This window comes from Leptolyngbya sp. NK1-12 (genome assembly GCF_032598965.1).
GTDB lineage: Bacteria > Cyanobacteriota > Cyanobacteriia > Elainellales > Elainellaceae > Elainella.
Genome location: NZ_CP053586.1, coordinates 3902091 through 3959761 on the forward strand (window position 1 = coordinate 3902091; position 57671 = coordinate 3959761).

The 57671-nt window shown below is 50.7% G+C and carries 47 protein-coding genes and 1 riboswitch (2 of these 48 cut by a window edge); of the genes, 22 read left to right on the top strand and 25 right to left on the bottom strand.

The annotated features are described in order from the left end of the window. The 3 genes from nirD to cobA form a co-directional block, all read right to left on the bottom strand. Positions 1–286, bottom strand: partial view of a nitrite reductase small subunit NirD gene (gene nirD, locus HJG54_RS16550; protein WP_316430053.1) — the 5' portion only. It extends 125 nt beyond the left edge of the window; 286 of the gene's 411 nt are visible here — the first part of the coding sequence; the start codon lies at positions 284–286; its stop codon lies beyond the left edge, outside the window. 81 nt (positions 287–367) lie between these two features. After that, positions 368–2893, bottom strand: coding sequence for a nitrite reductase large subunit NirB (gene nirB, locus HJG54_RS16555; protein WP_316430054.1), 2526 nt, complete (start codon positions 2891–2893; stop codon positions 368–370). 498 nt (positions 2894–3391) lie between these two features. Continuing rightward, the gene (gene cobA / locus HJG54_RS16560; protein WP_316430056.1) at positions 3392–4201 is read right to left on the bottom strand and encodes a uroporphyrinogen-III C-methyltransferase; all 810 of its coding nucleotides are present in this window, start codon (positions 4199–4201) and stop codon (positions 3392–3394) included. Positions 4202–4679: 478 nt separating this feature from the next. Between cobA and HJG54_RS16565 the strand changes: the two genes are divergently transcribed. Next, positions 4680–6305: a hypothetical protein gene (locus tag HJG54_RS16565; RefSeq protein ID WP_316430057.1), complete on the top strand. Its 1626-nt coding sequence runs from the start codon at positions 4680–4682 to the stop codon at positions 6303–6305. 16 nt (positions 6306–6321) lie between these two features. On the opposite strand, the gene HJG54_RS16570 is transcribed toward HJG54_RS16565, so the two are convergent. Next, on the bottom strand, positions 6322–7320 hold the full coding sequence (locus HJG54_RS16570; RefSeq protein WP_316430059.1) for a bifunctional 3-deoxy-7-phosphoheptulonate synthase/chorismate mutase: 999 nt from the start codon (positions 7318–7320) through the stop codon (positions 6322–6324). Positions 7321–7929: 609 nt separating this feature from the next. Between HJG54_RS16570 and HJG54_RS16575 the strand changes: the two genes are divergently transcribed. Further along, complete coding sequence (locus HJG54_RS16575) at positions 7930–8313, top strand: nuclear transport factor 2 family protein (protein ID WP_316430060.1); 384 nt, start codon at positions 7930–7932, stop codon at positions 8311–8313. A 92-nt stretch (positions 8314–8405) separates the two neighbouring features. Here the strand turns inward: HJG54_RS16575 and HJG54_RS16580 are convergent, their stop codons facing one another. Further along, positions 8406–8933 carry a DUF6658 family protein gene (locus HJG54_RS16580; protein WP_316430062.1) on the bottom strand — a complete coding sequence of 176 codons (528 nt, stop codon included), beginning with the start codon at positions 8931–8933 and terminating at the stop codon, positions 8406–8408. 356 nt (positions 8934–9289) lie between these two features. Here HJG54_RS16580 and acnB point away from each other — a divergent pair, with 356 nt between their 5' ends. After that, positions 9290–11899 carry a bifunctional aconitate hydratase 2/2-methylisocitrate dehydratase gene (gene acnB, locus HJG54_RS16585; protein ID WP_316430065.1) on the top strand — a complete coding sequence of 870 codons (2610 nt, stop codon included), beginning with the start codon at positions 9290–9292 and terminating at the stop codon, positions 11897–11899. 853 nt (positions 11900–12752) lie between these two features. Next, entirely contained in the window at positions 12753–14843 is a 2091-nt protein-coding gene (locus HJG54_RS16590; RefSeq protein ID WP_316430066.1) for an endonuclease, read from the top strand. A 157-nt stretch (positions 14844–15000) separates the two neighbouring features. On the opposite strand, the gene HJG54_RS16595 is transcribed toward HJG54_RS16590, so the two are convergent. Next, positions 15001–15879 (bottom strand): IS982 family transposase, encoded by an 879-nt coding sequence (locus tag HJG54_RS16595; RefSeq protein WP_316429998.1) that lies wholly within the window; start codon positions 15877–15879, stop codon positions 15001–15003. A gap of 993 nt (positions 15880–16872) precedes the next feature. Here HJG54_RS16595 and HJG54_RS16600 point away from each other — a divergent pair. Beyond that, the gene (locus tag HJG54_RS16600) at positions 16873–17247 is read left to right on the top strand and encodes a hypothetical protein (protein ID WP_035996772.1); all 375 of its coding nucleotides are present in this window, start codon (positions 16873–16875) and stop codon (positions 17245–17247) included. A 111-nt stretch (positions 17248–17358) separates the two neighbouring features. Here HJG54_RS16600 and purF read toward each other — a convergent pair whose 3' ends face one another. From purF to HJG54_RS16615, 3 genes are all read right to left on the bottom strand, one after another. After that, positions 17359–18891, bottom strand: coding sequence for an amidophosphoribosyltransferase (gene purF, locus HJG54_RS16605; protein WP_316430067.1), 1533 nt, complete (start codon positions 18889–18891; stop codon positions 17359–17361). Positions 18892–19037: 146 nt separating this feature from the next. Continuing rightward, a complete protein-coding gene (locus HJG54_RS16610; RefSeq protein ID WP_316430069.1) occupies positions 19038–19592 on the bottom strand; it encodes a GNAT family N-acetyltransferase in 555 nt (184 codons plus the stop codon). Further along, positions 19552–20616 (bottom strand): alpha/beta hydrolase, encoded by a 1065-nt coding sequence (locus tag HJG54_RS16615; protein WP_316430071.1) that lies wholly within the window; start codon positions 20614–20616, stop codon positions 19552–19554. The genes HJG54_RS16610 and HJG54_RS16615 overlap by 41 nt, the downstream gene beginning before the upstream one ends. A 316-nt stretch (positions 20617–20932) precedes the next feature. Between HJG54_RS16615 and HJG54_RS16620 the strand changes: the two genes are divergently transcribed. Next, positions 20933–21229, top strand: a complete 297-nt coding sequence (locus HJG54_RS16620) for a hypothetical protein (RefSeq protein ID WP_316430073.1) — start codon at positions 20933–20935, stop codon at positions 21227–21229. Positions 21230–21243: 14 nt separating this feature from the next. Here the strand turns inward: HJG54_RS16620 and HJG54_RS16625 are convergent, their stop codons facing one another. The 4 genes from HJG54_RS16625 to HJG54_RS16640 form a co-directional block, all read right to left on the bottom strand. Beyond that, complete coding sequence (locus HJG54_RS16625; RefSeq protein WP_316430075.1) at positions 21244–22152, bottom strand: LysR family transcriptional regulator; 909 nt, start codon at positions 22150–22152, stop codon at positions 21244–21246. Between the two features lie 185 nt (positions 22153–22337). Then, entirely contained in the window at positions 22338–22733 is a 396-nt protein-coding gene (locus tag HJG54_RS16630) for a DUF1636 domain-containing protein (RefSeq protein ID WP_316430076.1), read from the bottom strand. A gap of 499 nt (positions 22734–23232) precedes the next feature. After that, a riboswitch (cobalamin riboswitch) is annotated at positions 23233–23382 on the bottom strand. Positions 23383–23460: 78 nt separating this feature from the next. Then, entirely contained in the window at positions 23461–24180 is a 720-nt protein-coding gene (locus HJG54_RS16635) for an EcsC family protein (protein WP_316430078.1), read from the bottom strand. A 132-nt stretch (positions 24181–24312) separates the two neighbouring features. Further along, positions 24313–24900 (bottom strand): hypothetical protein, encoded by a 588-nt coding sequence (locus HJG54_RS16640; protein ID WP_316430079.1) that lies wholly within the window; start codon positions 24898–24900, stop codon positions 24313–24315. A 33-nt stretch (positions 24901–24933) separates the two neighbouring features. On the opposite strand from HJG54_RS16640, the gene HJG54_RS16645 reads away from it, so the two are divergent. After that, entirely contained in the window at positions 24934–25098 is a 165-nt protein-coding gene (locus tag HJG54_RS16645; RefSeq protein WP_316430080.1) for a hypothetical protein, read from the top strand. A gap of 124 nt (positions 25099–25222) precedes the next feature. On the opposite strand, the gene HJG54_RS16650 is transcribed toward HJG54_RS16645, so the two are convergent. The 3 genes from HJG54_RS16650 to HJG54_RS16660 all read right to left on the bottom strand — a co-directional run bounded on the left by HJG54_RS16650 (position 25223) and on the right by HJG54_RS16660 (position 28391). After that, a complete protein-coding gene (locus tag HJG54_RS16650; protein WP_316430081.1) occupies positions 25223–25636 on the bottom strand; it encodes a transposase in 414 nt (137 codons plus the stop codon). Between the two features lie 133 nt (positions 25637–25769). After that, positions 25770–27296, bottom strand: coding sequence for a ferredoxin:protochlorophyllide reductase (ATP-dependent) subunit B (gene bchB / locus HJG54_RS16655; protein ID WP_316430082.1), 1527 nt, complete (start codon positions 27294–27296; stop codon positions 25770–25772). 861 nt (positions 27297–28157) lie between these two features. Further along, positions 28158–28391, bottom strand: coding sequence for a hypothetical protein (locus HJG54_RS16660; RefSeq protein ID WP_316430083.1), 234 nt, complete (start codon positions 28389–28391; stop codon positions 28158–28160). A 198-nt stretch (positions 28392–28589) separates the two neighbouring features. Here HJG54_RS16660 and HJG54_RS16665 point away from each other — a divergent pair, with 198 nt between their 5' ends. From HJG54_RS16665 to HJG54_RS16680, 4 genes are all read left to right on the top strand, one after another. After that, positions 28590–30257: a peptidase M15A gene (locus tag HJG54_RS16665; RefSeq protein WP_316430085.1), complete on the top strand. Its 1668-nt coding sequence runs from the start codon at positions 28590–28592 to the stop codon at positions 30255–30257. Between the two features lie 163 nt (positions 30258–30420). Further along, complete coding sequence (locus HJG54_RS16670; RefSeq protein WP_316430086.1) at positions 30421–31179, top strand: hypothetical protein; 759 nt, start codon at positions 30421–30423, stop codon at positions 31177–31179. A gap of 194 nt (positions 31180–31373) precedes the next feature. Continuing rightward, positions 31374–33083: an SBBP repeat-containing protein gene (locus tag HJG54_RS16675; RefSeq protein WP_316430088.1), complete on the top strand. Its 1710-nt coding sequence runs from the start codon at positions 31374–31376 to the stop codon at positions 33081–33083. Positions 33084–33339: 256 nt separating this feature from the next. Further along, positions 33340–34161 carry a CAP domain-containing protein gene (locus HJG54_RS16680; RefSeq protein ID WP_316430090.1) on the top strand — a complete coding sequence of 274 codons (822 nt, stop codon included), beginning with the start codon at positions 33340–33342 and terminating at the stop codon, positions 34159–34161. Positions 34162–34357: 196 nt separating this feature from the next. Here the strand turns inward: HJG54_RS16680 and HJG54_RS16685 are convergent, their stop codons facing one another. After that, the gene (locus HJG54_RS16685; protein WP_316430091.1) at positions 34358–35119 is read right to left on the bottom strand and encodes a DUF1997 domain-containing protein; all 762 of its coding nucleotides are present in this window, start codon (positions 35117–35119) and stop codon (positions 34358–34360) included. Positions 35120–35542: 423 nt separating this feature from the next. Here HJG54_RS16685 and HJG54_RS16690 point away from each other — a divergent pair, with 423 nt between their 5' ends. Further along, positions 35543–36202, top strand: coding sequence for an SDR family oxidoreductase (locus tag HJG54_RS16690; protein ID WP_316430093.1), 660 nt, complete (start codon positions 35543–35545; stop codon positions 36200–36202). Positions 36203–36225: 23 nt separating this feature from the next. Next, a complete protein-coding gene (locus tag HJG54_RS16695) occupies positions 36226–36927 on the top strand; it encodes a glycoside hydrolase family protein (protein WP_316430095.1) in 702 nt (233 codons plus the stop codon). Positions 36928–36939: 12 nt separating this feature from the next. On the opposite strand, the gene HJG54_RS16700 is transcribed toward HJG54_RS16695, so the two are convergent. The 3 genes from HJG54_RS16700 to HJG54_RS16710 form a co-directional block, all read right to left on the bottom strand. Then, entirely contained in the window at positions 36940–37812 is an 873-nt protein-coding gene (locus HJG54_RS16700) for a S1 RNA-binding domain-containing protein (protein WP_316430096.1), read from the bottom strand. Between the two features lie 577 nt (positions 37813–38389). Then, positions 38390–39262, bottom strand: coding sequence for an aldose epimerase (locus HJG54_RS16705; RefSeq protein WP_316430097.1), 873 nt, complete (start codon positions 39260–39262; stop codon positions 38390–38392). A gap of 76 nt (positions 39263–39338) precedes the next feature. After that, positions 39339–41555 carry a CapA family protein gene (locus tag HJG54_RS16710; protein ID WP_316430098.1) on the bottom strand — a complete coding sequence of 739 codons (2217 nt, stop codon included), beginning with the start codon at positions 41553–41555 and terminating at the stop codon, positions 39339–39341. A 286-nt stretch (positions 41556–41841) separates the two neighbouring features. On the opposite strand from HJG54_RS16710, the gene HJG54_RS16715 reads away from it, so the two are divergent. The 5 genes from HJG54_RS16715 to HJG54_RS16735 all read left to right on the top strand — a co-directional run bounded on the left by HJG54_RS16715 (position 41842) and on the right by HJG54_RS16735 (position 48644). Then, the gene (locus HJG54_RS16715) at positions 41842–42060 is read left to right on the top strand and encodes a hypothetical protein (RefSeq protein ID WP_316430100.1); all 219 of its coding nucleotides are present in this window, start codon (positions 41842–41844) and stop codon (positions 42058–42060) included. A 133-nt stretch (positions 42061–42193) separates the two neighbouring features. Continuing rightward, positions 42194–43555, top strand: a complete 1362-nt coding sequence (locus HJG54_RS16720; RefSeq protein ID WP_316430102.1) for a pentapeptide repeat-containing protein — start codon at positions 42194–42196, stop codon at positions 43553–43555. Between the two features lie 377 nt (positions 43556–43932). Next, complete coding sequence (locus tag HJG54_RS16725) at positions 43933–45627, top strand: sensor histidine kinase (RefSeq protein ID WP_316430103.1); 1695 nt, start codon at positions 43933–43935, stop codon at positions 45625–45627. Between the two features lie 5 nt (positions 45628–45632). After that, positions 45633–46496 carry a DUF72 domain-containing protein gene (locus HJG54_RS16730; RefSeq protein ID WP_316430104.1) on the top strand — a complete coding sequence of 288 codons (864 nt, stop codon included), beginning with the start codon at positions 45633–45635 and terminating at the stop codon, positions 46494–46496. Positions 46497–46640: 144 nt separating this feature from the next. Further along, positions 46641–48644, top strand: coding sequence for an ABC transporter ATP-binding protein/permease (locus tag HJG54_RS16735; protein WP_316430105.1), 2004 nt, complete (start codon positions 46641–46643; stop codon positions 48642–48644). Positions 48645–49101: 457 nt separating this feature from the next. Here the strand turns inward: HJG54_RS16735 and HJG54_RS16740 are convergent, their stop codons facing one another. From HJG54_RS16740 to HJG54_RS16750, 3 genes are all read right to left on the bottom strand, one after another. Next, entirely contained in the window at positions 49102–49395 is a 294-nt protein-coding gene (locus HJG54_RS16740; protein WP_316430106.1) for a TMEM165/GDT1 family protein, read from the bottom strand. Between the two features lie 47 nt (positions 49396–49442). Continuing rightward, positions 49443–49907, bottom strand: a complete 465-nt coding sequence (locus HJG54_RS16745) for a TMEM165/GDT1 family protein (RefSeq protein WP_316430107.1) — start codon at positions 49905–49907, stop codon at positions 49443–49445. Between the two features lie 136 nt (positions 49908–50043). Then, positions 50044–50394: a YkgJ family cysteine cluster protein gene (locus tag HJG54_RS16750; protein ID WP_035996726.1), complete on the bottom strand. Its 351-nt coding sequence runs from the start codon at positions 50392–50394 to the stop codon at positions 50044–50046. Positions 50395–50639: 245 nt separating this feature from the next. Here HJG54_RS16750 and psb30 point away from each other — a divergent pair, with 245 nt between their 5' ends. Both psb30 and HJG54_RS16760 read left to right on the top strand, forming a co-directional pair. Continuing rightward, positions 50640–50771, top strand: coding sequence for a photosystem II reaction center protein Ycf12/Psb30 (gene psb30 / locus HJG54_RS16755; protein WP_035996723.1), 132 nt, complete (start codon positions 50640–50642; stop codon positions 50769–50771). A gap of 340 nt (positions 50772–51111) precedes the next feature. Beyond that, positions 51112–52104 (top strand): ribose-phosphate pyrophosphokinase, encoded by a 993-nt coding sequence (locus HJG54_RS16760; RefSeq protein WP_035996720.1) that lies wholly within the window; start codon positions 51112–51114, stop codon positions 52102–52104. 33 nt (positions 52105–52137) lie between these two features. Here HJG54_RS16760 and HJG54_RS16765 read toward each other — a convergent pair whose 3' ends face one another. After that, positions 52138–54387 (bottom strand): tetratricopeptide repeat protein, encoded by a 2250-nt coding sequence (locus HJG54_RS16765; RefSeq protein ID WP_316430109.1) that lies wholly within the window; start codon positions 54385–54387, stop codon positions 52138–52140. 333 nt (positions 54388–54720) lie between these two features. Between HJG54_RS16765 and rpiA the strand changes: the two genes are divergently transcribed. Beyond that, positions 54721–55431 carry a ribose-5-phosphate isomerase RpiA gene (gene rpiA, locus HJG54_RS16770; protein ID WP_316430111.1) on the top strand — a complete coding sequence of 237 codons (711 nt, stop codon included), beginning with the start codon at positions 54721–54723 and terminating at the stop codon, positions 55429–55431. A 343-nt stretch (positions 55432–55774) separates the two neighbouring features. Here rpiA and HJG54_RS16775 read toward each other — a convergent pair whose 3' ends face one another. Then, the gene (locus tag HJG54_RS16775; RefSeq protein ID WP_035996712.1) at positions 55775–56815 is read right to left on the bottom strand and encodes a DUF2325 domain-containing protein; all 1041 of its coding nucleotides are present in this window, start codon (positions 56813–56815) and stop codon (positions 55775–55777) included. Between the two features lie 230 nt (positions 56816–57045). Between HJG54_RS16775 and HJG54_RS16780 the strand changes: the two genes are divergently transcribed. After that, a protein-coding gene (locus HJG54_RS16780) for an aldo/keto reductase (RefSeq protein WP_316430112.1) crosses the window boundary here: on the top strand, positions 57046–57671 show its 5' portion. The gene runs 559 nt beyond the window's last position; 626 of the gene's 1185 nt are visible here — the first part of the coding sequence; it begins with the start codon at positions 57046–57048; its stop codon lies off the right edge, out of view.

Genomic DNA, 57671 nt, shown 5'->3' on the forward strand with positions numbered 1-57671 from the left:
TTGGCGAAGCGACTTTTAGCACACCATTGCGATCCCCTACTAAGCCGCGTGATAGTACATAGGCTCGGCTAAAAGGGTCGTAGTTACTGATGGCATAGACCTCATTGTTATTAATAGCATTCCTGTTTGTCTCATCTTCCCTACCAACAACTCGGAAAATCGCAATTTGTTCACCGTTTACCCAAGCGCATACACCCGTGTTGGGATAAATATCCTCTAGAGTACAAATAGAAATCCATTGAATCGTTTCACAGTTGGGTTGGGTAGGAACAATAGTTTGAATCATGATTGTTTCCAAAAAGCGTTCTGGGGAGGTTGACCGGAGTTAGGAATTAGGAGAGGCTGGAGGCTGGAGGCTGGAAGCCATCTAAAGCAGGGCTTTCTCGGCTGCGGTGGCCGGACGTTTTTGCTGCCGTTCTTCGACGTATAGCAGACTGGGATCGGGTTGATCCGAGTTGATAAAATGGCGGAAGCGCTTTGCTTTTTCTGGATTCTCGATCGTCGCTTTCCATTCGCATTGGTAGGTATCGACAAGGTGCTGCATTTGGGCTTCCAGTTCGGCAGCAATGCCCAGTGAATCTTCCACAATCACCTGCTTCAGATAGTCCAGACCGCCTTCTAATTTGTTGAACCAGGTGGCGGTACGTTCTAGGCGATCGGCAGTGCGAATGTAGAAGATCAAAAACCGATCAAGATATTGAATCAGCGCAGTTTTATCAAGGTCTGCCGCTAATAACACTGCATGTTGAGGCTTGATGCCGCCGTTGCCGCAGACATAGAGATTCCAACCTTTCTCAGTGGCAATAACGCCAAAGTCTTTACTTTGAGCTTCGGCACATTCCCGAGTGCATCCGGACACTGCCGACTTGAGCTTATGAGGTGAACGCAGGCCGCGATAGCGCAACTCTAGCTCGACTGCCAAACTGGTCGAGTCTTGCACCCCAAACCGGCACCAGGTGCTGCCAACGCAGGATTTCACGGTTCGCAATGCTTTGCCATAGGCATGTCCCGACTCAAAGCCAGCATCGATCAAGCGTCGCCAGATCTGCGGCAGTTGATCCACCCGTGCCCCAAACAAATCGATCCGCTGGCCACCGGTAATTTTGGTGTACAGCCCAAACTCTTGAGCCACTTGCCCCAGCGCAATCAGTTTTTCGGGAGTAATTTCGCCTCCCGGCACTCTGGGCACAACCGAATAGGTGCCGTCTTTCTGAATATTCGCCAGGAAATAATCGTTGGTGTCCTGTAAACTCAGGTGCTGCGATTCTAGAATATGTTCATTCCAGGTAGAAGCTAGCATCGACGCGACAGCGGGCTTGCAGATTTCGCAGCCCCGGCCTTGGCCAAACTGGTGCAGCAACTGGTCGAAGGACTTGATTTGATGCAGGCGCAGCAGGTGATACAGCTCTTGACGCGAATAGGGGAAATGCTCGCACAGGTGATTTTTCACCTCTAGTCCGGCTTTGCGCATTTCGGATTTGAGCAAATCGGTGACGAGGGGCACACAGCCGCCGCATCCGGTTCCAGCATTGGTGCATTTCTTGACGCTAGGCAAATCCGTCAGGTGATGCTCGCGAATCGCGGCGCAGATCGCTGCCTTGCTGACATTGTTGCAGGAGCAAATTTGGGCCGAATCGGGTAGGTTATCAACCCCAATAGCGGTAGATTGGCCAGTGCGGGGTGGCAGCAGCAAATCTTCGGGATGGGGCGGCAGCGCGATGTTGTTTTGCATCAATTGTAGCAGCGTGCCATAGGCCGAGGCATCGCCCACCAGAATCCCGCCCAAAATGTGGTCGCCTGCGGCGTTGAGCACCAGCTTTTTATAAATTCCCTGGACCGTATCCGTAATGGTCACTTCCCTAGCGCCGACTGTCCGACCAAAGGCATCGCCGAAACTGGCGACATCCACCCCCAGCAATTTGAGTTTGGTGGACATATCGGCCCCGGTAAACTGGCTCGTGGCGCTGTTGCTCAAGGTAGCGGCTACCACGTCGGCCATTGTGTAACCCGGTGCGACGAGACCGTAGATGCGATTTTGATAAAGTGCACATTCGCCGATTGCGTAGATATTTGGATCAGAGGTTTGACAGGCTTCGTTAATCACAATTCCGCCTCGCTCACCCACCGCTAGCCCGCACTGCCGCGCCAGTTCATCTCTGGGTCGGATGCCTGCGGAAAACACGATCAAATCGGTAGCTAGTTCGCTGCCGTCGGCAAACCGCATTTTGGTTAACTTGCCATTTTCGCTGACAATCTCAGTGGTAGATTTGCTGATATGAACCGTCACGCCCAAGGCTTCTATTTTCTCCTTCAAAATGGCGCTGCCAGCATCATCGATTTGCATCGGCATTAAGCGGGGCGCAAATTCAACAACGTGGGTATTTAGCCCTAAATTCTTGACCGCATTGGCCGCTTCCAATCCCAACAATCCGCCGCCGATTACCACGCCTGTCGAGCACTGTTTCGCGTAAGCTGCAATCGCTTCTAGATCATCAATTGTACGATAGACAAAGGTTCCGGCTGTATCGTTTCCGGTGATGGGCGGCACAAAGGGGTAAGAACCCGTTGCCAGCACGAGTTTGTCGTAGGGTACAGCTAAGCCATTGGCCGAGATGACAATTTGGGCATCCCGATCAATCGCAACAGCTCGATCCCCTAGGTGAACTTGAATGCCGTTTTCTTGATAGAAACCAGGTTGAACCAGAGACAGATCACCTGCTGTTTTGCCGGCAAAAAAGCTGCTGAGATTGACTCGGTCGTAGGCCACTCGTGACTCTTCACAAAAGGTAATCAAATTCCAATTTTGATGGTTTTGTTTGGCGACCATCAGCTCTAGAAACTTATGGCCGACCATGCCATTGCCAATCACAACTAAATTCTTTTTTGCTGTCATAGAGGTTTGTCCATCTCGCTAGTTGCCACTGTAATTGTTTGATTTCACAAATTCAATACCATTTCCGGGGATCGATGTAAGATTTGCATTGTATTTTGTTTAATTTTGCATGTTTGACATCTTTCTAAGCAGCTATTCGTTTTGATTAAAAACTGCGTTACAAGAAGTTGTTACAAAAAATTTCATCATTCGTGAAAATGATACTCTCTGCAAAGGTTGCTTAACGTCAGATTAATTCAGCTCAAATTAATTCAGCTCAATGCTGCAAAACACAACGCTCTGATTGACTGACAAATCGTTTGGCTATGGCAGTTCTAGACGCGATGACGATAGCCTGCCATCAGGCATAGCGGCTTCTCGTATAGTAATCGCTGCTATTACAAAGCAAATCGGCGACTCGGCCGAGCTTCGTCGGCCCGTTGAGTGGCCCGCGAAGGCAGGTTTGGTCTGTGTAGGCGTGGCTTTAGCCGCCTGATTCGTCACAAACTCAGGATGGGATTAAATGCACTGCGCTATTTCTGCCTGACTCAGGAGGGTATGAAGATTCACCACTTCACCGACTACAACAATGGCAGGTGCTTCAAACTGGTTGCTAATCGCCTGCTCTACAATCGTCGCCAACGTACCCAGCAATGTTTCCTGCTCTGGTCGCGTGCCCCAGCGAACTAGCGCGACCGGCGTTTCAGAACTGAGTCCTGCTGTTGTGAGTTGCTCCACAATGTAACCCAGATTGTGAATACCCATGTAAACCACAATCGTTTCCGAGGCATGGGCAATGGCCTGCCAGTTGACTTGAGGCCGATATTTTCCGACTGATTCATGGCCGGTGACAAACGTAACCGAAGAACTATACCGGCGATGAGTTAAGGGAATACCTGCGTAGGCAGGAGCTGCAATACCAGAAGTGATACCTGGAACTACTTCTACGGATACACCGGCATGAATCAAATCCTCCATTTCCTCGCCACCCCGACCAAACACAAACGGATCGCCGCCTTTGAGCCGCACCACGACCCCATGAGTTTTGGCTTTTTCGATCAAAAGCTGGGTGGTTTCCTCCTGGGGCAACGAGTGCCGTCCCCGCCGTTTTCCGGCATTGATCTGTTCGGCTTGGGGGTTGATCATCGCCAGAATCGCTGGACTAACCAGAGCATCGTAGATTACAACATCGGCATGCTCGAGCAGCACTTTTGCCTTCAGGGTCAGCAAACTGGGATCGCCAGGACCGGCACCAACCAGATACACTTTGCCAGCATAGAAATGATGGGATGAGGTAGAAAATTGATCAGATAGGACCGCACAATTCATGGGTGGCAAATAGGATAGGAGGACGCTAAAGCAGATGCAGGCAGACTGTTAGAGAATATTTGCAAGCAGATGGTTCAAACTGGCAGAAAATTGCAGACAGGCAGCATTGGCTCAGCCAAGAAATAGTAGGTGTCAAGGAATGCTAAATGGGCGAAACCAAGTAGCTCGCTGCTCTGAGAAGCGATGTAAGCTGTAGCGGCCATCAATGATTGATAGTGACTAATGGGTTGATAGTAACTAATGACTGTGGGTGGTGACTGTAGATGGTGAGTGTGGATGATGACTGTAGGTGGAAACAGAAGTAGCCGCCTATTTATTCGTCTTACTTTAAGGTATTAAGTCTGCTTCAGAAAACCAGTAGTCATCGCTACAGTTTCGTTGAGATTTATGAAGGTTTTGCATTTACCTATCCTGATTTTGCATTTTCGCCAGAATTATCCAAAATAGGCTAGATTTCAGACAGCTTTGAGGAGCCGCCATGCCCCGGAATGTCACCCCTGCTATGCTCGATACCAAAACGCCTCCAGATGTGATTATTCGCGCCGAGGCTCGCCGTCCTGTCACCGATCCCACGCTAGGAATTCCGGTTCAGGTGGATCGGTCGGGTCGTCCCCGCCATCGCCTGGTCACGATTGGTGATTCCCTCACCCAAGGCTTTCAGAGTGGCGCTATTTTTAATACCCACCTGTCCTATCCGGCTCTGATTGCCCAGGAATTGGGGAATACAACCTTCCGGTTTCCCAGCTATGGCGGACCGGGTGACGGCCTGCCTTTGAACCTAGAGCGATTGGTGCGGGAACTGGAAAAGCGCTTTGGCGACACGCTGGACTGGTGGGAGTTTGCGCCTGGTCTAATTGTGGTGCGCGAGTTTCTCGACCAGGTGGAGGACTACTGGGAGCGGGGAGAAGGCGCGGTTTTACCGGACCCTCAGCAGCCGATGAACCACAATTTGGCGGTTTATGGCTGGGATCTGCGCAATACCCTCTCGCGCAACGCCGATCTCTGTTTGGATGTGATCGAAGCCAATCCACCGCAGGATGACTTTTTGAATCAAATCGTCGAGAATGCCAACGAACGAGCGGCTCTGCGGGTGCTGCACTCGGCTCGCGATGCTAGAGACCGTGCTTTGTCTCCCCTGCGAGCTGCTGCCGCTTTAGGAGCCGAAGGAACGCTGGAAACCGGCAACGGCGATGGCATTGAAACCCTGATCGTAATGATTGGGTCCAACAACGCCCTGGGCAGTATCCTCACCTTCAACGTGGCCTGGAGCGATGTCGGCTACGATGACATGGCCCGCAACGACCGCTACACCGTCTGGCGTCCGATCCACTTTCAGGCCGAGTGGGAAAAAATTGTGGCCGAGCTGAAACAGATTCGCGCTCGTCATATCATTGTTGCCACCGTTCCCCATGTGACGATTGCTCCCCTGGCTCGTGGCGTCGGCGGTAAAATCGAGCCGGGTTCGCGCTATTTCCCCTACTACACCTATCCCTGGTTAGACAACAACAGTTTTGATCCGAGGCGAAATCTCAATATTACCGGCCAGGAAGCCCGCGCCATCGATAGCGCCATCGACCAGTACAACGACATGATCACAGCGTCGGTACAGCAAGCCCGTCAGGAAGGTCGAGATTGGTATTTGTTTGACTTGGCGGGGCTGCTGGATCGGGTTGCCTATCGTCGCTATTTTCAGGATCCCGCTGCTCGGCCCTCTTGGTGGGAGGAGGTAGGAGGAGCCTATGTGCTGCCCCCTGCTCTGATGGCCCTTTCGCCGCCGCCCGATTCCCGCTTTTTTGAGTCCGACCGCAACGGACGCCGCCAGGGCGGGATCTTTTCCCTCGATGGCATTCACCCCACCACGATTGCCTATGGCGTCATGGCCCAAGAGCTGATCAAAGTGATGCAGCTTGCAGGGGTGAAATTCTACCAACCCGATGGCACAGCCGAGCGACAGGGCCAGGTGGAAATCAACTTTCAGCGCTTGATTGAGCAAGATACGTTGATCTCCAACCCGCCCAAAGCCCTCTCTAGTGGCCTCAGCCTGATCGGGTGGCTAGACAAAAACTTCAATATTTTTGGGCGGCTGTTGCGCTCTAGTTTTTGAGACAGAGGAGAACCCATCAGACAAACGAAAGCCGGGGTGATGAGGTCCCGGCTCTGGATGGAATGGTTCGACCAACAGCAGCGGCAATCGCAGATAAGCTCTCGGCTAGGTTGGCCATCTCGTCTAACGACAAGGCCTGACGCGCATCAGAGACTGACTTCTCTGGCTCTGGATGGCATTCGACAATTACACCATCAGCCCCGCAGGCCACCGCCGCTCTAGCCAGATCGGCCACCAGCTCCCGCTTTCCGGCTGCATGGCTGGGATCGACAATCACCGGCAGGTGGGTGATTTGCTTCAGGGCCACCACCGCACCCAAATCAAGGACATTGCGCGTGTAGGTATCGAAACTGCGGATGCCGCGTTCGCACAGGATTACGTTGGGATTTCCATGACTCAGAATGTATTCGGCAGCCATGACGAATTCTTCGATCGTCGCCGCCAAACCGCGCTTTAACAATACGGGTTTATTAATTTCACCTAGAGCTTTTAATAAGTCAAAATTTTGCATATTGCGGCTCCCCACTTGCAGCACGTCAGCATAGGTGGCAATCGCTTCGATTTGGGAAATCGCCATCACCTCGGTGATCACCGGCAATCCAGAACGTTCCCGCACTGCTGCTAAGATTTTGAGTCCTTCTAGTCCTAACCCCTGAAAGTCATAGGGTGAGGTCCGGGGCTTATACACCCCACCGCGTATGGCCTGCACCGGAGCCATCACCAGCCGGCTAGCAACCGCTTCCATCTGGGCTTGGCTTTCAACGGCACAGGGGCCGCCTACTATCAGAAGATCACTGCCACCGACGCTGGCCTGCTCAGAGATTTGCACAATCGTTTGGTGGTCGGGGCTGGTTTTGAGGGTGAGTTTTGCTTTCTGCATGGAAGGATCCTTGTGGTGAGTTTTGAGTTTCAGGGGTTGAGTATTGATATCAAATCCAATCGAATCGATCAGTAGAAGCGTTTTGGCAAAACGCCTGTACAATCCAGCGTTAAATGGGTAGAGGCATTTTCCCAAAACGCCTGTACAATCCAGCGTTAAATGGTAGAGGCATTTTGCGAAACACCTGTGTTCAAATTAGGGCGATTGGTCAGATTTGCTGTGAATTAGGGAGGCAATCAGAATTAAAAAACCCGGTTCCTTGCGGTTCCGGGCTGCCTGAGCATTTGCATGACCATTTCACCCGGATGTTTTCCTGGTCCAAAAAAAGTAAAAACCAAACCAATTTGCGAGTGAGTGAGTCATCGAAGTGTCCTCAGGCTGGGGTCGAGTGGGTCAATCAGTGGACTAGTAGAACTAATAAAGCAAAAACCGCAGAGTTCGTTCTGCGGTTCACCAAGAGGTTCATAACAAACTGAACTCACCCCTGGTGAACCTCCGTAAAAAACCAAAAGTAAAAGTATTGGCTGGAGTGCAGCATAGACTCTCGGATTTGCGATCAAAAATTAACTTACTGCTAACCGTAGCAAAGTCTACAGAAGTCCGTCAAGTACCCGGTTGGGGCAGGTCGGTTTATTGCTGCCATTTTGGCAGGAGAGCAATGGGTTTGCTGACCGCGTCTATTGTAGAGTGGGCCTATTGCCTTAAGTATCTAGTAAGTCGCTGTAGAACTCGGAGAAACTTGCCATGCCGCCAGAAACAATTCGAGCCTTAGTAGACGCCTACTTTACCCAGCTTCAAGCCATGAACCCACAAGCGTGGGCTGAGAATTTCACTGAGGATGCACTGATTTACGATCCGGTTGGCAATCCACCCAGCAAGCCGCGCGAAAACGCCGAAGAATTTTTTAGCCTGCTGACACTCGCGTTCAAACAACTCCAGCTCTCGCAGGATCATGTCTTTATCAATAGCAACCAAGCTGCCGTCAAATGGACCATGCGAGCTGAGGGCAAAAGCGGTAAGCGGGGAACGGCTGAAGGAATTAGTGTGTTTGTGATGCGAGACAATAAAATTCAACAGGTTTCATCCTATTGGGATGACAAGGCGATGATGGCGCAAATCAGAGGGTAAGTGCAAGCTTGAATGATTAAAGTGCAGGCAGCTTGACTACACCAGCGAGACGCCCGCACTCCAGAATCACCAAATTCAGTTGCCCTGGATTTCTAAGAATGGGGCTGGTCAATCACCTCAGCGCCTTCGTTCAAAAACTGGGACGCATCCTTAAAGCTTTGGCCGATTCGCTCTAGCAATTTTGCATCCGGATCCGAGCGGTTGATCGAAGGCTGCGGTTTGACCGGGATTTGGCCCGGATCCCATAGTTCTTTTTGTCGCTCTGGGCTGACAAAGTCATTGACACTACCAGCAGATTTCGCCTTATCGGATCCAGGATAGAGCAAGCCATCGGCTCCGTTGGGTTCAGCCACGGCTACAAGCAGCGCGAGCGGCAGGCTGGATTGGTCGTTGCGGTGAGCGGCAGGGTCGGTAGACATCTTGTACTTGGTGTAGCTATCGCCGCCCATTTTGTAGGGGTTGTTTTGTCCACCCATTTGAACAGCGGGATTATCAGGCTTTGCGCCCATTTCATTTCCCGTGCTACAGGCGGTTGTGATAAATAACACGGATACGGCAAATAAGATCGTGAGGAGGCTACCCATCGAGAGCCGTTTCAGAAATGCGGTAATTTTCTGCATAGGAATCCCTTGCGGTTGAATAGAGCTATCAATTGCTTTCCTAGCCTAAAAAGGAGTGACAAGCGGTTTCCTCTCACGCAAGGCGCATCTCTCAGTTGCCAATGTGAGTAATGGTTGTATCGCTCTTGCTCTGCCAGGTGCCAAGCATCACCAATACGGGACACCAATGCGGGATGCCCTAGGTCTGAGCTAGGTCTGAGCGGATGACTGCGGCTACATTTGAGGATGCCGAGGGCGCGGCCAACTCAGTCAAGTGTGTGACAAGCTACCGTAGAGATAGCCATATAAGGTTAAATAATTGTTTTGGAGCAGACATTTTTGACTGCGTCATCCTGCTGGCTGGAGAGGTGAATAGAATGCTGGAATCTTATCGTCAACATGTTGCAGAGCGGGCAGCTTTGGGAATTCCGCCCCTGCCCTTGTCTGCGGAACAAGCATCGGCTTTGTGCGACTTGCTGAAACATCCTCCGGCAGGCGAGGAAGAAATGCTGCTGGACCTGCTGCGCAATCGGATTCCACCGGGTGTGGATCAGGCAGCTTATGTGAAGGCGGGCTTTTTGACGGCGGTAGCAAAGGGCGAGGTGACCAGTCCGTTAGTGTCGCCGCAACAGGCCGTGGAACTCCTGGGAACCATGATGGGCGGCTATAACGTGCAGTCGCTGATCGATCTGCTGCAATCCGACAATCTTGATATTGCTAACGAAGCCTCCTGTGCCCTCAGCAAGATTCTGTTGGTATACGATGCGTTTCACGATGTGCAGGAGCTGGCCGAAAGCGGCAATCTCTATGCCCAGCAGGTGATGAATTCCTGGGCCAATGCCGAATGGTTTATCAGCCGACCGGAGCTGCCGGAAGCCATTACGGTGACGGTATTTAAGGTGCCCGGTGAAACCAACACCGACGATTTGTCTCCGGCTCCCCACGCCACCACCCGCCCCGATATTCCCCTACACGCCACGGTGATGCTAGAAACCCGCATGCCCGGTGCACTGGATACCATCGCAGAACTGAAGCAAAAGGGGCATCCGGTGGCCTATGTCGGCGATGTGGTGGGAACCGGCTCGTCTCGTAAATCCGCAATCAACTCGGTGCTGTGGCATATCGGCGATGACATTCCGTTTGTGCCCAACAAGCGCTCTGGTGGCTATATTCTGGGCGGCAAGATTGCGCCGATTTTCTTCAACACCGCTGAAGATTCGGGGGCGTTGCCCATCGAGTGTGATGTCACCCAGATGGAAACCGGCGATGTAATCACGATCTATCCCTACAAGGGTGAAATTACTAATGCATCCGGCGAGGTGATTTCCCGCTTCGGCCTCAAGCCCGACACAATTTTGGATGAAGTGCGAGCTGGCGGTCGGATTCCGCTGCTGATTGGCCGCACCCTGACCGACAAAACCCGCGCCGCAATGGGTCTAGAGCCGAGTCCGCTGTTTATTCGTCCCAGGCAGCCTACCGACACCGGCAAGGGCTACACGCTGGCCCAGAAAATGGTCGGGAAAGCCTGCGGTCTGTCAGGAGTGCGTCCGGGAACATCCTGTGAGCCGGTCATGACCACGGTCGGATCCCAGGACACCACTGGTCCGATGACCCGCGATGAGTTGAAGGAATTGGCCTGTCTTGGTTTTAGCGCCGATCTGGTAATGCAGAGCTTTTGCCATACCGCCGCCTATCCCAAACCGGTCGATATTAAAACCCACCACGAACTGCCCGACTTTATTACCGCACGGGGCGGGGTGTCGCTGCGTCCCGGCGATGGGATTATTCACTCCTGGCTGAACCGGATGCTGCTGCCCGACACGGTAGGCACTGGCGGCGATTCCCACACCCGCTTTCCCTTGGGAATTTCCTTCCCAGCAGGATCTGGCTTGGTGGCGTTTGCGGCGGCTCTGGGCGTCATGCCTCTGGATATGCCCGAATCGGTGCTGGTGCGGTTTACAGGTCAGTTACAGCCCGGTGTGACGCTGCGGGATATCGTCAATGCCATTCCCTATGTCGCCATCCAGAAGGGACTCCTCACCGTTGAGAAGCAAAATAAAAAGAACGTCTTCTCCGGACGGATCATGGAAATGGAAGGCTTACCCGACCTGAAGCTAGAGCAGGCATTTGAGCTAACCGACGCCACGGCAGAACGCTCCTGCGCCGGATGCACAATCAAACTCAGCCCCGATACGGTGGCCGAATACCTGCGCTCGAATGTGGCGCTGCTGAAGAACATGGTGGCTCGCGGCTATGGCGATGCCCGCACGATTTTGCGCCGAGTGGCGAAGATGGAGCAGTGGTTGGCCAATCCCTCGCTGATGGAAGCCGATCCGGATGCCGAATATGTAGAAACGATCGAAGTCAATTTAGATCAGATTAAAGAACCGCTCGTGGCTGCTCCCAACGATCCGGACAACATTAAACTGATGTCGGCATGTGCCGGTGACCCGATCCATGAGGTGTTCATTGGCTCCTGTATGACCAATATCGGCCACTACCGCGCTGCCGCCAAAATTCTGGAAGGGGCCGGTCCGGTGAAGGTGCGGCTGTGGATTTGTCCACCGACCCGTATGGATGAAAAACAGCTGCGGGAAGAAGGGATGTATGGCATTTTTGCTGCTGCTGGAGCCAGAACCGAGATGCCGGGATGTTCGCTTTGTATGGGTAATCAGGCTCGCGTGGCCGATGGTGTCACGGTCTTCTCGACTTCGACGCGCAACTTCAACAACCGCATGGGCAAAGATGCTAAAGTCTATCTCGGCTCGGCGGAACTGGCGGCGGTGTGTGCGCTGCTGGGACGAGTCCCGACCGTTGAGGAATATATGGAGATCGTCCAGAACAAAATCGATCCGTTCGCGTCTGATCTCTATCGATATCTCAACTTCGATCAAATTGCTGGATTTGAGGATGAGGGCCGCGTGATTCCGCTAGAGGAAATGCCGCGCATCGAGGATATTCTAGGCATGCCTACGGCAGCTCGGTAATTTTCGCTGTTTAATCATTTGATTTGTTGAGTTGTATTACTAATTACCTACATAAGAAAGCATCTCTCAGTAGTGAGGATGCTTTCTTATGATCTCTTTGTGTGCTTCAATTTCAAAATCCTGATGAATGACTTTGTGAACGAGCGGAATGACCTTCTTTGCAGAGCCAGCTAACGACAGGTTCACTAGAACGCGCCTGTGATATTCGTGGTCAGGGACTGAAGGTAAGATAGAGACAACAGGGGTAGTACGTTCAGGATAAAGAAAAGGAAACTGACGTGGATCATTAGAAGCAAGCGTTCTACTCACCTCAATGGCGCGAACCTTGCCATCTAATCCGCGTACGGTCTATGTCACTTTGATGCCTTCTGGTCCAAGCAGAAGATAAGGGGGCAAAATAGAATAAGGTACGAGGGGTGTGGGGGCACGGCCCCTGCACTCCATTTTTTGTACTTCATTGGCCTGGAAAAGGCTGTATGCTGCCTCATCATCCTGATCGGCGGCAGAGTTTTCTAAAGTACCCACGCGGGTAATGTCAAAGACTGAATGCCACTTGCAGAATAAATATGGCTGAATGGCACTTGCTTCTAAACAGATTGTAGGCAGCAATACACACCTTAAGGAATGTATAAGTTTAGACCGAACTTTTTACGTCAGCGCTAGATTATACGCATTCTGGTGCCGAGAAATGAGCACGCCCATTCATCTTTCACCGGTATATTCAGTTTAGAATTCCATTGCCAGATGGGTTCAGTGTTGCCTACTCTGACTCAGAACGCTGAATGCATTGCCAATCCCAAGGGTGCTGCCAGATGACAAGGACATGTTCCAGCAAACAACTCTAAGGATTGCTATGAAAATTGCTACAGAGCTACGAAGCGTAATTGCAGAAACCGAGAAACGGTATGATGCACGGCAGGATAAACGTCAAGAAATAAAGAGCAAGCTAGATGCGAGTGAACTGCTTCAGGCAGATTCCCCAGAACGGGTGCAAAAGCGGCTACAGCGATTGGGAGTAGAACGATTCACGGCAGAAGCTTTGATCGATGGTAGGCAGCCCCTGCCCTCTGTTCCCCAAACTGCTAGCGGATTTGACCTAGAGCGACTCCTTTGGAAAAATGACCTGATGCGCGTCAGCTATCTAGAGCAGGGTACTCAGATTGCCCGGTCCGTAGGCCGAATTCAGATTAAAGACGCGAGTGGCAGGCTGGTTGGTTATGGTACTGGTTTTCTGGTTTCACCGCAGCTCTTGATAACTAACAACCATGTTTTGTCTAGCCGTCAGGAGGCTTCTTCTAGCCACGTTGAGTTTAACTACCAACTTGGGTTAGACGGTAAACCGCTCACCTCTGTCTTCTTCGACCTGGATCCCAATACCTTCTTTATTACCGATGAACTGCTCGACTATACCTTAGTTGCGGTCAAAAGTGTCAATCGGAGTGGCGCTGACCTCAGCCGCTTCGGCTGGTATCGCCTAATTGAAGCAGAAGGCAAAATCATCATTGGTGAGTCTGTCAGCATCATTCAACATCCTAGCGGTGAACTTAAGCAGGTAGCATTGCGGGAAAATCAGCTCATTGATGTCCTGCCGAACTTTCTGCACTATCAGACCGATACGGCTCCTGGATCCTCTGGTTCCCCTGTATTCAATGACCAATGGGAAGTGGTGGCTCTGCACCACTCAGGCGTGCCGGAGCGCGATAATCGGGGGCGCATTCTCAACATTGATGGTCAGGTTTGGCAGGAGGAGGAGGGCGAACATAGGATCGCCTGGAAAGCAAACGAAGGGGTGCGAATTAGTCGAATCATTAAGCACATCAAAGCTCAACCCCTTTCTAGCCTTGCCAAGAAGTTGAGAAAACAAATGTTTGAAGCTAACCCTGTTCCGCCTGTTGCTCCCAAAGTAGAGGCTGATGCTACAGAGTTGGCGGTTTCTATAGCGGACGATGGTACTGCAACCTGGACAATTCCACTGCAGGTGTCTGTGCAGTTAGGGCAACCAGTCATGGCAACGGGCCGTCCAGTCCACTCGGTTAACGGAAACGGCTCGCAAAGACAGCAGGCTGAAGACGACAGCTTGGAAGCAGCCCTTGCGGAGCTGCGAGAGGCAGCTCGAAAACCCTACTACGACCAGGAGCAAGATGAACAGGAGCGAGACGCCTACTATGGTGACTTGATCGACAGCGCTGATTCACTTGACTCCGATGAGCTGTATCAGGAACTGAGCGATTTGCTCAGCCGCACCCATAGGAAGAAGCTGAACTACAAACCCAGCAGCCATGTCTATCCCTGGGTTGACCTGCACCCTGACCTCAAAATTCGCAGCATCTATTCCGGCCAAACCTTTGATCCAGCAGACCTGATTCGAGAAGATTTTCGCACTGAGCAACTGCGGGCATTGCGGGAACATGACTTGAAACTGCGGGAATCGACCTTGTCCCGAGAGCGATATGCCCAAGAGCTTGCTCTGCTGGAGGCGAGCCTACCATACAACTGTGAGCATGTAGTGCCCCAATCCTGGTTCAACAGGGCTGAACCGATGCGCGGTGACCTGCACCATTTATTTGCTTGTGAAGTTCGCTGCAACAGTTTCCGCAGCAACCATCCGTTTATTGATTTCGATGACTATGAGGAGCGGGACATCATCCGCGATGGGTGCGGCAAACTTTCTGGCAGCCAATTTGAACCCAGCCAGGGGAAAGGAGCAGTGGCACGGGCCACGCTTTATTTCTTGTTACGCTATCCAGGTGATATCGACAACGCTGTGAACGAATATAAAGTTGAGCGAATTGAAACACTGCTGGAATGGCACGCTAAGTTTCCGCCAACCGAGTATGAGAAGCATCGCAATGCGGCCATCTATGAAAAGCAGGGGAACCGCAATCCGCTGATTGACTTCCCTGAATGGGGCGACAGAATCAAATTTAGTTTAGGACTTGGCTAAGCATTAAGTTATTTCCGTCTGATTTACCTCGATTGCTGCGTTGGTGATCGAGGTATTGTTCTAGAGGAGCTAGAAACGTGCAAATGGTGCCTTGTCGCTCTCCTAATCTTGTGGTTAGTTTCTTCCTGGGCATTACTTAATCCAACGTGAGTTCGGGTTAAATAGGCTCAGGCAAAAAGGTATCAGGGATGAGGGATGGTTTCTTGGGCTGATGGCAGTAGGCAATTAATCCACAGACCAGATTGACCAAGCAGTTGACGGGTGAACGATGACGAGAATGCTCAATCTGAGAAATGTTCTTCAACTGGTCAATCACCGATTCAATAATGGCTCGTCGCCGTAGGAGCAGCTTATCTGCCAATGGCATCAAGCGGTTCTTCATATTCCGTTTGAGCTTGGTAATCAGTTGAATTCCCCAATCGTGCCACAGTTGCAGGGCGAGTTTCTGGGAGACATAGCCCCGGTCGCCAAACACTTTGCCGAAAAGCTGTTGCAGCAATTGGGGAACTGGCTGACGGTCATCGACATTGCCAGGGGTGAGGATCGCGTTGAGCAACTCTCCTTGCTCGTTCATCACCAGATGCAGCTTAAAGCCGAAGAACCAGTCCACCGACGTTTTGCCTCTAGCAGCTAGAGGCTTGAATACCTTGTGAGAGGCGATGCGGCGGTTATGGCAAACCTTGATACTGGTCGAATCCATAAAGCTGATGCCCGTACAGCGTCCGAAGCAGTGGCGCAAGTAGGCGCACAGGGGAATGAGGGTCGATGGCATCCACTCCACGAAGCGTTGGTAACTGACTAATCGAGGAAAGGCTTTGCGCCAGTAACGACAGACGAACTGGGTATAAAACCACTTGAAGTTGCGATAGGCCGACTGATGGAAGGCAATCAAGATTGTCATCATCTCGCTTAAGCTGCGGCTGCGGGAGCGGGAACGACGCTGTAGTCCTTCGCCCAATAAGTGCTGCTGCCAGCGCGGTTCAAACCATCGGCAAAAATCATCGACATGGCAAAAAAGGGCTTCTAAACTAAGCATAGGGTGGTCAGATGCGTTGAGAATTAGGTACTTTCAACTGTATCTGTTCCACCCTTCCTTATCCCGAACTCACGTTAATCCAGTTCAGCAGGCTTTCTTCTGCAGAGAAAAAAGTTCACGCTTGTGGGCTGCCCGGAAGAAGGTGTTTTTGTGAATAGAATTTTCCAATAGGAATTTGAGAATTCATCGAAAAGGCTCTAGGGCAAAGGGGAATACTGGCCCGCATATCAGTTCAAATTTAGGTCAAGTAAATCTATTCCGCCTGAGCCATCAACGAAAATCAGGTCCTAATGCGACATGCTTTCTCGGTAATGACCGGATCAATATGATTGGCGTTGGTCTCTAAGTAGGTATCGATAGATTTTACTCGATCGTTAATTTCAAAATTCATAATTATTTCTCTTGAATTGAACAAATTGAATAGCTGAGCCTTGACACTATGCTCAGGGCAAGACCTTAACCCGGTCGCTGCTGCTCGATAAAGCTACTCAAGTTTCAAAATCTAAGTAAGACAACACTCTGTAACCATGGAGGGGGGCACCCATTTTCCTTGCACTTTAGTAGACCTGTTTCTGCTTGAAAACGAAGTACGACAATTCTTTGGCCGTTTTGTTAGCAAACCCTAATTGAGATTTCTCAATTAGCCATAAAATTATTCACTCCTTGCATTCTCTAGTTACTTCTCACTTCAGCCTCTATTTACATTTTTTAATGCTTGTTGAAACCGGTTGCATATTTAACAAAGACAGCTAAATGTACCCATTCTTCTTCTACCTAAAGGGTGAGATTTGATTGCAACGGATTGTTAGCAAGCTCAGTCTGCAGAGCGATTCAGCAGTGGCTAACCTTTGAGTATAAAAGAGGAAGCTTCCAAGCTAGAAAAACCTCCAATCGGTTATTTCTGACTGGGAGTAAGGGTAACTTCAGGTGAGATTAAGCTGAAGTTTTAACTCAACACATTGTTCGATTCTTTGATAGTTTTGGAGGAATAATATGAACTTCAACCGTCGTTTTTCTGCTGCTCTTCGCTTTGTTCGCGGTTTGGTTATTGCCTTTGCCTGCGCCCTTATTTTGTTTGTTAACGCCACTCCAGCTCTAGCAATTGGAAGCACGCCGAGCCAGCCGAGTGAAGGTGAAACCCGCCTCAACGATATTTATAAAGAGTCGCAAGATTCGCTGAGACCTGAAAATGCACTAGATGCCGACAAAGTGATTGAGCGAGCTAACGAAGGTCTGAATGAAGTGCAGAAAGATGCTGATGTTCATCAAATGAATCGTCCTGAGAACTCGCGTCAAGCCACTTCCGCTGCTGAGCAGGTACAGCGCGCTCTTGGTAAAGCCGTCGATAAGGTAACCGGTCAGGACTAATTGTAAAGCTCGAAGGTATAGAGTTTACAGCGTTTCCTTAGGCAGTATTCAGAGTAGGCAGGTTGCGGCTTGCCTACTTTGCTTTGATGTTAGTGGTCAGGATGTGAGTGTTCAGTGGCTAGCAGCTGAAGCCGTTTGTTTCTCAAGCATTAGCTTCGAGCGCTTCACCAGTTCTGGAACGGGAATCGGATAGTTACCCGTGAAGCAGGCAGAGCAGAAACTGTTGGGGTCTTCCTTGGTAGCAATTAGCATCCCTTCCCAACTCAGGTAAGCTAGCGAATCAACGCCAATTTGATCAGCGATTTCTGCTACCGACTTAGTTGCCGCGATCAGCTGATCCTGCGTGTCGGTATCGATGCCGTAGAAGCAGGGATGGGTGACCGGCGGCGAAGAAATCCGCATATGTACTTCAGTGGCACCCGCTTCTCGCAGCGCCTTGACAATTTTGCGGCTGGTGGTACCTCGCACTAGCGAATCGTCTACTATCAGGACGCGCTTACCCAACAGCACATCCTTGAGCGGGTTCAGCTTCATGCGAATACCCGATTCGCGCATGGTTTGGGTAGGTTGAATGAAGGTACGGCCCACATAGCGATTTTTGATCAAGCCTTCTGCATAGGGAATCCCAGATTCTTGAGAGAAACCAATCGCGGCTGGAACTCCCGAATCGGGCACGCCCATTACTAGATCCACATCCACAGGCGACTCGATCGCCAACTGCCGGCCAATCCGTACCCGATAGCTGTAGAGGTTCTCATTGTGCATGACGCTATCTGGACGAGCGAAATAGATCATTTCAAAAATACAGAGCTTGCGCTGAGGTGTGGCCCAGTGGAAGGAGGCCAGTCCCGCTTCATCAATCCAGACTAGCTCCCCAGGTTCGACATCGCGCAGATAGTCAGCTCCGATAATATCTAGGCCGCAGGTCTCGGAGGCCAGCACATAGCGGATTGGATCATCCGGCGTTACCCCTTCCAAAGTGCCAATCACCAGCGGACGGACACCGTTCGGATCTCGCGTACCCATGATGCCCTCTGGTGTGGCAATCGCAAGGCTAAACGCACCTTGGCAGCGGTGGAACGCACTCATCGCCCCATCTAACCAGTTTTTCCCGGCATTAACCGCTTCAGCAATCGCAAAGGCGATCATCTCAGAATCGGTTGTAGTTAGAAGCTGGACATTCGACTGCAGCAGTTCCTCCCGTAGCTCGCCAGTGTTAACCAAATTACCATTATGGGCCAGGGCTAACGTTCCTAACCGGGTTTCTACAACCGCAGGCTGAGCATTCACCACTCGACTCGATCCGGTGGTGGAGTAGCGGGTATGGCCGATGGCCCAATCTCCTGGCAAATCCTGCAAAATATGTTCGTTGAATACCTGCGAAACCAGACCCATATCTTTGTGGAGGTGGACCCGCTCGCCCTGAAAGGTGGCAATTCCAGCAGACTCTTGACCCCGATGCTGCAAGGCATATAGCCCGAAATAGGTCAGCTTCGCTACATCTTCTCCCGGTGCGTAAATGCCAAATACCCCACAGGCTTCTTCGGGTTTATCGGGTCGCGGTTCGATGGGGGATGCAGCAGACAGCTCGACGGACTCAGACGAAGGAAGTTCGACGGCAGGATCAGCAGAATTTGGCATCATGGAAGCTTTCGATGAGTAGAAGAATAGTAGGACAGGTAATCACCTAATTTCGGCAACAGACCGCGAATACGAGAATAAGAGTTGATTAACGATTCCTTAATAAATTCACCTCTAAACAGTAGCGCAAACTGGCATACTCATGCTACTCATTTGCTGGGCCAACCTGCCTGATCATACACTGACCACTCTGGCTGCGGCTCAGGCAGTTCCTCCCAATGTTTCTCCTGTTTATAAATCTGAAAGCCGCGAGCCTGATAGTTGGCCAGTGCTTGAGGCGCATCTAAACTACAGGTATGCAGCCACACCCGCTTAGCACCCATCGCCCAGGCCCTTTCCACACCGACGCTGAGCAAATGTCCGCCCAGCCGTTTGCCGATAAACTGCCGCAGCAGCCCGAAATAGGCGACTTCTACATTCCCTTCGGCCTGGGCTTCTAGCTCAATGTAGCCAGCTGGCGTTCCGGCGATGTAGGCGACCCAGGTTTCCAATTCGGGCCGATCAAGATAGGCCATCCAACGGTCATAGCTCCAGCTCAGCCGATCTAGCCAGTACCAGCCTGCCCCTACACTCGTATACAAGAATCGACTAAACTCCGGGGATGGAATTTTGGCCTGCTCGATTCGCAATTCGTAGCTGCCCGGGGGCGAAAACCGCAACTGTTCAAGGCCCAGCATTTCTAAATACCAGGTAGTGATTTCCATTTGCATTGTCTCTTTGATTCTCTCTTTGACTGATTGATTCGGTTGTTACACGGCTATGAATAAATTGACTAATGGACTCAACCAACTCCGGTACTACCGGCAAGCTTGGATCCATGTAGGTCGCTAGCTGCTGTTCGTGCTCCAACGGGGCTAGCTTCAGGACGTGATTCATACCTTCAATAATCACAAGCTCTGCATCGGGTTTAGCCAGTTTCAACGCCTCAGCCTCACTAACAGGTACCTGAATATCCGTAGTGCCTTGGGCGATTAACACAGGCATTGTGAGCCGTTGGATTTCCTCGGCAGGGATGTAGCGAAACCAGGAAATTAGGTAGGGCTGGATACTTGGCCTGTAGAGTACCTCCAGTTGGGGGGGAACAGCAGCTACAGTATCTCCCTGTTCTAGAGCTGTCAAAATCCGCTCACTCTCTTGCCATAGAGGATCTGAAAGGCGAGGCCGCAGTTGGTCTCGTAAGACCTCAGACGCCTTGCGTGCTGGTCCCGCGATGGATACAAATGCATCTGCTTCCGTTTTGTGCGCCGCTATCATGCCGATGAGAGAGCCTTCACTGTGACCAATCACCGTAACGCTGGAGAAGCGAGAATCGGACTGTAGCTGTTGAACCCAAAGAGCCGCATCCTCTACAAGCGTATCAAAGGTAACATCAGCCTCCTGCCGCACTGCGGAGGCACTCTCTGCCACACCACGCTTGTCATACCGAACCGAGGCAATCCCATACTCCGCCAATCCCTCTGCTAGGAGTTTGAGGCTATTGTTTGGTTTGGGCAGGACAGCGCTATTCCCGTCACGGTCGGTTGGCCCTGAACCAGCAATGATCAAGACCACGGGGGGCTGGTTAGACTTTGGAACAAGCTGTGTGCCGTGAATCCTGCCGGTTGGAGTTGTAATATGGACTGCTGTTGACTCTGGTTCTGGGATGGTAGCACCAGCAATCAAAAGCGAGAAGGCGGGCACGATTGGACCAATCAGCAGGGCAATCAAACGGTGTAGATGCAAAAACATAGAGCTTCGTTCCTAATTCAGCGGTTGCCTGACCTGATTTCCAACCTGATCAATCTCTAATCGTACGACTTGAGCCAGTTGTACACCTATAGGCGGCGGCAGAAACATCCCGCCGTTAGTGACGATATGACAATTTTCTAGCTCAGCATAGGATGCTTTAACTCATGGTGGCTAGTGCTCAGCTCAACAAAACAATCGGTTCAGTGACCATCAAATCTGCTCATGTAAGCAATAAAGGCTGCTTTTTGTATCTTTAGCTACAGTTTTTTAGACTAAAAGCATCAAGAGCAAATCATGAATTAAAAGAGATTAGACTATGAAATCGCAACTGAGCTGGAAAGAATACCAAGCACTCGAATTTCTGACTGAGCCGTCGGCTAACACTGTCTCTAAAGCTGTATCTCTGAGGCTGAAAACTCGGTTAAACCACATCTGGCAAAGTCTGGTTGCTTATTTCAGCACCTCGACTGAACCGCATGTGTGGCGCAATGAAGACAGCAATGGCCAAGTGGTTTGGCATGCCTATGATCCGGTGACGAACCAGTCGGTTCAGCAAGCATCGATGGATGAAATGCGCGTTTGGCTAGAGGAACGACACTATCAGACGCTGTAGGCGTTTTCAGCAACTCAAGCTGCTTTCCGCTTTTTAAGAATGTCGAGAAATGCATAGACTGCAGGCGGGTGCAGAGCCTCTGCAAGGACGGCTACCCCAATCACTCGCCAAAGGGGTACCGGCAAACTATAAATCTGCACTGCTGCCGGAATTGGTTCAGCCGCTAGGCGAGGCAGAATTGTCGCACCTAACCCCTGTGCCACTAGGCTGACAATGGTGGCATCGGTTCCTACCTCGTAGCCAATCTGGAGCGGATACCCCTGTGCTTCTATGTGATTGTGCAACTGCTGCATCATTAAATCGCTCCTAGGCGGCATGATCAGCGGTTGAGTCACCAAGTCTTGCCAGGAGAGTGATTCGCCTTTGGGGTGAAAGCTAGGAGGCAGTAGGGCCACAAACTCATCCCTCAAAATTTCCCAGGCGGCAATATCGCTGTCATGTACGGGAATTAAGGTAAAACCGATGTCGGCTCGTCCTTCGCGCAGGGCTTGCTCGACTTGCGGGTAATCATCATGTTCGGTGAGGCTAACGGCAATGGCTGGAAACCGCTGATGAAAATCGGCAATCACGGAGGGCAGCAGATGGGTTGCCACACTGCGAAACGAGGCAATCCGCACCTGTCCGCCCTGCAATCCTCTCGCTAATTCAGCCGCTCTGCTAATCTGATCGGCCCGATGCACAATTTCGCGGGCATGCTTGACGATTTCGGCTCCAATCGGGGTCAGATGTGCTCCATGCCGGCCTCGCAGAAACAACACCACGCCCAAATGGTCTTCTAGGGCTGCAATTGCATGGCTGACTGCCGACTGGGAGATCTCTAGATGCAGGGCCGCTTCCGTGAAGTTCTCATGCTCAGCAACCGCGACTAAAATCCGCAGTTGGGATAGCTTCATTTGATTTTGAGGATTGGCTTTCACGGGCACAGCGACCACCTAAGCAACGACCTACTAGTGAGGTTGCTAGTGTACCACTGCCGCTTGCTAGGGAATGTGGCTAGGGAAACGATCAGTCATTCACCCAATGAGATAAAGATAGTGCTAGTGCGGGTATCCTGCCCGTTTTCGGTGCGATGTTTGTAGGCAATAGAGCAGCTTTTAGCTTATTCAGGTCAACCGGGCGGTACTGGCGGTAATACTGCTACTAGTCCGCGTTTCATGGCGGCGGGCCGCTCTCCATAGGGCACATTGCCGGTTGGATGGTGGGTATATTGGCGGCCAAACTGCATCAGTTCTGGAATTGATTGCTGAGGCGACAAGCCACTAAAAATGAAGGTCAGTTTCTCAGCCGCCACAAATGCTACTACACAGGAGCGACTACAGACGCCCATACAGCGCACTGGCTGAATCTGAATGCGCTCACGCCAATCACACTCGTTTACTGCTGCCGTGATCTGGTTAAAGAGCTGTTCGCCTCCACTTAATCCAGCACCATGGGATTCAGGCTGTGGCTGATTGGTTCCAGAAAATCGGCAAAGAGTGCAAACAAACAAAGTGTGGTGAGTCATGGTTGATGATATTGAACAAACAAAACTGATAACTAGGTGTAACTTCTAATTAATTTTGGATCAATTTTTAGCTGATTTTCATTGCTGCATCGACTTGAACAATCTGAGTAGCTGGCTAGAGCTAATAAAAAAATCATCAAGCGACAGATGATTAAGCAAACGGTTGGCAATTTTTCGCTAGCGGCAGACAGAATGCTTATGCACACACGCAAGCACATGTTGCTTGATTAGCTTGCATCGTCTAGGGTATAGATCTGTGAACTATGCTGAATAACTAATTTACCCATCCTGCTTCACTAATCGCAGCCGAATTTGTCAGCCCAAAAGCAGCGATTAAGTAATCGCTCAATATAGCACTAGCTCTATTACTCGCGGATTGGTGCAAAAAACTTTGAAAAAGAGATGGTGCAGCGCTCCCCTGACCGTAAGGCAGGCCAGATTTGAATTTTGTTACTAGCAAGTAAGGCAGAAGTCAAGATCATCTATACCTCGCAGATGAGAGACGGTGAATTAAATCGGCGGGCATTCTGACTGGGAAAGTTACTTGCACCTTCCTTCACAGCTGCGGGACAGTACCGGACTTGCACCGGATTTTCCCCCTTACGTCTGATGGCTGTTCCCCACCAGAACCGATCTCAATGCAGTACCACCATACCACCAATGCGGGATAACGGGTATCTGAATTCATCAGGCTTTACGATTGCAATAAATTTATTCGCTTTGCCTATCAAACCGGAGTATCGGAGTGACTGACTACATCTTCTGGTTTGGATTGAGCTGATTTGGCAAGGGCTGCTTGCTTCGCTTCATAAAACCGATAGGCAATTTGCCCCAAGGAGTAGATCAACACAGCGTTACTGGCAATCCCAATGCCCGCTCCAACCAGCGGAATTGCTTCAACCAAGCTCAACCCGGTCTTGAGCACGCCTGATCCCCCGGTGGATAAACCCCAAATCGCCAAAACTTCGCCGCGTCGAGTTGGCTCATGCAGCGAAAACCCGTATACTGCCGCAATTCGATAGACCATATCGGCCTGTAGAGCAGTTACCGCTGCAATATCAAGGGCCAACAGACTAATCGCAGCAGGCGGTATAACGTTCGTGACTAGACCGGCTCCAGCTGCCTTCATGGCAGTATCGGCAATAATCCGCTGCGCTATCTCACCCGATGTTTCCAGCGGATACTGTTGTCGTAGGGCCGCCACCTCCCGCTCCACCTTTTCCACGTTCACCTGCCCCAAAGCCGCCATCAACCAGTTGACGCCTGGGACCCTCGTGGCGAATTGTACAACCGGATTTTCGGCAATCGGGGTAACAATCCGGCCCACAGTCTCGGTTCCCTGCTCCAGCATTTCCTGTAGCAACGGCATGATTGTGGTTTCGGCGGTGGTAGTTACCGCAGTCAGCATCTGGTTGAATTGGTCAATTGGATTGTTAGGGGTTGACATAGGGCAGGTAGGAATTGGAAGAACGAAGTGGGACTACTCGATCATACCGTCCACTCTAGTGGAGATAGGTTCCAGTTCACGTCTACCTTTCGATGGTTCTCGCCATGTTTTGGTGATAGCTCTCGTCAACAGCTACTCCAGCGCTGCCCGCAAGATCTCGAAGACGGCCTCTAGTTCATCGGAAATCACAAACAGCCTGATCCCTTGAATGATCAGCTTTTCTTGCCGATGAAGTTGTCCAAACTGCCAGATGTCGCCTGTGGTTACGGCTCCTAACACGGTCGGTTGGTCATTTTCTAACCACTGATCCAGCGCACTTAACTCTACAGCTAGCTGAGTAAATCCCCTTGCCAAGTCGGCATTTCTGGCTTCCAGTACAATCACTTTTGAATTGCGGTAGAGATAATAGTCGAGTGACCCCTTGAGCACCTCACTAACATTCAGCAGATATTCGATTCGCACCTGTGCTCCTGTGACTTCAGCCGCTTCCAAGAGAATTGGCGCAATTAAAGTTTCCCGACGAGCCGTTTCGCTGATCAAACTGACATAGGTAAGGCGCTGTTCTAGCTTGGCCTTGAGGAGCCGCAGTTGGGTGGCGGGAGCAGTAGACTGGGGCAAATTCAGCGCTGCTCGTTGGAGCCGGTAGCCAAACTCAGCCAAGATATCATCCGGCTCATAGGGCAGCTCGAAATAGCTGCGAAAGGTGTAGGACTGAAGCAAGTTTTAACAACTTACAAAATCTCTCAAAACAAATTGGCTACCATCATCGGCATCTCTCATTCCAACATTCATCGCTGGGTGAATGAGGTCATCGATCCGGCGGGTAATCCAATTTTGGCCATCCGGGATGCGTTGGAGAAAATCAACCCAGAGGCCGCAGAGGAATTTATTCGGTTGTATTTGGATAAAACTACCTAATAGAATCCCTAGCCCTCGAATGGTGTCGATCGGCCTTCCAGTTGCTTGGATTATTCCGAATATACCGACGAATCCGGTTCAGTTCCGATTCATCCCGAATGATTCGGTCATAAAATCGAGTTTGCTATCCAAATTCAGAAAACCCGGCGACCCGGATCCGTTTGGTACAGACCGATTTGAATTGACCAACAATCGCACCCAACGAATTCGGTTGCAATTTCGGTTCATTGGTAGAGACGTTTCGCTGAAACGTCTCTACGGGGGGTTGGTTGTGGATGCCGATGATTCCGTGAAAATGATTTGGCATAATCACCCATTCGTCCAGAATGACGTTGGGGCGAATTTGTGATGTTTTCGGCCATTCCTCCGCCACGATTTCACCCATTGCTGACAGATGAACTGTTCCGTCTATGATTTGGCCGAAGAAATGCAGGCGTTTGTGGGTACAAATGGTAATGAAATACCAGCCGCTTCCTCCATAATTCCAACTAGGTAAACGGGCAGATTCAATGCGGTACCGATTCTTGAAAAGAGTCATTCTGGCTGTCCTCCGCTCCGAATGCTCCTAGAATTCCCATTGATTCAGGAGGTATTGGCGGCCACTCGCAAAAAAGAGGCGACTTTGCAGCCACCTCTCGCATACCTGAGACAACGCAAAACTACAGGCAATCCTATGCGCCTACAGCCTCCTTCGCGGCATACATCACCTCTAGCGTGATTTCGCTAAAGCCGCGCTCGCGGGCAAATTTTTCGGTGTTGCGTTTCACCTTACCGCGCACAAACCCAGGCACCTTGTTCAGTTCGGCCATTGCTTCTCGGTTCCAGTTGAGGTCAGAATCCGCAGAGACGCCCTTGGTGATTACTTCCTTCGTGTCGTGGCCGCCGAAAATCTCCAGCAGGTGGTCTTCCATGCCCAGCGTAAACGAGTTGTAGACCAAATCCACCATCTGGTTTGCTCCTTCGTAACCCAGGAAAGGCTTGTAGCCGACCGGGAAATTCTGAATATGGATGGGAGCGGCAATCACACCACAGGGAATGTCGAGCCGTTTACCGACATGCCGTTCCATTTGAGTGCCGAAGATAGCAGCCGGTTCCAGGCGGGCAATCGCGTTGGCAATTTCGGCATTGTCATCGCTAACCAGAATCTCATCGCAGTATTCACTCACCTGTTCACGGAACCATTCTGCGTCGTATTTGCAATAAGTTCCTGCTAGCACCACATGAATTCCCATCTCGCGAGCCAGAATTTTGGTCATGGCTGCCGCGTGGGTGTTGTCACCGAAAACGACCGCTTTTTTACCCGTCAGGTTCTGACAGTCAATCGAACGCGAGAACCAAGCTGCCTGCGATACAAAGCGGGTTTGCTCATCGATGAACGACTCATAGTCTACATTCGCCCCCTGCTCGTTTAGCACCCTCTGGATGACACGAATACAACGAGCCGTTTCTACCACGCCCATTGGAGTAATATCCACAACCGGCATATTGAACTCGGTTTGCAGATAGTTTGCCGCCATTAGGCCCAGTTCCCGATAGGGTACTAGGTTAAACCAGGCACGCGGCAGGTTCTTCAGCTCATGCACCGAAGCTCCGTCTGGAATCACCGCATTCACTTCAATTCCCAAGTCGGCCATCAAGCGCTTCAGTTCGGTACGATCGTGATTATTGTGAAAGCCCAGTGTCGAGATGCCGATGATATTCACTGAGGGCTTTTCGGTTTTTCCCTGGGGCAGTTCGTTTTTCTTGCGGGCTTTATCGATGTAAAACTGCACGATTTGTTGCAAGGTGCGGTCAGCGGCTTGCAGTTCATTGACACGGTAGTGGTTCACATCCGCCAGCAGCACATCGCCTTTGGCTTCGAGTTGCGCCCGGTCCACAAAGTTCTGCAAATCTTCTTGCAAAATGCTGGAGGTGCAGGTGGGCGTCAGCACAATCAAGTCTGGATGCTCTTCCTGATCTTTGCGGGTAATATTTTCGACCACTTTTTCCTGAGAACCGCGAGCTAAAACGTTCCGGTCCACGATGCTAGCCGTTACAGGCGTGAAGTCGCGCTCTCGCTCTAGCATGGACCGCATGACGTTGAAATAGTCATCTCCCAAGGGGGCGTGCATGATGGCATGAACGTTTTTAAAAGAACTGGCGATGCGAAGCGTCCCAATATGCGCCGGTCCGGCATACATCCAGTAGGCCAATTTCATAAACTCAGATCTCCGTTATGCTGATTTGCGTTTTCCCAAGGAGGCTAAGGCATTTGTGAGACAGCTTTTGTAAAGCAACTCTAGTTATAGTTAGGCTAAAGACAGGCTAAGGGCTTGAATTTGAGGTTGGTAAGGCTGCTCTTGATTGTCGCAGAAATAGGGAAACTGGGAAGTAGGGAATCAAAGCATGTCAAATAAAGATAGGAAAACAGCAAAACCTTGAATTGATAGGCATTTCAAGCACTTTGGTAGAGTCATTTCTTTCCTTCAGCTGCAAGAAAGTTTAATCTTTTGTTGCATATCTACAAGTTCTGGTTTAAGAGGTTTGGATCACGCCAAACTCGTCAAGCCTATTATTCAACAACGGCGGACATGAACGAAAATTCGATTCGGCTATGCTTTTCGTTTTGTACTTCAATGTTTGCATTTTGTAATGTATGCAACAAAAAGCTAATTGTGCCAAATAGAAACCCAATTATATTTCAATCATTCTAATCTGCATAAAATCTATATAAGTAACACGATTGGATCGAACGAGTAAAAGTTAAAAAAATATTAGCTACTCGTATATTGAGATATTTTCTGAATGTTTTCAAGTATTCTACTAATTTATTCATAGATTGTTGGTTTCTATGGTTTTATTGAGTGACGAAAAAGCTTATAGTACTTGCCAATTGCTTTAATTGCTGAATCTCAATTGCTTCGTTCATTACCGATTACTGCAGCAAGTCGCTTCAAGATGCGCAAAATCTGGTGAAAGCCCTCATTTTCCCCCATTAAAGCATTAACGTGAACTCATTTGACAAAGCATAACGCGGCCCATTGTGTTGAACCAGCTTCAGAAAGATAAAATTGCTGCCGTTAGATATCATTCTGTAGGCGGGTCGTTCGGGCTGGGGCGATACCAACAATTTCCTCTGGCATCGGGCGGGTCGAAAGATACAGATACTGCTGCTTAGCGCGATCCAACCGGTGCTTTTCTGATGCAGTTGGTTCTGGTAATCCCATTTGCCATTCTGAGAAAAACTGGCGCTCCCGCACTGGCTGCACGTTGAACCGTTTGTCTAAGTCGTACAGGACCACGTACAGAATCAATTTCTCGGCTCGAATAGTCTACACAGTTTTGCCTCCGGCCCATGCTTTTATTCTGTGCCCAGTCTCCAACCACTCCTAATCGATGCAGCAATCCTAGCGGAGCAACCGTAACAGAGTCAAAAGATCTTGATGCCGATCCGGAAAATTCATCTACCATTTAGCAGAGTATTTCTAGTGTTGCTCAAACCCAGGTTGGCTATGGCAGGATTAAGCGCCGAACAGCGTAATGACTACTATCTCCGTGAAGCGACTCGTACCGGCATCCACAAGCCGATTTTGGCCGCTCTATTTGTGGCACAGGCCCGCCCTAGCCTCAGGGACGGGGAGGTGGGCTTGGGCATTTCCCCCGCCAACCGAATTCCGCTAGAGCAGGTCAATACATTCGCTGAGCAGGTGCAATACGCGGCCAACACCATCCGCAGCATCACCGAGCGACTCGCGACCCAGGGCTGGAAAGGCGACGAACTTTGGGATGCCGATCAAGGCCGCTATGCCGATCGGTTTATTGAAATGCTTGCCAATGGCTATGTGCCACCTGCTAGTGATCCAGCCGCCGCGCGCCTAGAGCCAACTAGCGACAGCAAACTGCTGCAAGCCTATTTAGAAGACTGGACACTTGACTGTAAGACTGCTGGCCTACCGCCCAGTTTTGCCTTTCTCGATCCGGCTTTACTGCGGTTTACCAGCGAAATTCCCCGCTATTACTTGGGTATCAGCTATCAGCGGCAAGCGTTGCTAGAGGCGATTCGGATTTGGCGGCAGTTCAACACTCGCCAATCTACCTTAGCGGCTCTGTTGGAGCGCGACGAGTCGGATCCCACCCTAGCTAGCCTCGATGCAACCCGACTCGATCAGCCGCTCCTGCAATTTCTACAGCAAATTCCAGCCAACTATGGTGGCTATCCTCACCAGCGGGAGTCCTTGCTGCGACTTGTCCAACTTTGGTACCAGTGCAGTTCCCGCGAAGCGGCAATTGCTCGATTGGAATCCGCCCCCACTGCCGAAACTAGCATCAGCATGATCGATCCGGGCTTAATGGCATGGATACAGCGGATTGGTCAGTCCTATCAAGGCAAAGGCGATCAGCGCAATGCTCTGACTGAAACCTACCGGCTCTGGTATGGGCTGGAGTCGCGCAGCGCTGCATTGCAAGAATTGGGGCTAGATTCGCAAGTGCTGGCGGCAAGTAATCCCAACCGCAATGCCTTGATTACGGTGGCCACCCAGCTCGATCGCGCCTTGGTCGATTTCATCAAGCGGATTCCCATGCTCTACCAGGAAACAGACGCTCAGCGCGAGGCCCTAATTCGGCTCGTCCAGATGTGGCAGGGCTTAGAAGGACGGGAACAAACCCTACAGGTGCTCCTGGATGAAGTGCAGCGGCTAGAAGGCGCTCGGCGAGATTCGATCGACGCCATGCCCAAACCAGATCCGCTGCCTCTACCGCCCCGCCCCACCTATTGGACTCCCAACAACTTGCAAATGCACGCCGCAATTGTGGAAAATGGATGTCTAACCTGGGCAGAAGCCACCCAAGCTGGGATCCATCTACCAACCACCCAAGCCACCGTCGATGCCATTGTGCGGATCGCCGACCTTGCCCAGCAAGCTTACGATCGTTTAGGCCGTCCGTTTCACATCATCACCTGGTATCGCCCTATGGAGGCCATGACTGGCAGAGCCACTTCGCCCCATCGTCACGCCATTGGAGATGCCATCGCCTTTTACTGTGACGGTTTGACGGGTGATCAGATCTACCGAACGCTGGATCCCTGGTGGACTGGCGGATTAGGACGCTACCGCAACTACCCCTATCTCTGCTATCTCGATGCCCGTGGCGATCGGGTACGATGGACGCAAGCCTAGCTCTGCTAACCGCGCCTCTGCATCGCGATTCATTTGAATGTTGAGCATTGGTTCTATCCACGGGTGATGTCATGATGGTGTCGTTGCGGATGTGGAATTCGGCCATTCAGGGGGCATTCTAGGACCAGTCCTGACTTTTTATGACTCTTACACAGCGGCAGCTATGATGTCAGCCCATGTCATCCTTGTAGTACCTCGGTTAGCCCAAACTCCAAAAGCTTCTCTACCGAAAATGGGTTTATTGCAAAACCCGTGGATGCTCACCTCAGGGGTAATGGGACTTCTGCTGATCGGTTTGGCTGTTTACACCAAACTCAAAACAAATCGACTAGAGAAGCAAAAACGATTTGAAGAGTACAAGAACCGAGAACTTCAGAAAAAGCTGAAACTGGCGTTAAACACCATCAGCAAAATGGAAAAAAATCCAGACTTGATCCACTCGCGCGAGTTCAACCTGGACTACTTGCGGATGCGGATGGAAGAAGAGCAATTCCACTTTGCAATCATGAACCAGATCAAGATCAAGGTGAAAGAGAAGATCTCGATTGCGCTGCGTCCGTCGCAAGCTGAACAGGGCCTAGTGGGAATTGCCAGCACCGGACGGCAGGTCGATGAGATTTTTGATGTGGAGTACGACCTCTCTGGCTCGCAGAAAAGCGTCAAGCGGGTGCTGTTTCGCATTCAGATTAAACTAACCAAGCTGCCCACCCAGCCCACCTCGGTCACTATCAGTCAAATTATTGACTGCATGCAGAAATTCATGAGTCCCGAAGGCGACGACCACTGGCAGCCCACCATTCAAGGCCGGATCGCCCGCCTGCACTGGGACCAAAAGGCCAAACCGACGCCGCTGTTAGTGCTAGAACAATCCAACGAAGGCGTCAATGTCACCTTCCGCACCAATCGCATGGCGGCTAGCTAGCGTTTGTAAACATCCTGCGAAGTCTCTGGAGAGATCACAAAAATCCGTCTTCGCCTTTGCTAGACTGAACATCTTGCAGCAATCCTGTGGAGGAATGCCTTAACTGGTGCCAATTCAGGATCAGTTTCGGATTTTCTTATAATCTTGCTGCATTTACTGCTAAATCTGTTTTCAGTCGCACGAAAAATTAGATTATGGCACGTTTTGATCGGGCAAAAAACGCCATCAAGGGCGCTAAAGTCATCCGTAATCTCACTAGTAATTTGCAAGTTTTTTCGGACTCGGTTGGCAGAGCAGACCCGGACGACCTCTATAAACTTCGACTCGCAGGCCGCAGCACGCTCAATCTCAGTACAAACGGAATTGGCAATCGCTCAAGGGTAGCCTTCCAGTTGTTCTCCCTCAAAGGATTGCCCAAACAACTCCGAGCCATTAGTCGAACCCCATTCAGTAATCTCACTCGCCAGCAAATCAAAAAGCATATCAACATCTTGAATGCCCGCAGCAGTGGCCGCAGTCGTACCCTGTCCCTGCTACTCGATGGCGGCACCTATTATGTACGGGTCTATGGCAGTCAAGGAGACAATCGCTATCGCCTGAATGCGTCTGTCAGTTCGGGTGCAATTCCTGCTCCGACTCCCGCTCCGACTCCCGCCCCGCCCCCTACACCGACCGCTCCCTTTCCCAGCCCAATCTGGATTCGTCAATTCGGCACTGGCAGTAATGACTATGCTTTTGGCACAGCGGTTGATGGTTCGGGTGATATCTATGTAGCTGGGGTCAGCACCGCCTCGGATGCGTTCAGCGGCAGTGGATTTGTGACGAAATATCGGAAAGATGGAACCTTAGAATGGCAGCGAGCTTTGTCCCTTTCCGGCACTACAGCTGTTGCGGATATTGCGGTTGACGCCACAGGAAATTACTACATTGTAGGAGCCACACTCAACGGATTTAACAGCGATGGCTTTGTTGTGAAATACAACAGTGCAGGCCAAGAGCAGTGGATCCGGGAAATCAAGAGTACATTGTTGGGTTTCAGCGCTGTTGATGCGGCGTCGAGTATTGTTCTGGACGGAAACGATATCTATGTTACCGGCATTCGTCAAGCGGCACCGGCTCCGTTCAGTCAAGGGAATGCCTTCATTGCTAAATACGATAGTAACGGCAACCTTGTCAGCAGTTTTGGGCGTAACGGTATCGCCGAATTTCGGCAAATGAAAACCACTGCTGCATCGGGAATTACAGTTGCCAACAGCACGATTTACATCACGGGCATTACAGATGCTACGTTGAGTCTGGCGAGTAACAATGATGTGGATCTGACGGGCGGAGATGCCTTTGTTGCTGGGTTTGATCGAGTCAGTGGCAATCTATTGTGGAATCAAACCTTAAGCAGCGGTGCAGAAACTGACTATGCTCGCGCCATTGCCGTCAACGGTTCTGAGCTGTACATCGTGGGTCAAACTGGAGGCACGCTGCCTTCGGGCAGTCTGGCTGCCAACACCTATGGAGGCGGCGAAGCTGATGGATTTATTGCCAAATACATCCTCACCAACGGCGGTGGTTCTCTGCAATGGGTGAAGCAGGTGGGCGGCACAGGGCTAGACTCGGCTCAAGCTGTCACAATCGATTCGACTGGCAGAATTTACTGGACCGGCGAAACAGATACCGGCCTATTTAGCAATGCGGTGGGTGGCTCGGATGCTTGGCTTGCTCAGATCAACAGCGATGGTAGCCTGACCCGCACGGCTCAACTGGGCACACCTCAAGACGATGAAGCTTATGCAATTGTTACTGACAGTTCTGGTACGCTGTATGTCAGTGGCCAAACCCAGGGAACCTTCCCAACTAGCGGCAGTCAAAATCAAGGAAACTACGATGTTTGGTTAGCGAAATACATCTAGCAGTTGAAGCTAGCCCTATAAGGCAATCAATATGGCTCTGTGCAATTCCTGGCGATCAAGTGTTGATCAAACCTTGGAGCTACAGTGCTTGCCAAATAGCTATCCCTGAGAAATTCTGTGCTCGATATTGTTCTCTGTCCGTATCGGTTTTATGTCTGAGTCAATCTCAGTAGATTCTAGGATGACTGTTGGAATGTCACTTTTGCTTACTAGAACTACAACACGTCCTCTAACCAGCCCTTAATCATAGAGAAACATGCCAAATCATTTACTAGGCCGCAGTCTCAGTGGAGCAACAGCGATTTCTAGCAATCAACCGATCCGCAACCGAGTCAGTGCCAGTAACCGAATCGATTTGTTTAGTTTTAAGCTAAATAGTCCACACCGTTTGAATCTCAAGTTTAGAAGTACAGGTCGTGGTATTGAGATCAACCTGATTCGCGATCAGAACCAGAATGGCATTATCGATAACAATGAAATTCTCAAGCGAACTAAAATTCGATCTAGAAATAATAATTTGATCAACGTTCCCAATGCAGTCGCTGGAACCTATTTTGTTCAGGTCGGCAAAACAGGATCAGGAGCAAGCAATTACCGGTTCAACCTGACAACTACTCCAAGCATTCCAACCGGCAGCACGACCAGTATTTCCTCTCCTGCAACAGTTTCTGTTGCCAGCATCATTAATCAGATTGTTAGCCTAACAAATAACTTTCGGCAGCAAAATGGCCTCGCGCCTGTTACTCTAAATAGTCGGTTAAGTAGAGCTGCCCAAACCCATTCGGAGAATATGGCTTTCCAGGATTTTGTCAGCCACACTGGAGTTGATGGCTCATCGGTTGCTCAACGAGTGACTGCTACGGGCTACGGTTGGTCTGTTGTCGCTGAGAATATTGCCGCTGGTTATCAAACCGCTACTGAGGTGGTGCAGGGCTGGATTAATAGCAACGGGCATCGCGCTAACTTGCTTAATCCAGATGTAACGGAAATCGGAATTGGCTACTACTTCTTGGCCAGCGACAGCGGTAATGAAAACTGGAATTACTACTGGACTCAAGTGTTTGGTGCGCCTGTTTAGAATCAGAAATTCATGCAGGAAGTTTAATGCTTTTCAACAAGCTTTCCAACAAACTTTCCAACAAAAAGAGGGTGGAGTGCTCCACCCTTTATTTTGATTATTTTGATCTTGCTGGCATCAGCTTCACCGATTAACGGCGATCAGGTCAGTTATAATGTCATTCTAGATATCACTTTAGGTATCTCTTGGAGATCGTTTAGGTATCTTCTAGAGGTGTTTCCTGATCTCGCTGCCAGTGTAAACGGCGATGTTTTTTTGGAAAAGCGGCCCCAGTCGTGGTATGGAAATCTTCCTGAACTTTTTGGGTGAGACGCCGCGAAACTTGCCGCACGATTTGATTCAGCAACCGATCACCCGTATTTTGCACTAGTGATTTGGGCAAGGCGTGAATGAAACGGGGAAACTGAATTACAACCTTTAGATCTAGTTCCCATTCAACATGGGTAATGCGCTCAGGTTGAACCAGGTTAGCCCGTTTGAAACTTGAGATCAAAGCAGCATCCGGTGCAGTTTCCACCAGTTGCAGGGCCGCTTGAAAATCAACCTCATAGCCAGGCGGATGGTAATTGGGAACAGGAATGGTCTGGATCCGATAAACACCGTGGTCTTGTGGCAACAGGTGCAATCCAATTTTGGGTTCGACTTCGTAACCAAAAGAGCCATAGCGACCAATGGTTAAAGCATAGCCGTTTTCCCCAATCGATTCGGTGCTCATGGGTTGGGCACAGCGAGGGAACCAAGCCCGATGCGCATCTAAATAGCTAGCTACCTTTGCAGCATCTGCATACATTTCCATACAGCTCGCAAACGAGCCATGAAAGCAGAAAGGTTTCTGCTCGCCGTGAATGTTGTCGTGGGTATATCCTTCCAAAGCAGCACTTTCAATCACACCAGAAGACGCGCCCAAAATGGCGGGAGTGGTTTCAGGGGAGTACTGTTCAGCCGAATTTGCCTGCATAAGTAGACTGTCCTGCAATGGTTTCTGCAATGGTTGCTCAGCGACTCACCTTATGGATATCCTAACCGAACATCCAAAAAGGAACACTTAATTCTAGCCATTCTCATTTGAAGAAATGGATACGCCGAAACCCTTAGACTGCTATCGATGGTTATAAGTGCCCAAGCGTGAGAGTGTAAATAGCAGTATGGTGCTCAACTCGCTCAGCATAGCCTTACTACCGTAAACCTAACCATGATTAATCTACGGAAAGTCGAATCAAAGGTCTACCGAAGCTTGCCTCAAAGCCGGTCGATTCACGGAGATCCGGCTGTAGCCAGATTAGGGTGCTTTGTCTGCGATGTAAGCTGAAGAGTGGGCCTTAGAACTATGTGGCCCAATAATGAAACTGATCAAATCGTTTTGAGTTCAGGGGAAATCACGATGAAAGCATTTGTTGCAGGAGCTACAGGCGAAACCGGACGACGAATTGTCAAAGAACTAGTCCAGCGGGGTATCTCAGTGTCTGCCTTGGTGCGAGATCGAGAGAAAGCTGCCCAAGTGTTGCCGCCCGGAGTTAATTTGGTGGTGGGAGATGTGTTGCAGCCAGACAGTCTCCGAGCCGCTATGGGCGATAGTACGGTGCTGATCTCGGCCACTGGAGCGGCCCCTAGCTTTGATCCTACCGGCCCCTACAAGGTGGATTACGAAGGCACGAAAAATCTGGTGGATGCAGCGAAAGCAAACGGCCTTGAGCATTTCATCATGGTTTCTTCTCTCTGTACCTCCCAGCTTTTCCATCCGTTAAATCTGTTTTGGTTGATTTTGGTTTGGAAGAAGCGAGCTGAAGAGTATCTGCAAAACAGCGGCCTCACCTACACGATTGTGCGCCCTGGCGGCTTGAAAAATGAAGACAACTCGGATGCAATTGTGATGGCAAAGGCAGATAGTTTATTTGATGGCAGTATTCCGCGTACCAAAGTGGCGCAAGTTTGCGTTGAGAGCTTATTTCAACCAGCAGCTCGCAACAAAATTGTGGAAATTATTGCCAAGCCTGATGCCACAGCCCAACCATTTGAAGCGCTATTTGCTAATGTGGCATAAGTTTCTGTTTTACCCTTGCACGAGTGAATTTCGACGCGCATCCTCCAACCCAAGCCTCAACTGAGGTCAGCCAGCCGCTAAAGACTCCGAAGCCAAACTATCAGCGCCTTATTCCAACCCTACTGGCAATTGGCGTCACCTTCACGGTTGGACATTTCTTGCTTTCTAAACCAACTCCGCCCACCGATCCGGTTTGGGATTTCCAGCCAGCTCCATTGGTGATGCAGGGAGGCGATCCCCACATCCGAGCCTTAATGCGAACGATTTCGGCGGCAGAATCCAATAGTCCCCGTCCCTACTCGATCCTGTACGGCGGTGACCATATCAGCGACCTCAGCCGCCATCCTGATCTGTGTATACCAATTGTGGTTGGCCCCAATATTGGCAATTGCACTACGGCAGCCGGACGCTATCAGTTCATCACTACTACTTGGCTAGAACAAGCTGCCAAGTATCATCCCCAACCGCCTGGATTTTGGTTCTCCCGGCAGTTTAGTTTTGCACCAGAATTTCAGGATCAAGTAGTGTATCGCTGGCTCAGCGATCCGCAGGCTTGGGGGGTGGATCTGGTTAAACTGTTACGTCAGGGACAGCTAGAGGAGGTGTTGGCAATTTTGTCTCCCACCTGGACTAGTCTCGGCTATGGGATTGAACCGAACAGCATGACCGACTTACTGCCGCAAATCTATCACCAGATGCTAGAGGAAGAACTGCGGACAGGCTAGGTATCAACAGGCTTAAACTGATTTCTCTAGGGAACCGCGGGCTTTCTCAGCTCGGCTTTCGGCAGTGGCCATTACCTCAGCTAAATTTTCCAGCACTTCACCTGGATAGTTTTCTAGCACTTTGGTCGATAACGAGACCCGGCGCTTGATGCTGTCAATATCAATAATCAAGGCCTTGATGGGCTGCCCATGGGAAAACAGCGCCTCTAACGACGCAACATAGTTCTTACTGACCTGGTTGATGTGCAGTAAGCCAGAAGTGCCCGCAAACTCGACGAACACCCCAAACGGCTTAATGCTAGACACGTTCCCTTCGATCAACTGTCCAACTTCCAGCTGGCTCAAACTAGCGGCCTGAGTGGCCAACCGTTGAGAGAGCACCAATCGTCGGCGTTCCGGATCGACCTCGATTGGGCTGACGGTTAATGCCTTGCCAATCAGAGCCTCCAGGCTATCTCGTTCAACCAGGTGGGAGCGGGGAATAAATCCACGAATGCCCTGCACGTCAACCGTGACGCCACCTTTATTGACTCCACTGACTCTGGCTTGAACGCTTTGCTTCTCTTCTTGCAGGGTAGCCAAATTTTGCCAGACTTGCTTCATCTGCAATTGTCGCAGTGAAAGCGTCACCTGTCCGTCTGCATCTTGCTCACGGATAATCATGAAATCGCGCTCTTCACCCAGGGGCAAAACTTCTGCCAGATTCGTAACCCGTCCTAGAGACGCTTCTTCGGTTGGCAGAAACGCCGCAGCTTTGCCACCAATATCTACATAAATACCGTCAGATTCGTAGCTTGCCACCTTGCCTCGAACCACTTGGCCCTTTTGAAACTGGTAATCGTGTTGTTCAAGCGCTTTGGCAAAATCGTCAGTAGAAAAGGACAACGTGAGCCTCCTAGTCAAATCAATCTGCTGTCGCGGGATAGCTGTTTTTGGCTCCCAGACTTCCAGACTTCCTAAATATAATCAATTCTTTTGGCATCTGGCAGGGATGAACCTTGAAACCTGTATTCCTGCAAGCTTGACAATTGTTGCCTCCCAAGATCAGCCGGGAACAATGGATAGTGTGTACCGTAAACCGTAGCGAAATTTACAAAATCTGCATACTATCCCTACCTTGGGAACTAGTGAAATTTATCAAGATTAGCCAAGCTGAATATAGAAGATTTGCCCCCATATCGAAATTACCTTCTGTGCATATGAACATGATTCAAACCCAAATTCACTGCTGGGCTTTAAAGCATTTACCGTTGCTACCTACCCTAAGACATCAGAACCAGGTCCAGCATTTAGAGAAGTGCCTGAGAAAATACTATATTTGGGAACCGCACACCTAGATAGAGCAGCAGTCGTGCAGCAGAAGGAAAGCAAACTATTCCGTGTAAGGAGCAGAACTATCTAGCTTGTGGGTGAGCAAAGTACTCACCCTACCCAATAACTTACAACCGTCAGGCGGAAGCAGTTATCTCAAGAACTCTACGTTTAGCCGCACGCTGGTTTCTAACGTAGCACCCGCTTCTAGCTGCACCAGATTCTCTCCGGTATTCAAAGCGTTGCGTGGCCCACTCCAAGGCTCTAGGCAGTAATAGTCTTTGCCGTTTATTGTCCAAAACACCAGGGTCGAGTAGGTGGCATCATAGTCGAGCGTGAGGCGGAGCCGCCGCTGGTGATCTGTGACCCGCGTCGATTGCTGACCCAGTTGGCGAAAGGCCACATCAATTTCATCTCGGTCAAAATCAAAGTTGCCTGTAAACGGATGCAGCGTTTGGGTTTGCTGATCCTGGAACTGCACGGCTGGGATTTCAAATTGAAGCTGAGTTTTATCGCCTACCAGGAAGTAGGGATGCAGCCCGGTTGAAAACGGCATTGGCTGGTCGGACCGATTGGTATGACGCTGTTGCAGAATTAGCGAATGCCCCTGTAGTTGATAGGTAAAGTTGAGCTGAAAGTCAAATGGGTAGCTCTGTCGTGTTTGCTCGTTGCTGACGAGTTGCAAAGTAATGCTGGCTGCATCCTGACTAGCCTGATCAATCACTTGCCAGGGCAAATCGCGAGCAAATCCATGCTGCTTTAGGCTGTATTGCTGACCGCCGTAGGTATAGAGGTTGTTGGGTAGGTTGCCACAGATTGGAAACAAAATTGGCACTCCGCCTCGGACTGTCTGCTCTGGGTGGCTGAATCGCTCAGCATCCAGGTAAAGCAACTCCTGATTCTGCACCTGCCAGCGGGTAATAATGCCTCCCCGTTCTGGCACTACTTCTAAGCAGGCCGAACTGTTTTGATCGGTCAAGATATAGGTCTTGTATTGTCGCTGCTCTGTGGTGACTGCAAACACCGATTCATCTCCTGACTGATTCCTGGATTAGTGGTTCTGAGTTGGATGCTACTCTCCCTATTCTAGGTTCAAGCCTCTATTGCGGCTCCTGTGGTTTGGCTTCGGTGGCAGCGGGTGATTCCGGGTAGCTAATGAAAGGATCGGTCTGCATCTCGGCATCTGGAGCGCTGGGCAAAGAGAGGCGCAGTTGGGAGTTGAGGCTGGTTGAGGACCGGAGCGGATGATCAAACAAACTGGATGCCTGTTCCATATATTGCAATAGCGTCTTTTGCAACTCGCCTTTCGCGACTTCGGCCTGCCCGCGCTTTACCTGAATCGGCAAAAATTCCAGCTCCATCATGTGCTCTTTCAAGCTGACTTTGAGCGCAACTGTGTCATAGTTACCGGCAGGTTTGTCGTTGTATTCATCCACTGAACTGCCGAGCGAATAAACAATGGGTCTTCCGTTGTAGATTTCAGCTCCTTGCGTGACGTTGGCATCATAGCCCACCACCAGATCAGCTCCTTGATCGATTGCTGCATGGGCAAGTTTTACCTGCCACTCTTCTGGGTAGGCCCGCAGCTCACGATTCCAGTTCAGGCTGACGACAATCCAATCCACCTGATCCCGAATGGCCTTGATGTCTTCCTCCATTTGTTGACTGACGCCGACATTAATCCCAGCCGTGCCCGCACTCACAGGCCGAGTCGCAGAATCAGAATAGCCCAAGTAGGCAATCCGCTGCCCCTTGACATCAAAAATCTGCGGACGCCGGGCCGATGGCAAATCCTCTCCTGCACCAACAGCATGGATTCCGTTTTGCTTCAGCAGCTCAAGCGTCTGGGTGAGTGGGTCTATCCCCTCTACAACCACGGCATTACTAGCAACATTGACTACATCTATGCCGTTAGCCAGCAACTCTTGGGGCATCAGCGGTTTGCTCTTACGCCTGAGTCGGCTGGCATCCTCAGTTGCAGCCTGCTCTGCCTCCGCCTCAGAACCGTCGGAATTTTCGGTTGCGTACTTGGCTCGCTCAATTTCGCTATCGCTGCCGGTCAAACCATCTGTCGTGTCGTCTTCTGGTAAACCCGTTAGTACCATTTCGTCGGTTGGGGCAAGGCCATCATCCTCTGGATTGGCTCTCATGTTAGGCTCAGCATCAGGCTCAGCATCAGCAGACAATGCCTCACTCTCTTCAGTAGCTTTCGGGAGTGACTCGGCTTGGCTGGTTTGTCCTTCAGTCTGACTTTTTTGCTCAGCGGGCTGCTCCGATGCCGTTGGGCCAAGTGGATTGTTTAAATTTGTCACAATCATGTCGGCTAACCGATAGCTTTCGATCGTTGTCACGAGCGGAACTGGGCTGGGGCTAACTGGAGCGGGGGTGAGTTGGCTAGTGGGGACACGAGTCAGGGTGGCGCTGTTGGTAAAAATCAAGCTCACGGTTGGGTCATCGGGATTCAATACAGGTTGTTGAATCACCGGAATCCGCTCGGAGGAGGTTTTCACCGACCCGGTTAGCACCGCACTAGAACGCAGCATCCGGGTTAAGGTTGCTTTAGACTGCTGGAAGGCGCTGGGGTTGGCATAGTATCCGGCTAGCTCAAAGCTACAGCCCAACAAGAAAGCCGCAACGGCAGAGCCACCCAGCATCACAGCACGAGTTGCTGGCTTTTGCTGCATAAACCAGTGAATTGAGCGGTCGGTCAGTTCCAGGGCGGTGGTCTGTAAGTTGCTCAAGCTGAATTTAATCTGCGTCGCTGATGGCCCAGATTTCTGTCCAGTTTTTTGCCCAGGTTTCTGCCAAAAGCGGGAAATGCTGGTCCAATGGGTGGGTAAGCAGCGGAACCGCAAGCCAAGTTGGGAACTGCGATCCGAACCAGCCGGTTGGGGAGCATGTTCAGAACTTGCCGTAGGAGTAGATGTTGTCGGGGCCTGAGCCGATTGGGGGAACGCATAGACATTCCCAGTTGATTGCTGTCGATTTTGTCGCTCCGAGGGGGGAATAATCCGGGCTGACTTCTGCCAAAGAATTTGGGGAGATCCCACCATCTGAGCCGTAATCTGCACCCGCTGAATCGCTGGAGAATCCAGCTTACAGAGCCGGTGGCAAATAAAACGCACCAACCGATCTCCATCGGGAACCTGACGACAGACCACCCGCAGCAGCAGACCGTCAGATGGATGGGTCTCCACCTGAGCACAAATTCCCTGGGGAACCAAGTAGCGATTCAACCAAAACGCAATGGCGCGGGAATTGCCTGACTGGGCCAGTTTGATTACAGAAGCTTGCCAGGTACTGTCTAAATTGGTCATTCACTTCACTCCTCTCGGCTCACAAGCTGCTCTGCTGAAATAAGGCTTCTATGTTCTAAGCCAAAAATCATTTGTCAAAGATAACCCAAGCAATTCATTTTGGCTTACTCAAAGAAAAATGCAGCCTGAATCAATGGAAAAATGCCACTTGTAGGACTGGGCCAGTGACCTTTCTCACATGAGGAGAAATTCTAGATCACATCATTCGATCGATCTCAATCAATCTAAGCTGCAAACCGATCAACAACAATTGAGGAGTAGATCTTGCTCAGGGTTCATCATTGCCATGTCGCGCTCCATGATCAACCGCCTTGTCCAATCCGCTTTCCAGACTGGCTACCTCAGTGTTGAGTCTGAAGGTTTGATTCGCCAGGTGATTGCCGTGCGTGGCTATCAAACAGCTGATTTATCTGTGCTAGAAGAACTTCATCAAGCAATTTATAGCGGCCAAATCAAGCGGGAAGCCAGCGAATCCGTCAGCTTTTTCACCATGCCTCGCCCGTAGGATTGGGGTCAGTCGAACTGACGCCAGGAATTATTGAACGACTGAACTAAAGGATCAGGAAACAGAAATTATCCTATGGTTAGGGTATGCCTTATCTCAAGGTTGACCTAGCGCATCCTAACCGAAGTTTTCTATGACCCCGGATCCCCGTTTCCCAGCTTCACCAGACGATTCGACATCAGGAAATCCAGCTCAGTTGCGTCGCTCAGCGGCCAATTCAATTTCTGCGGATGCCAACGGTGCAAAATCATCCTCGATGGACACTAGCTCGTCTACTCGCATGCCAGTCCAACCCGTTGAGCGTTCCGTTTCGCCAGCTCAGCTTTCCCCTCAAGACGATTTTGCCGCGAGTAGTTCTGTTCAACCCTATGCGCCACGTTTGGCACCCCAGCGGCAACCGCTTCCAGTGACGCTACTGATCTTATTGGCCCTGGTTTTAATGCTGGTTGGGCTAACGGTTGACAATTTTTGGATGGGATTGGCGGGCGCAGGTGTGGCGATGCTGCTGTCGCTGCAAATTCTTTGGGTGACGGGATCTAGAGCAATCAACGAATTGCTCTCGGTTCAAGAAAGACGAATTATTGTCAGCATTCTCGGTGTGACCCTGGCTGGAATTGGCTTGCTGCGCCTGAGCGGTTGGGGAAACCGGTTTTTGCCTTGGTACCAGAATCTCAACTGGGAGGCCATCGGAGCCTTAGGCGAGGTGTTTGGTGCGGTTGGGCAGATCTTGATTGCAATCCTGGCGGTGTATATTGCATGGCGTCAGTACGTTATCTCTAAAGATCTGACGATTCAACAAAACATCATTACGCAACAGCAAACGATCGACTCCTACTTCCAGGGCATCTCAGAGCTAGTGCTGGATGAAGAAGGATTGCTCGAAGACTGGCCCCAAGAACGGGCGGTTGCAGAAGGACGGACGGCGGCCATTCTTAGCAGCATTGATGCGAGTGGTAAAGCCAAAGTGCTGCGGTTTTTGTCGCGCTCTCGTCTACTGACTCCGCTGAAGCGCGATCGGCGGCTGGGGCGGGCCATTCTCGACGGAACGGGCGGCTATGCCGAAGACCGCAACTATGGGGTGCGGGTGATTGATCTAGGTGTAATGCTAGCTGGTACCGACCTATCGGGCACCGACCTGCGTTGGACTGATTTAAGCGACATTAACTTGATTCGGGCTAATTTGCGCAACTGTGACCTGGTCAAAACCAATTTTGCTCGCACAATCTTATGTGAGGCAAGTCTGGCTGGCTCAGATATGATGGGTACCCGTCTGTTCTATGGTCCTGTAGCGACGGCCTCACCCCGCACCAGAGCCGACATTCCAGACTACACGACTGGTGCTCACACTGGGGCTGTGATTGAAGGAGCTGATTTGACCGGCGTGCAGCGACTGTCAGAGGAGCAACGCTATTACTGCTGTGCTTGGGGCGGTTCAGCAACTCGAGCTACAATTCCCGGCGGCTGTGACGGCATTCCCAATTTACTAGAACGGTAGGTTAAACCGAGGATTGAGGCCGCGTTCCCATTGCGTGTTCCCATTGCCCTAGCAATTTTGCTCGTCAATGGACCTAGCAACCGGCATGTTTCCTACTTCTAACTCCTCGATGAATCTCCCTAACTGCGGCCTGCTCCAGACTCTGCAAATCCCACAAATTGCTGAATTAGTTTCCTGATTTTTACGGAAGCCTAACGGCTTGAGCGAACTTTCAACTTAGGGGTTTTGACCAATTTCGTCATCCCGGTCGATTTGCCATACTTTGTCTCAGTTGCACCTGAACGACTGCACCCGAACGATTGCACCTGAACGATTGCACCTAAATTAATTGGCATCCGCTCAAACCTTCCGTTGCTTTCTCACATTTACCAGCCCATATGAATTCAGCCTATTTAGACCAGTTGCGAGCTTGCTGCCGGGACCAAGCTGCTTTTGAGCAAATGCAGCAACTCCTAGCTCTTGCCTGTGACCAATCTGCTCCTGAGCCGAGTAATTTGCTTGACCAGTCTAGAGCTGCATTTCAAGCGGTTGCTAAGATCCGCCAAAGTCTAGACCTGGATACTACCGTTCAAACTGCCGTTGAGGAAGTACGGCAACTGCTAAAAGCTGATCGGGCTGCCATTTTTCGGTTTGATCCAGCCCTGACTGGAGGAGAATTTATTGCTGAATCGGTTTTGCCGCAATTTCCATCAATTTTGGCGGCCAGGGTGCAACATTATTGCTTTGGCGAACTTGATGCCATTTCGCTTCAATCGGGTCAAGTTGATGCCATTGCTGATATTCATACGGCTGGGTTACGGATAGGCCCGATTGATGATTTCGCTCGATTTCAAGTTCGGGCCAGTCTAACCGTACCGCTGCTGCAAGATCACCCTTGGGGATTGCTCTGTCTCCATCAGTGTGCAACGGCGCGAGTATGGCAGCCGCAGGAAATTGAATTGGTGACCCAAATTTCCACCCAGCTCGCGGTTGCCCTGCAACAATCAGAACTGTTCGTCCAAACCCAGCAGCAAGCTCAGGCATTCGCAGTCGCATTTCACCAACTTCAACCTCGCCATATGCAGCAAGCCAAGCTGTCTAGTCTGGGGCGACTGATGGCAGGTCTGACCGAGGAGATTAATCATCCGGCTGGCTTCATCTGTAGCAGTCTCAGCCATGCCAATCAGTATGCTCAGCAATTGCTCGAACTCGTGGAATTGTACCAGCAGGAACATACCACTCCCAGTCCGGCTTTACAGCAAGCGCTAGAAACACTAGACCTCAACTTTATTGCAGAAGATTTTCCCAAACTGCTGGCTGCTATGCAATTAGGAGGTGAGCGAATTCGTCAAATGGTTCTGGCACTGCAGCGCTTTTCCAGTCCCGATGCTCCACGGATGCAACCTACTAATCTGCATGAAGGCATCGACAATACGCTGTTGATTCTGCAACATCGGCTCAAGCCTCGCTCCAGTTGCCGTGGCATCCAGGTGGTTTGCGAATACGGAGACGTGCCGCCCGTTGAGTGCTATCCCAATCAAATTAATCAGGTTTTTCTGTATCTGATTAGTAATGCGATCGACGCTCTAGAAGAAAAACAGCTAGCTGAGCAAAACAACGAGCAAAACCAAAATAACGATTTAATACAGTCTTCAGCTTATCGACCGCAGATGACAATTCGCACGCTGCAAATTCCCGATCCACAGGGTGGGAATCCGAGGGTGATTATTTGCATTGCCGACAACGGTGGCGGCATTCCTGATGTAGTCCAAGACAAGTTATTTGAGCCGTTTTCTACCACTAAATCTGTTGAAGGCAATCAAAGCAGCGGTTTAGGGTTATTCATCAGCCGCGATATTGTTGTCAATATACATGGTGGTGACCTGCAATGCTATTCCCAATTGGGGGTAGGCAGCGAATTCTGGATTGAGTTACCCGTGAAGCAAACTGGCGGTTCTAATCTTTCCCACCGTTGGTCAGTTGCGAGTGGTCGTTCCCATAGATACGCGATTACCTGGAACAAGCCAATCACTATCCATCCTGTCGCCCAGTTTCTCTCCGACCAACTTCAAGACCGCGATGTTCTAGTATAGAAGGCATGGAATTTTGGCTAGGGTGTGCAATTTGGGGTTATAAGGACTGGGTGGGAGATCTGTTTCCACCGGGTAGTCGAGCAGCTGATTTTTTGCATCTTTACAGCCGTCGGTTCACTGCGGTTGAAGGCAATACCACCTTCTACTCGATTCCCGATGCCGAAACGGTTCGCCGCTGGGCTGCTGCCACCCCTGAAGGCTTCAAATTCTGTCCTAAATTGTCTAAAACTTTGACACATCAAGGCTTACTGGCTCCCACAATTGCGGAGACTATCGCTTTTCTAGAGCGAATGCAGGGGTTGGGGGATCGGCTTGGGGTGGTGTTTGCTCAACTGCCGCCTAGCTACAGTCCAGATGCCTTTGATGACTTGCAAACTTTTCTGGCCGCTATGCCCCGGGATCAGGTGAATCTAGCCGTCGAGGTGCGTCATTTGAACTGGTTTGAGGCTGAGCCTAATGAGCGGTTGAATCAGCTATTGACATCCTTGGGAGTGGGGCGCGTCCTGCTGGATACTCGTCCAATTTACACCTGCCCTGACGATCCCCAAATCGCCTCTGAGCGCCGCAAGCCCAAGGTACCACTCCAGCCTGTCAGCACCGCGCCGTTTAACCTGGTTCGCTTTATCAGCCATCCGGAATCGCAGTATAATCAGCCGTTCTTGCAGGAGTGGAGTCAGCAAATTGGGCAGTGGCTGCAGCAAAATCAGCAGGTGTATTTTTTCGTTCATTGTCCAGTCGAGCAGCGTTCACCCGGTACAGCTCGTCATTTTCAGCATTTGCTGGAACAGGAGCCGGTTCCCGTCCCGTCATTACCTTGGGACAGGCTGGAAACAAATTCGCCTCTGGTAACTCAGCTCAGTCTGTTTTAGAATCAACGACTAATTGCCATTCATTTGCCGCTGATTATCTGCAGATATCACTGGGTTGATAATCACTTTGGACCAGCTTGAATCTGCACCTAGAATAGTGCAATTAATGACCCATCCTCGTTCCCCTACACCCATAGAAGCTGAATGACCGCCGTACCTTCATCCCGTCCATCGCTCCAACGCCTCAATCGGTTTGACCGCCAGCTCTGGAACCGATTTATCAAAATTGCTCAGCCGTACTGGTTTCCCATGTCTCCCCACAGCGGCAAGCTGTTCTTTGTTTTGCTGATGTCGCTGATTGTGTTTTTGTTTGGGTTGCTGGTTGTGATTGTCAGTGCAGGCGTGCTGCTGGCTCAGGCTCTGTTTCCTGAATTTATGCAGCAAACAGCTGGTGGATTGGTTGGCCTGATTCAGGCTATTACCAGACCGCCTGCCATCTTTATCGTGGCAGCAACGTTGTTGATTCCAGCCGCTATCTTTTTCCTGATGCGTGGCAAACTGATGCAGCGTTGGCAGCAGTGGCTATTTTTGGGGGGGTTGCTGCTACTGTCCCTGTCGGTCAGCGGCATGAACGTGATCATCAGCTACGTGGGTAATTTCTTTACCACCGCGTTGTCAGAACGAGACCAACCCACATTTTGGCGCTTCTTCTTTGTTTATGCTGGCGTTTTTGTGGTCGCAACTCCCATCAGTGCCTTTTATCCCTATGTTCGAGATTTATTGGGACTGCGGTGGCGGGACTGGATGACCCAAAAATTCCTGGGACAATACTTTCGGAACCGCGCCTATTACGAGATCAATTTTGAAGCAGATATTGACAACCCCGACCAGCGGATTTCTGAAGATATTAAATCGTTTACAGCAACCAGTCTCAGCTTTTTGCTGCTGGTTCTAAGCTCTGTAATTGACGTAGTAGCCTTCACAGGAATCCTTTGGTCTCTTTCGAAGTTCCTGGCTGTTTTTCTGGTCGCCTATGCAATTATCGGTACGCTAGTTGCCACGCTGATCGGTAGACGATTGATTCTACTCAACTTTAACCAACTCAGACGAGAAGCAGACTTCCGTTATGGGTTGGTGCATGTGCGGGACAACGCCGAATCGATTGCTTTTTATCAAGGAGAAGCGAACGAGTTAGGTCAATTGCGTCGTCGGTTTGTTGAAGTACTACGCAACTTCAGCTTTTTGGTAGGCTGGCAGCGAAATCTGGCCTTTTTCCGAGTCCCCTACCGCTATGCCACCTACATTCTGCCATCCGTGATATTAGCGCCCATGTATTTTGCTCAGCAAATTACCTTCGGCGATATCACTCAGGCCGGGTTTGCCTTTAGCCAAATCTTTGACGCTTTTGCTCTGGTTGTGCTGCAAATGAATGAGCTGAGTAGCTTTGCAGCCGGAATTAACCGTCTCGAAACCTTTACCCAAGCGCTGGATGCTCAAGACCAACCTCCACCTCCAGGGCTGAGTGCGATCCACACCCTAGAAGATTCCCATATTGCCTTGGAAGATGTTTCGTTGGCGACGCCGAAAGGGCAACGCATGCTGCTACGTGAAGTATCGTTGAGGTTGCAGCCTGAACAGGGTTTGGTGATTGTTGGTCATAGCGGAGTGGGCAAAAGCTCCTTGCTGCGGGCCATCGCAGGCCTGTGGAACACTGGCACCGGACAGATTGTGCGGCCCGACCTATCGGAAATGCTATTTTTGCCGCAGCGTCCCTACATGGTGCTGGGTACCCTGCGCGATCAACTCCTTTATCCTAATCTTGACAAAGAAACCAGCGACGAACAGCTTCATGCAGCATTAGAGCAAGTAAACCTGGCAGATTTACCGAATCGCGTTGGCGGTTTCGACGTAGAGCTAGACTGGGCTGATGTCTTGTCATTGGGAGAACAGCAGCGCCTCGCCTTTGCCCGTTTGGTTCTGACCAAGCCCCATTATGCCATGCTCGACGAAGCCACCAGCGCCCTCGACTTGGGCAACGAACAGCGGCTCTACCAGAAGCTACGCGGCATGGGCACTACGTTTGTTAGTGTTGGTCATCGAACCAGCTTGCTGAAGTATCACGACTTTGTTTTGGAACTCAGCGGCGACGGCAGCTGGAAACTGACACCAACTCGAGATTATGTGGTGAATGCGGAAGCGTTTGTTTAAAGAGTTTTGAGTTTTGAGTTTTGAGTTTTGAGTTGGGTGGGGATGGAGTTGTTTAAGTTTTGAGTTTTGAGTTTTGAGTTTTGAGTTGGGTGAGGGATGGAGTTGTTTGAGTTTTGAGTTGAGTGGAAAGTAGAATCAAGTGATTAAATCACTCGGTCCTGCGAGGTTGTACAGAATTTTGTGTCAGTTCAACCACGATTTATCTGCGGGCGGGTCAGGCAGCCTAGCGCACAGAAAAACTTACAGACCCTGCTTTTCTGCTGAGTAATTCAACCAAATTAGAGAAGAGCGCGAGTATCTTACTCACCGCCAATTTTCTGCTTGCAACTGTCAGCTCTGGAATGGTTAAATTACCCTACCCTAACTCAATCCATCCCCGACCCAACTCAAAACTCAAAACTCAAAACTCAAAACTTAAACAACTCCATCCCCACCCAACTCAAAACTCAAAACTCCCCTAATCCTGCTCCTGAACAGCTTCTTCTCTTGCCAGCAGCAGTTTCAGACCCATAATTGTAAATCCGGCGGCGGCGATGCCTTTGACCCAGTGCATGGGTAAGAGGTGAGAGATGCCTTCGCCCAAAATCACGCCCAAAAAGCTGGCCAACAAGAGGGCTGCAGCGGTTCCTAGAAATACAGCCCGCAAGGATTTGGAGCTACCACCAAGGGCAATAGCAGCTAATTGACTTTTATCACCCAGTTCTGAGATGAACACCATCACAAAGCTAAGTCCCAGTAGGTGCCAATCCATACGCTTCTCCGGTTACTGCTCTTGACTGCTCTTGGTTTACCGCTACTCTACAGATGAAAAACGTCCCAAACCAACTGAGCTGCTACCAGTAGCAATAGAAGGCCCGCGGATTTTTCCAGCGTTTTGGTCGAGACGCGCTTAGCTAGCCAACAGCCTAACCAAACCCCGATCAGACTGGTAGCGACTAGGGCTGAACCGGCCCCTGCAAATACGATCCAGGGCTGGTGAGATTCTGCCGTCATCAGCAGGGTCGCCATTTGGGTTTTGTCCCCCAACTCGGCCAAAAAGATGGTCAAAAAGGTGGAGCAGAAAATCTTGAGTTCGGCACTGGGTTCTGCTTTGGTCCAACGAGATTGATTTGCTGGAGAGACATCGGCAGAATCAGAATCTAAACTGGACGAGGTGGTGAATTCAGTCAGAATCGGCTCAGCAGCAGTTAATTCGGTTGACGATGGGGAAAGAGCCTCTTCTAGCGTTACCGTTGAGGTTCGAGATATGAGTGAGTGTTCCACGCGCAATTAGGGGATCGGCTTTCATTTTCTTTTCATTATTATCTCCAGGATAGGGTAGAAGCGCAACTGGATATTGCGATTCTCTGACAAGTCGCGTTTCGATGATCATTAGGGAGATGGGCTGAAGGGAACCGTGCTAAATGCCAACTTCTCGATCAAACCGCAGCATCTCTAGGCTGCGATGGCCGTATACTCCTTCTATTTGCTGACGGCAGCAGTCAATTGCAAAGTCGTTCAATTCTTCCGGTTCAACCCCGTAAAGATCGTGAAAAACTTCTGGTTCAACTCGACAGAAGCGGGGGCGGTTGGCATAGATGCGGCATTCACGACTCGCCTGATCAAAATTGATGCACCAGCCATCTTCACCTACCAGGCTGAGATATAACTCTAGCTCTGAGGGCATCAGGTATTCATCCAGATCAGGCCGATCACTCGGATCCAAATGACAGCAAGCCCCACACTGTTTGACACAACGCCACGTCGCCATACAAATTCCTTTTTGTCCATCTGCTACCGGAACTGCCTACCCACTCTTACAAGAATTCAACTAGGACAGCAGGCACCTTGCAACCCTACTCTAGCTTTCTGTCACCGCAGCAGTTTGATTCGATGCCAGTGTCAGTAACCTGTAATCTTGTTGCTGAGATGGGAACCCTTACCAGGTAAAATAAAAGGCGGATATCGCTATCTAGATCACACTTATAAATCGTTTGGGTTAGTTTGGGAGGAGCAATGGACTTCTTAACGAATTTAGTCGGTAGCATTCAGTGGGAAACGATCGCCCAGTTAACCATGCTGGCGCTGATCGTGATTGCAGGACCAGCCGTAATTTTTGTCTTGGCGTTTCGGGGTGGCGATCTGTAGAAACTCGTTGAGCTTTTACAGCGCTTTCACAGCACTGACGTCAACAACTGCACGAGGGGCTGTAGGAAAGAGCTATCCTACTGGCCCCTTTTTGCATTAGCAGATGACATACTGAGAGCTTTTTGCTGGCTTTTTTGAAGACAATCGCTACGTTGGCCCACGATTCATTTAGCTAATGCTAGAATTTATACCGTTTTAATAGCGAGTTTTTTTAGCGAACTGTCCATCACTGGGACAGCACCCTATTTTAATTAGGCTTATTTATTTCTGAGAAAGCACGATCCGTTGTTTTCTGTTCCATGATGTAAGATTTCGATGACAGTCGCGTCGAGGACTTGCCGTGACCCGCTCTGCAACTCTTCCTTTTTCCTTTTCCCTTCCTCCTGTTGAAGACAATAGCCGCCTTCGGTTATTTTCGGGTTCCGCCAATATTCCCCTTGCCCAAGAGGTGGCTCGGTATTTGGGCATGGATTTGGGGCCGATGGTCCGGAAACGATTCGCGGATGGCGAGATTTATATTCAAATCCAAGAGTCCATCCGAGGTTGTGATGTTTACCTGATGCAGCCTACCTGCTTTCCGGTCAACGACCATCTGATGGAGCTGCTGATCATGATCGACGCTTGCCGTCGCGCCTCAGCCCGTCAGATTACGGCGGTCATTCCCTACTATGGCTACGCTAGAGCTGACCGTAAAACCGCAGGCCGCGAATCGATTACGGCCAAACTGGTTGCCAATCTAATTACCGAAGCTGGAGCTGATCGGGTTCTGGCGATGGATTTACACTCCGCTCAGATTCAGGGCTATTTTGACATTCCGTTTGACCATGTCTACGGCTCACCGGTGCTGCTGGATTACTTACTCAGCAAAAACTTGAGCGATATCGTCGTGGTTTCTCCGGATGTGGGTGGTGTAGCTCGTGCCAGAGCCTTTGCCAAAAAGCTAAACGATGCACCGCTTGCCATCATTGATAAACGACGGCAGGCACACAATGTGGCTGAAGTGATGAACGTAATTGGCGATGTAGCTGGCAAAACGGCAGTGCTCGTCGATGACATGATTGATACGGCTGGCACGATTTGCGAAGGCGCTCGGCTGCTGCGTAAAGAAGGCGCACGTCAGGTCTATGCCTGCGCTACTCATGCCGTGTTTTCGCCCCCGGCAGTAGAACGGCTTTCGGCAGGGTTATTTGAGGAAGTGATTGTGACCAACACAATTCCCCTCCCGGAAGAGAAACAGTTCCGGCAGCTCACCATGCTTTCGGTCGCCAATTTGCTAGGTGAAACCATCTGGCGAATTCACGAAGATAGCTCGGTCAGCAGCATGTTTCGCTAAGAGATGCTTCGATTGGTCGGCTGCAGCTGGCCATTAGTTCATCAGCGCCTGGGTCAGGCTACCAATCGAGGCTTCCAGTTGCCCTAACTGCATCAAGACCCTGCTGCGTTCTTGCCAGGTGGCATAATCATTTGGTTTGAGTTTGAGCGCCCGGTTAAAGCTAATAATGGCGGAGCGGAATTGCTTCAGATGAGCCAAGGTTCGGCCCCGATTGCGCCAAGCTTGATATAGATTCGGCTTAAATTTGAGGGCTTGGTCATAGCTCTTGAGTGCAGCTTCATGCCGGCCTATCTGCTCTAGCGCAATGCCTTGGTTGTACCAGACCTGTGGCTGCCGCGGCTCCAGCTTTAGTGCCTGCTGGTAGCTGGCTACTGCCTGCTGATACCGCTTCAATTGCAGTAATGCCGTACCTCGGTCGCTCCAGATCGCGGCGTTATTAGGTCGGAGGGCAGCGGCTTGGTCAAAGCTTTCCACAGCGGCGGCATAGGCTTGAGTCCGCAGTAAGGCAACCGCTCGTAGTAACAGGGCTGGATAGAGGTTGGCTTGCAGGACCAGGGCTTGATCGAAGCTGTGGATCGCCTCGGTGTAATTGGCCTGTTGGAATAGCGCGATACCACGGGTTGTCCAAACCGTCGCCTGCTTCGGATCGAGCTGCAGGGCAATGTCGTAGCTGTGAATAGCTTCTGCTAACCGTTTGGCATAGCGCAAGGCATTCCCTCGCTGCCACCACACCTCCGCCTGCTTAGACTCAAGCGTGAGGGCGCGATCCAGGCTTTCGATGGCTGCGTCGGGCTGGTTGAGCTGCAGCAGAGCTTGGCTACGATAGATCCAAGCTTGGGGATGCTGAGGTGACTGGGTCACGACCTGATCCAAAATTTCTAGCGCAGCAGCGTACTGATTCAGGTTGAGTAACGCCACGCCTTGATGCATCAACGCCTCAATCCGATCGGGATCGATCAAGCCCACCTTTTGAAAACACAGGAGAGCGGCCTGCCACTGCTGGAGTTGTTCCAGGATCAAACCGCGATTGAACCAGGCTTCGCCATGATTGGGCTGGAGAGAGACCACTCGCGCAAAATCCGCTGCCGCCGCTGGCAGTTGGTTTAACCGTAGATAGGCAAAACCGCGACAGTACCAGGCTGAAACCGTCTCAGGTTGGGCCTGAATTACCCGGTCATACCCTGTCAACACAGCTTTACTGATCTCGATAGCCTCAGGTTGCAACTGGAACGCTTGGGCATAGCTGGCAACCGCATCTTCCCAGCGTTCAAGCTGGATCGAAACCGCACCGCGCTCCAGCCAGACCTGAGCATTGTTGGGATCAAGCTGAATCGCCCGATCGAAGCTGACAACAGCAGTTTCGTAACGTTCTAAACGGCTGAGAGACTTACCTCGGTCGAACCAGGCGTCTGCCTTGCCCGGATCGATTTGAATCGCTTGGTCAAAGGCGGTAATCGCCTCCTGATGCTGGTCCAGGGCAGCCAATACACAAGCCCGATTATACCAAGCCTGACTGAGTTGCGGGGTCTGTTCGAGTGCCCGATCAAAGCTGGCCAGCGCCTCATCATAACGTTGGAGCTGTTTCAGGGATACACCTCGATTATTCCAGGCTGGTGCATTGGCTGAATTTCCGGCTAAAGCGCGATCATAGGATGCCACAGCGTCTTCATGGCGGCCCAGTTCAGCCAGCGAATAGCCGCGGTCGTACCACACTTCTAGCTTGTCGGGGTTCAGCTCTAGAGCACGGTCGTAGCTGGTTAAGGCTTCTTCGTGGCGGCCTAATTCTGCCAAAACACAGCCGCGGTTATACCAAGCTTGCGGAAAATTGGACTTGATGCGCAATGCCTGATTGTAGCTTTTGAGGGCTTCTTGCTGGCGTTGCAGTCGTCGCAGGGCTACGCCTCGGTTGTACCAAGTGAGGGCATCTTTGGGGCGTTTTTTCAGGATACGTTCGTAGCCTTTGATCACGTCCTCGTGGCGTCCCAGCCGATCGAGGGCAAAACAGTAAGCCTGTAAAACGGCGCGGTCGTTGGGGTCGAACTTGATGGCCTGAGTGTAGCTGGCAATGGCCTTTTGCCATTCTCCGGCTTCCAGCAGTGCGTCACCCTGATTGCGCCAATAGGTAAAGTTAAGCTGTTGGGATACGGCTCCGGTTAGTTCCTTGGGTTGCGTGTCTTGCAGCGACAGCATCCCGCTCGGACTAATCAGGTTGGGACTAACCGTTTCAACCTCCCGAATCAAAAGTTCCAAATTAGCGGCACTGCTATCTTGATCGAGTTCCATGCTCAAGCTCATTCCTGATCCAATAATCGATATCAGACAAAAATCTAGACAGGCTAGCCAAGCCAGCCAGGGTAGAATAGCCCTTCCCCTACTTCATTCCTACAAGCCGAACCAATCCAATTCAGGGGAATACCTGTGGACTCTGGGTGAAGATTTCTGGAGCCGGGGCATTGGCCTAGCTACCAGTCAACAAAATTTCTGCGGCAAATTTACTCACCTAGATTGAGCTGGGAGTCCTTTTAAGTCATGCTAGTTAGGGCTAGAAACCGTTAGTCGTATCCGCAGACTTAATTCGCAGACTTAATTCGCAGACTTATTGGAGGAAAATTTGTCATGACCGCAGGACTCGATCCCGTCAAGTTGATGAAACAAGAAGTTGGCAGAGCTGCCGCGAACCGAGTGCAGTCTGGCTCAATTGTGGGCTTGGGAACGGGTTCAACCACGGCCTTTGCGATTCAATTTCTGGGAGAGCGGCTCCAATCCGGGGAGCTGAAAGACATTAAAGGCATTCCTACCTCTTTCCAGGCTTCGGTGTTGGCTAAGCAGTATGGCATTCCCCTCACAACTCTGGATGAAATTGACAAAATCGACATCGCCATTGACGGAGCCGATGAAGTGGATCCCAACAAAAACCTGATCAAAGGTGGCGGTGCGGCTCACACCAGAGAAAAAATCGTTGATTCTTTAGCCGATTTGTTTATTGTGGTTGTGGATAGCTCCAAGCTGGTAGAGCGGCTCGGGTCTACCTTTCCCCTGCCCCTAGAAGTATTGCCAGTCGCCATTTCACCTGTGACCAAAGCGGTCGAGAAGCTGGGCGGCACGCCGGAACTGCGGATGGCGGTCAAAAAAGATGGTCCCGTCATCACCGACCAAGGCAACATGATTATTGATGTCAAGTTCGACGCCATCGACAATCCCGCCGAGATGGAGAAAACCCTCAACAACATTCCCGGCGTCCTGGATAACGGCTTGTTCGTCAACGTGGCCGATATTATTCTGGTGGGCGAAGTAAAAGATGGACAGCCGAGCGTAAGGGAGTTTTGAGTTTTGAGCTTTGAGTTTTGAGTTTTACATAATCAGGTTGAGCGCTTAATACAAATATCAAACTAGCGCTCCTTCCACAAAGCTGAGCAGTCTGCCCAACCTCGCTCTTGCAGCAGTTGGAAGTTATGCAATACCAGTTCTTAGTTTTGTTGGCGCAGCCTGTGCATAGCACGTAGTTTTGTTGGCGTAGCCTGTGCGTTTGGCGATAGCCTGCCGTAGGCATAGCACGTAGTTTTAAGTTACGGGACCTACACAATGTCACCTGTTGAGCTTGGTGATCTGTAGCTCAATTAAAGGGAAATGGCATAACTCAAAACTTAAAACTTAAAACTCAAAACTTTCCTCAGGCTGGTTTAGAAAAATGATTGAGGCGGCGCGCAAGCTGTTTGGTTTTGAGGCCGTACTCAATCGCTTCTAGGACTCGGACTACGCCGGTTGTGTTGATCATTTCAGTTGGTTTACCGGCTCGCTGAGCGGCATGAATCGCCTTGTCGGTAAGTTTGTGGCTGGTATAGCCAGTGAGAATCAAAATCAGATCGGCATTGGCAATGTGGGTCTCGGCCTGTTCGGCGATTTGCGGCCCCGCTTGAGCCGTACACCAAACCAGGTTGACGTTGGCATCTCGCAGGCGATTGCGAATGGCGGTTTCCAGCCGGTCATGACCGCCAAAAATTACGACTTTGCCTTCCAACTGGCCGTAGGGATTGGGGCGTTTTTCGGAACTGCGGTGACGGACGCGGGGCTGCACATCTGGTGCCCGATCGACTCGCGCCCGGTTTTCTAAGGCTTTGTTGTAGATAAAGCTCAGGGTCTGCTCATGGCTGCCGCGTAACCGTGCTACAGGGCCTTCTTCGCTGTAGGTATTGATCTGCGTAATTAGGGTATCGACAACTGCTTCGAGTGCTCCAATCGCCTTCAGGTCGTGCACATAGCCCCGAACGGCAATGGCGGCGTCGGTAGCGCTGAAAAAATCGGTTTGTTCGGCGATCATTTCCAGCAAATCATCTTTGAGAGCCTGTCGCCAGCGGTTGGTTTGTTCGGCGAGTCGCTCATCGAGCAGCCGTTCTTCGTTGAGGATCATCTGCCGATCAATTACTTGGGCCGCCAACACTGGGGCATTGGCTAACCGCTGCCGCAGGTCTTCGGCTTTTTCCTCTAGCTTGCGGCGGGTTACGCTCTCAGCGAAATCATCGGCGGTCAACTGCTGAAGCATGACCTCAACCTGTTCGAGCAACGGTTCGAGGCGCTGTTTAATCTTGCTAATTTCCTCCTGGATTTGGGCTTCTCGCTGTTGTTGCAGCCGCTTCTCTTCTAACTCGATTTTGGCTAGTGATAACAAATCTTGAATTGAATTTTCCAACTCATCGAGTTCTGAGATATCCATACAGGTTCACAAAAGCAAGGTTCAGTAAGCGAGCTGACCTATTCTAAAACGCGGCTTGACGACAATTCGATCCCAATTGTGATTTCGAGAAAGATTAGCTACCTTTATTATTGCCAGTTTTATCAGAGTTGCGTGCTGCCTGAGCCAACTTAGGCTAGTTTCAACTAGTTCAGGCCGACGCCCATTGGAGCTGACGCCATCGGAATTGTCACCCTTCATCTCCTCAAGTTATGCAATATCGCAGATTTGGACGCACAGAGCTATCCATGCCCGTGTTTTCCTGTGGCGGCATGCGCTACCAATACAAATGGCAAGATGTCCCCTTGCAGCAAATTCCAGCCGATAATCAGGCCAATCTCGAAGCCACAATTCGGCGAGCGCTGGAGCTGGGTATCACCCATATCGAAACGGCTAGAGGCTACGGCACCTCCGAGCTTCAGCTCGGCCAAATTTTGCCCCAATTGCCGCGAGAAAAGCTGATCGTCCAGACCAAAGTTGCTCCCACTGCCGATCCAAACGAATTTCGCCGCACCGTCGAACAATCGCTGCGAAACCTGAAGTTAGAGTACGTAGACTTACTCGGTTTGCATGGAATCAACACCCCTGAGCTGTTGGAATATAGCCTGTGTCCGGGGGGCTGCTTGGATGTGGCCCGCCAACTGCAAGCCCAGGGTAAAGTGCGCCATGTCGGATTTTCCACCCATGCGCCCACTCAGGTGATTGTGCAAGCGATCGAAACGGGCCGGTTTGATTACGTCAATTTGCACTGGTACTTCATTAACCAATTCAACTGGCCAGCCATTCAAGCCGCGACTCGCCACGATATGGGTGTTTTCATTATCAGCCCCTCCAACAA

What these genes read in the sequence shown, in the direction of transcription:
- HJG54_RS16620 (WP_316430073.1), top strand. Translation starts at nt 20,933, where the DNA reads ATGAAATCGCAACTGAGCTGGAAAGAATACCAAGCACTCGAATTTCTG.
- HJG54_RS16735 (WP_316430105.1), top strand. Translation starts at nt 46,641, where the DNA reads ATGACCGCCGTACCTTCATCCCGTCCATCGCTCCAACGCCTCAATCGG.
- acnB (WP_316430065.1), top strand. Translation starts at nt 9,290, where the DNA reads ATGCTGGAATCTTATCGTCAACATGTTGCAGAGCGGGCAGCTTTGGGA.
- bchB (WP_316430082.1), bottom strand. Translation starts at nt 27,296, where the DNA reads ATGAAATTGGCCTACTGGATGTATGCCGGACCGGCGCATATTGGGACG.
- HJG54_RS16730 (WP_316430104.1), top strand. Translation starts at nt 45,633, where the DNA reads ATGGAATTTTGGCTAGGGTGTGCAATTTGGGGTTATAAGGACTGGGTG.
- rpiA (WP_316430111.1), top strand. Translation starts at nt 54,721, where the DNA reads ATGACCGCAGGACTCGATCCCGTCAAGTTGATGAAACAAGAAGTTGGC.
- HJG54_RS16720 (WP_316430102.1), top strand. Translation starts at nt 42,194, where the DNA reads ATGACCCCGGATCCCCGTTTCCCAGCTTCACCAGACGATTCGACATCA.
- HJG54_RS16670 (WP_316430086.1), top strand. Translation starts at nt 30,421, where the DNA reads ATGATGTCAGCCCATGTCATCCTTGTAGTACCTCGGTTAGCCCAAACT.
- purF (WP_316430067.1), bottom strand. Translation starts at nt 18,891, where the DNA reads ATGATGCCAAATTCTGCTGATCCTGCCGTCGAACTTCCTTCGTCTGAG.
- HJG54_RS16685 (WP_316430091.1), bottom strand. Translation starts at nt 35,119, where the DNA reads ATGCAGGCAAATTCGGCTGAACAGTACTCCCCTGAAACCACTCCCGCC.
- HJG54_RS16630 (WP_316430076.1), bottom strand. Translation starts at nt 22,733, where the DNA reads ATGACTCACCACACTTTGTTTGTTTGCACTCTTTGCCGATTTTCTGGA.
- HJG54_RS16750 (WP_035996726.1), bottom strand. Translation starts at nt 50,394, where the DNA reads ATGGCGACGTGGCGTTGTGTCAAACAGTGTGGGGCTTGCTGTCATTTG.
- HJG54_RS16710 (WP_316430098.1), bottom strand. Translation starts at nt 41,555, where the DNA reads ATGACCAATTTAGACAGTACCTGGCAAGCTTCTGTAATCAAACTGGCC.
- HJG54_RS16600 (WP_035996772.1), top strand. Translation starts at nt 16,873, where the DNA reads ATGAACTTCAACCGTCGTTTTTCTGCTGCTCTTCGCTTTGTTCGCGGT.
- HJG54_RS16615 (WP_316430071.1), bottom strand. Translation starts at nt 20,616, where the DNA reads ATGTTTTTGCATCTACACCGTTTGATTGCCCTGCTGATTGGTCCAATC.
- HJG54_RS16590 (WP_316430066.1), top strand. Translation starts at nt 12,753, where the DNA reads ATGAAAATTGCTACAGAGCTACGAAGCGTAATTGCAGAAACCGAGAAA.
- nirB (WP_316430054.1), bottom strand. Translation starts at nt 2,893, where the DNA reads ATGACAGCAAAAAAGAATTTAGTTGTGATTGGCAATGGCATGGTCGGC.
- HJG54_RS16765 (WP_316430109.1), bottom strand. Translation starts at nt 54,387, where the DNA reads ATGGAACTCGATCAAGATAGCAGTGCCGCTAATTTGGAACTTTTGATT.
- HJG54_RS16740 (WP_316430106.1), bottom strand. Translation starts at nt 49,395, where the DNA reads ATGGATTGGCACCTACTGGGACTTAGCTTTGTGATGGTGTTCATCTCA.
- HJG54_RS16635 (WP_316430078.1), bottom strand. Translation starts at nt 24,180, where the DNA reads ATGTCAACCCCTAACAATCCAATTGACCAATTCAACCAGATGCTGACT.
- HJG54_RS16650 (WP_316430081.1), bottom strand. Translation starts at nt 25,636, where the DNA reads ATGACTCTTTTCAAGAATCGGTACCGCATTGAATCTGCCCGTTTACCT.
- psb30 (WP_035996723.1), top strand. Translation starts at nt 50,640, where the DNA reads ATGGACTTCTTAACGAATTTAGTCGGTAGCATTCAGTGGGAAACGATC.
- HJG54_RS16595 (WP_316429998.1), bottom strand. Translation starts at nt 15,879, where the DNA reads ATGCTTAGTTTAGAAGCCCTTTTTTGCCATGTCGATGATTTTTGCCGA.
- HJG54_RS16565 (WP_316430057.1), top strand. Translation starts at nt 4,680, where the DNA reads ATGCCCCGGAATGTCACCCCTGCTATGCTCGATACCAAAACGCCTCCA.
- HJG54_RS16690 (WP_316430093.1), top strand. Translation starts at nt 35,543, where the DNA reads ATGAAAGCATTTGTTGCAGGAGCTACAGGCGAAACCGGACGACGAATT.
- HJG54_RS16715 (WP_316430100.1), top strand. Translation starts at nt 41,842, where the DNA reads ATGTCGCGCTCCATGATCAACCGCCTTGTCCAATCCGCTTTCCAGACT.
- HJG54_RS16610 (WP_316430069.1), bottom strand. Translation starts at nt 19,592, where the DNA reads ATGGAAATCACTACCTGGTATTTAGAAATGCTGGGCCTTGAACAGTTG.
- HJG54_RS16680 (WP_316430090.1), top strand. Translation starts at nt 33,340, where the DNA reads ATGCCAAATCATTTACTAGGCCGCAGTCTCAGTGGAGCAACAGCGATT.
- HJG54_RS16675 (WP_316430088.1), top strand. Translation starts at nt 31,374, where the DNA reads ATGGCACGTTTTGATCGGGCAAAAAACGCCATCAAGGGCGCTAAAGTC.
- HJG54_RS16775 (WP_035996712.1), bottom strand. Translation starts at nt 56,815, where the DNA reads ATGGATATCTCAGAACTCGATGAGTTGGAAAATTCAATTCAAGATTTG.
- HJG54_RS16580 (WP_316430062.1), bottom strand. Translation starts at nt 8,933, where the DNA reads ATGCAGAAAATTACCGCATTTCTGAAACGGCTCTCGATGGGTAGCCTC.
- HJG54_RS16575 (WP_316430060.1), top strand. Translation starts at nt 7,930, where the DNA reads ATGCCGCCAGAAACAATTCGAGCCTTAGTAGACGCCTACTTTACCCAG.
- cobA (WP_316430056.1), bottom strand. Translation starts at nt 4,201, where the DNA reads ATGAATTGTGCGGTCCTATCTGATCAATTTTCTACCTCATCCCATCAT.
- HJG54_RS16725 (WP_316430103.1), top strand. Translation starts at nt 43,933, where the DNA reads ATGAATTCAGCCTATTTAGACCAGTTGCGAGCTTGCTGCCGGGACCAA.
- HJG54_RS16665 (WP_316430085.1), top strand. Translation starts at nt 28,590, where the DNA reads ATGGCAGGATTAAGCGCCGAACAGCGTAATGACTACTATCTCCGTGAA.